The organism is Gordonia sp. UCD-TK1, from assembly GCF_001691435.1.
GTDB lineage: Bacteria > Actinomycetota > Actinomycetes > Mycobacteriales > Mycobacteriaceae > Gordonia > Gordonia hongkongensis.
Map to the genome: position 1 here is coordinate 1 of NZ_LZMP01000026.1, position 57,671 is coordinate 57,671.

Here is a 57,671-nt window from a genome sequence, read left to right on the forward strand (position 1 = left end):
CCCGCCATATCCGCACCCGCCATATCCGCAACACCCGCCTCAACGCCGCCGCCATGGCGATGGCGCAAAGCGCGCTGACCGGCAGTCCCGGCGCCCGCGTCTACTACGACAGCCTGCGAGATCAGAAGAAGTCCCACCCCCAAGCCTTGCGTGCGCTCGCCAACCGGCTCATCGGCATCCTCCACGGCTGCCTCAAACACCGCACCCTCTACAACGAACACACCGCCTGGAACCACCGCGCCAACCTCGCCGCTTGACACCTTGCACCCCTGGGATGTCTTCGTGGCTCGCTTCGCTCGCACCTCAGGGAGCATGTTTTTCGGACGTTCACGAGTGTTCTTTCGTGGTCCAAAACGGCCGCCAGGCCCCCGCYCCCTGAGGAGCGCCCGGAGCTTGCGGAGGGCGCGTCACGAAGGGTCTTGGCGACCGAATCAGCAAACCCGGATACCCGTCCCCGCCACGGTCTCGCCGATCACCGGGTAGCCCGGGACCTCGCCGACCACGAGGAGCCCGCCCGAGGTCTGTGCGTCCGCGAGGAACAACAGGTCGTCGTCGGAGACACCGGAATCGACCGTGAGGTGCGGCCGCACCCAGTCGAGGTTGCGGCGGGTACCCCCCGACACGAACCCGTCGCGCAGCGCCTCGTCCGCGCCGCTCACGGCCGGCACCGAAGCGCGGTCGACTACCGCGCCGACCCCCGACGCGCGGCACAGTTTGTGCAGATGCCCGAGCAGGCCGAAGCCGGTCACGTCGGTCGCCGCGCGGACGCCGGCCGCGACCGCGGCGCTCGACGCATCGCGATTGAGCGTCGTCATCAGGGCGATCGCCTCGTCGAACACCTCGCCGGTCTGCTTGTGCCGGTTGTTCAACAGTCCGACCCCGATCGGTTTGGTCAGGGTGATCGGCAGCCCCGGCTCGGCCGCGTCGTTGCGCAACAACCGGCCGGGTTCGGCCACCCCGGTCACCGCCATGCCGTACTTCGGTTCCGGATCGTCGATGGTGTGCCCGCCGATCACCGGACAGGCGGCCTGCGCCCCGACGTCGAGACCGCCGCGCAGCACCTCGGTCATCAGCTCCATCGGCAGCACCTCCCGGGGCCACCCGACCAGGTTGATCGCGACGACGGGGGTGCCGCCCATGGCGTAGATGTCCGACAGCGCGTTGGCCGCGGCGATGCGGCCCCAGTCGTACGGATCGTCGACGACCGGGGTGAAGAAGTCGGCGGTGGACAGCACCGCGAGGTCGTCGCGGATACGCACTGCCGCGGCGTCGTCCCCGTCGTCTAGCCCGACGATGATGTTCTCTCCGACCTGGCCGGTGAGCCCGGCGACCGCCTGCTCGAGCTCGCCTGGCGGGATCTTGCACGCGCATCCACCACCGTGGGCGTAGCCGGTCAGTCGGATGGGTGTCTCGCTTCGCACGGTCACCGTGTCGAGGGTAGCCCTCCGGCAACCGCCGATACGGTCCTCCGGCGATCGCTACCATCGGGCGCATGAGGCAAGCAGACGGCGAGTACTACGTCACGGCCGGCGAGCTGCAGGCGTTCTGGGAATCCGGTCACGACTACTGGTACATGCGAGAGGACGGGTCGACCGACCTCTACGCCGACGAACTCGACATCACCCACGGCTGGCCGATCTTCCTGATGAAGCGCGACGAGGAGTGGTTCGCGAACTGGGACGGCGACTTTGAGCGCGCCGTCGACGACGATCTCAACCCGAAGCTGATACGCCACTTCGAGGAACTCATCACCGAGGGCAACTGGCCACACCGGCAGGACTGACCCGGCCGCACATCGGATAGGTTGGGACCGCATGGAGGCGTATGGGTCCTGGTGGGCTCCCCGGTCTTCAAAACCGAGGAGGTCGAGTATCTCGGCCTGGCGGGTTCGATTCCCGTCCGCCTCCGCCAGAGGGTCGACAGTGACCCCGTCGGCTGAGCCGGTGACGAGCGAAGCGAGAGCCCACCCCCCCGCCGGCTGAGCCGGTGACGAGCGAAGCGAGAGCCACCCCCGCCGGCTGAGCCGGAGACGAGCGAAGCGAGAGCCCACCCCCCGCCGGCTGAGCCGGTGACGAGCGAAGCGAGGAGCCGTGTCGAAGCCCCCCGTCACCGATCCGCGCCGCCGGATCCCGCGGACCGACGCACTGTTGGCCCTGCCCGCGGTGTCCGCGGCGCGAGCACGTTTGGGCGACACTGCGATTCGCGACATCATTCGCCAGGCCCAGGACGCGGCCCGCCGCGGCGAGACGCCGCCGGATGACGTCGAGCGGATCGTCGTCGAGTCGGTTAGCGCGTCGTATGCGTCGTCGGTCCGCCCCGTACTCAACGCCACCGGGGTCGTCGTGCACACGAACCTCGGGCGGGCACCGCTGTCACCCGCGGCGCTCGACGCCGTCGGCGCGGCGTCGGGTTACGTCGACGTGGAACTCGATCTCGAGTCCGGCACCCGGTCGAAGCGCGGGGAGGCCACCCGCGCCGCTCTCCTACGAGCCTGTCCCGCAGCGGAAGACGCCCTGATGGTCAACAACGGTGCGGCTGCACTGGTACTGGCGACGACCGCGCTGGCGGCCGGGCGTGCAGTCGTCATCAGTCGTGGCGAGATGATCGAGATCGGCGCAGGTTTCCGTCTTACCGAACTGATCGCGTCGACAGGTGCCCGGCTACATGAGGTCGGCACCACCAACCGCACCCACGCGCGCGACTATGCCGACGCCCTCACCGACGACGACGTCGGAGCGATCCTCAAGGTGCATCCGAGCAACTTCCGGGTCGAAGGGTTCACCAGCGAGACCTCGCTGTCCGAGCTACGCGGCCTCGCCCGGGCGCACGGCGTGCCCGTCGTCGCCGACATCGGCAGCGGACTCCTGCAACCCGACCCGCTGCTGCCCGACGAACCCGACGCCACCACGGCACTCGAATCCGGTGCCGACCTCGTCATCGCCAGCGGCGACAAACTCCTGGGCGGACCGCAAGCCGGACTCCTTCTCGGCGATGCGGCGCTGGTTCAGCGCCTCGCGAAACACCCACTGGCACGGGCGGTTCGCGCGGACAAGCTGGCACTGGCGGCGATGGAGGCAACCGTCGGCGGGCCACGACCCCCCGTCTGGGAGTACCTCCACGCCGATCCCGACAGACTTCGCGTGCGTACCGAATCCCTGGGCACGGCAGTCGGATTCCCGATCGTCGCCCATGACGGACGGGTGGGTGGCGGTGGCGCACCCGGCGTGCCGCTGCCGGGGTGGGCGGTGCGGCTTCCGGTCGCAACGGCCGCCCGCCTACGCGTCGGCGATCCGGCAGTCCTACCCCGCGTTCACGACGACGCGTGTCTGGTGGACCTGCGCTGCGTTCCCGAAGCCGACGACGTGCGGGTACTCGCCGCGATCCGACAGGCTCTGGGCGCGTCGTGAAGTCGCGCTCGTGAAGTACGTGGTGGCCACCGCCGGACACGTGGACCACGGGAAGTCCACACTGGTGCGTGCTCTGACCGGGATCGAGCCGGACCGATGGGAGGAGGAACGACGCCGCGGGCTGACGATCGACCTCGGTTTCGCCTGGACCACACTGCCTTCCGGCGCCGACGTGGCCTTCGTCGACGTCCCCGGCCACGAGCGGTTCATCCCGAACATGCTGGCCGGCCTGGGCCCGGCGCCCGTCGTCCTGTTCGTCGTCGCCGCGGACGAGGGATGGAGCGCCCAGTCCGACGACCACCGTGATGCCGTCGCCGCCCTCGGCATCGAGTACGGGCTGCTGGTCATCACCCGAGCCGACCGGGCCTCGCCCGACCGCGTTCGTGAAGTGATCGATCTGTCGCGTGATCGCCTCAGCCGCACCGGCCTTTCCGATGCGCCGGCGGTCGTGGTGTCGGCGCCCGATCGCGTCGGAATCGACGAACTGCGCACACGGCTCGACGCCGTCTTGGCCGGGACATCACCGCCGTCGACCTCGGGGCGTGTCCGGTTCTGGATCGACCGGGTCTTCACCCGCACCGGCGCCGGCACCGTCGTCACCGGCACCCTATCCGCCGGGACCATCTCGGTGGGCGACACCCTGGACCTGCTCACGGTTGACGGCCGCCGACGACTCGATGTCCGTGGATTGCAGAGCGAGGGTGCAACTCTCACCAGCGCCGGCCCGGTCAGCCGAGTCGCGATCAATCTGCGCGGCGTCGGCGTCGACGACGTCTCGCGCGGCGACGCACTCGTGACGCCCGGAGCCTGGCACACCTCCGCAGTCGCCGATGTCCGGCGCGTGAGCGGCATGTCCTTCGAGGAGGCACCGGAACACCTCGTCGCACACATCGGCACAGCGGCGCTACCGGTTCGGTTGCGCCCCTTCGACGGCGACCACGCGCGTGTGACCCTCGCCCGTGCCGTGCCGATGTCGCGGGGCGATCGGGTGGTGCTCCGGGATCCCGGCCAACGGATTGTTGGCGGTGGCGTCGTGCTGCACCCCGATCCCCCGGCGCTGACCCGGCGCGGCGACGCAACACGGCGCGCTGCCTCGCTGGCGGCCATGTCCGACGGCGCCGGGGCCGCCGAAGAAGTGCATCGGCGTGGCGCGATGCGCGTCACCGATCTGACGCGACTCGGCCTGGTCGACGACGCCGAGCCCGCTCCCCACGGCGTACGAGTGATCGGCGAGTGGTGGGTCGCCGAAACCTCCCTCACCGCCTGGGCGGAACGGCTTCACGCCGCCGTCCGCGAACTACAACAACGGGACCCGTTGTCGGCCGGGCTCTCTGCGGCCGGCGCACCCGCGCTGCTCGGGCTCCCGGACACGACGCTGCTGGCGACCGTCATCTCGGAAGCCGGGCTGTCATCGTCCGACGGGCACCTGGCAATCCCGGGTCACAAGCCCTCCCTGGGTGATGCCGACGACGCGGTCAGCGCACTGGAGCGCCGGCTCGCCGACCACCCGTTCCGTGCACCCGAGGCCGATGACCTCACCGCACTCGGCTTGGGCGCCCGAGAACTCGCCGCCGCCGAGCGCACGGGCCGAATTCTCCGTTTGCGCGACGGTGTCGTGCTGTTGCCGACCGCCCCCGCCCTGGCGATGCGCATCCTCGCCTCGCTCGATCAGCCGTTCACCACCAGCGCCGCTCGTCAGGCGCTCGGAACCACTCGGCGCGTGGTCATTCCGCTACTGGAGTACCTCGACGCCCGCGGTTGGACCCGCCGTCTTGACGCCGGGCACCGGGAGGTCGTGCGCTGAGCAACGGGCGGTGGTCCTGTCGTACAGGTCGCCGTGTGAATCGCGGGAAGAGCTTCCGTCCGAGGCCCCTACCACACGACACCGACAAGTCGACATCAACGAATAGCATTGCACAGCAGTATGTTTGGCCTTGCCGCACGTCTGGATTGGTGTACACTCGAACCTACATTCGCAGCAACGGTTCTCGGAGGAGGTGACCGTCATGCCCAGCACCGCACACGTCGGTGGCGACTCGACAGCGCCGCAACCGCGTGCCGTTGAGTTGGTGGCCGATCTCCACCGCACCCTCGACAAATTGCAGACCGTGGATCTGTCGCCGTGTACCGATGCCGAACTCGCTGAGGTGGCCGCGGAGACCGAACGCGCCATCGCTCGTCTGACCGTCGCCGGGGACCGGCAGATCGATCAGGCCGTCGCCCGCGACCTGCCACGCAAGGCCGGCTGCCGCACCCTGATGCAGTTCATGACCCACCGGCTACGAGTGTCGAACCCGATGCGCCGCCGTAAGCACATGGACGCCACCGCCCACCGGACCAGCCTCGGCGGCGAGGTCCTCCCACCCGAATACCCCTGCCTCGCCGAAGCGTTCGCACAAGGCACGGTCGGCACCGCGCACGTCCAGGCCGCATTGGACGTCCTCGACCGCATCCCGGGCACCATCGACCACGACATCAAGGTCGCCGCTGAACGACAGATGGCCGAAATCGCCGAAGCCCACACGCCTGCCGAGATCACCCAACTCGGCGCGCGGCTGCTTGCCCACCTCGACCCCGACGGCACCCTGTCAGACGACACCGACCAGAAACGACGCCGCGGCCTGTGGATCGGTCGGCAACGCGCCGATGGCACCGCCAAAATATCGGGCACCCTGACCCCCGCACTCGCCGCCCGGCTCACCATGATGTTCGCCGTGTGGGGCAAACCCGGACTCAACAACCCCGACGACCCCGCCTCACCCAGCGGACCGGCCGGCACCGCCGACCCCGAAGCCCTCACCGCCGCAGCCGACCGCGACGGCCGCACCCTCGCCCAGACCAATCACGACGCACTCGCCGCCGCACTCGCCGCCGGCTTCGCCGACGGAACACTCGGCACCTCGCACCGCGGCCTGCCCGTGCAACTGATCATCAAAGCCGACCTCTCCGACCTGATCCGCGAAGCCGGACTGGCCACCACCGCCACCGGAACCCTGCTACCCATCCGGGACCTGATCGCGATGGCCGGTGACGTCCAGCCGTGGTTGGCGATCTTCAAAGACGCCACCACCGTCCCCCTGCACTTCGGGCGCGGGAAACGGCTCGCCACCCGCGAACAACGCCTCGTCTCCTTCGCCCGTCCCGACGGGGAAGTGTGTTCGGCACCCGGGTGCGATCAGCCCGCCACCCACATCGAGCTTCATCACGCCGAACGAGACTGGGCCAAGGGCGGTCTCACCGACATCGACGACCTCGCCCCTGCGTGCCCGCGCCACAACCGGATGGTCGGCGACCAACCCGGCCAATACACCACCCGCATCGCCCGATCCGGACCCGACGAAGGCCGCTGCCTGTGGCGGTTGAACGCCGAACCCGGCGCACCGCCCAACCCCGAACACCTCAACCGCCGACCCGACATACCCAGGCGGTTGCACGCCCACCTGGCACAGGTGCGGCGAGAGATCCACGGACGCACCACGTCCGGCGATGAGCCACGCCCACATGACGCGCGCCGATCATGGTTGAAAACCAGCCACGTCATCGACTACCGGCCACCACGACCCGGACCTCGCACACCCCGGCCGTCCCTCGTCGAAGCACACCTCATGGAGTTACTCGCGACCTGGTGAAGGTCCGCCTGCTCATCCGCAGTGGTCAGCGTGTGAGGACCACCTTGCCGATCGCCCCTCCGGATTCGGAGACCTGGTGTGCTGTACGGAGATTGTCGATCGTGAAACCCAAGGGTTCACGATTGACAGTGCTGCGGATCTTGCCGGCGTCGACGAGTTCGGCGACCCGGCCGAGGATCCGGTGTTGCGAGTCGTCTTCCGGTGCGAACAACGGCTTGGAGAACATCAACTCCCAATGCCAACTCTGGCTCTTCTGCTTCAGCGGGAGGGTATCGAGACCTTCCGGCTCGTCAATGGCGACGACCTGACCGTGTACACCCATGATGTCGGCATAGGACTCGACATTCCCGTCCGAGTGGGGCGAGAAGATGTAATCCACGCCGCCCGGGGCGCACGACCGCACGTCCTCGCGCAGGCGTCTCGGGTCGACGACGTGGTGGGCCCCGAGCCCTCGCGCCCATTCCTGCGACTCAGGCCGTGAGGCGGTTGCGATCACGGTGAGATCAGTCAGGCTCCGGGCCAACTGTATGACCATCGAGCCGACGCCCCCGGCACCCGCCACCACGACGATCGTTCCCGAGTCCGCGGAATCGACCCGCAGCTTCTCGAACAACGACTCCCAGGCAGTGATCGTGGTCAACGGCAGTGCGGCAGCCGCGCCGAAGTCGAGGGACGACGGTTTGCGTCCGACGATCCGCTCATCGACCAGATGGAACTCGGCATTCGTTCCCGGCCGACCGATCGAACCGGCGTAGTAGACCTCGTCCCCGACCGCAAACCTCGACACCTCGTCGCCGATCCCGACGACGGTTCCCGCCGCGTCGAATCCCAGAACACGCGGCGGATCGGCGTCACGCAGGCCTGCACGCACTTTGGTGTCCACCGGGTTGACCGAGACCGCGCGGACCTCGACGAGGAGATCGTGCGGACGGGGGGCCGGCACCGGCATTGTCGCCTCGGCGAAGGCGCTCGGGTCCTCGACGCAGTCCGCGGCGACCGCGACCAGGGCTGTCATCTCTCGTGTCATGGCGCTAAGGTATCCCGACGACCCCAGTTACCCGCAAGGGCTCCTAGTATTTAATGGAAAGCATCGAGGCCAACGTCATGTCAGTGCCGTCCCATCGCGGAGACGCCTACTCGGCGTCGTGTCCCTGCCGAGGGATGCTCGACCTTCTCGCCGACAAGTGGAGCGCCCTCGTCATCGGCGCCCTCCGCGATCGACCGATGCGGTTCGGAGAGCTCCGCGTGCGGCTCGACGGAATCAGCCCCAAAGTCCTCACGGCGACTCTGCGTCGGCTGGAGACAGCCGGGATACTCACCCGAACCGTCTATCCGGCGGTCCCGCTGCACGTCGAATACGAACTGACGGAACTCGGGGTGGACGCCGCCGGGCCGCTGGACACATTGCGCCTGTGGGTAGAGGACAACCTTGACCGCTTCCCACATCGGTAACCGACGCAGACAAAGGGACCCATCCCGAAGGATGGGTCCCTTTGTCATTCACGAACTCAGCCCAGTACCAACGACTCTCCGTCGGCACTGACGTTGACCGGCACGACGTCACCGTCGCGGATGTCGCCGGCGAGCAGCTGCTTGGCGAGCTGGTCACCGATGGCCTGCTGCACCAGGCGGCGCAGCGGGCGAGCACCGTACAGCGGGTCGAATCCGCGTGCGCCCAGCCATTCCTTGGCCTTGGTCGACACCTCGAGGTCGAGGCGACGCTGCGCGAGGCGCTTCTTGAGCTGGTCGAGCTGGATGTCGACGATCGACACCAGTTCCTCCGGGCTCAGGGCGTCGAAGATCACCACGTCGTCGAGACGGTTGATGAACTCCGGCTTGAACGCCGACCGCACCGCCATCATGACGTGATCCTTGTCGCCCCCCGCACCGAGGTTCGAGGTGAGGATCAGGATGGTGTTGCGGAAGTCCACCGTCCGGCCCTGACCGTCGGTCAGTCGACCTTCGTCCAGTACCTGCAGCAGCACGTCGAACACGTCCGGGTGAGCCTTCTCGATCTCGTCGAACAGGACCACCGTGTACGGACGACGCCTCACCGCCTCGGTCAGCTGGCCGCCGGCCTCGTACCCGACGTAACCGGGCGGAGCACCGACGAGCCTTGCCACGCTGTGCTTCTCGCCGTACTCGCTCATGTCGATGCGGACCATCGCCCGCTCGTCGTCGAACAGGAACTCGGCGAGCGCCTTGGCCAGCTCGGTCTTACCGACACCGGTGGGGCCGAGGAACATGAACGAGCCGAGCGGCCGGTTCGGGTCCGCGACACCGGCGCGGGCACGACGCACCGCGTCGGACACCGCCTGCACCGCATCCTTCTGACCGATGACCCGGTGTCCCAGTTCCTCTTCCATGCGCAGCAGCTTGGCGGTCTCGCCTTCGAGCATGCGTCCGGCCGGGATTCCGGTCCACGCCGACACGACCTGGGCCACGTCGTCGGGTCCGACCTCCTCCTGCAGCATCACGTCCTGAGAAGGATCCGTGCCGGTCTTCTCGATCGCGGCCTCGAGCTCCTTCTCCAGTCCGGGGACGCGACCGTACCGCAGCTCGGCGGCGCGTCCGAGATCACCGTCGCGCTCCGCGCGATCAGCCTCGCCGCGAAGCCTTTCCAGCTCCTCCTTGAGGTCTCGGACCGCGTCGATCGCGGTCTTCTCCGACTGCCACCGGGCGGAGAGCTCGTTGAGCTTCTCCTTCTGGTCGGCCAGCTCGGCGCGGAGCTTCTCGAGCCGCTCCTTCGACGCCGCGTCGGTCTCCTTCTGCAAGGCGACCTCCTCGACCTCGAGACGGCGGACGATCCGCTCGACCTCGTCGATCTCGACGGGGCGCGAGTCGATCTCCATCCGCAACCGCGACGCGGCCTCGTCGACGAGGTCGATGGCCTTGTCGGGCAGGAACCGCGAGGTGATGTAGCGATCGGAAAGCGATGCGGCAGCGACCAATGCGGAGTCGGTGATGCGCACGCCGTGGTGCACCTCGTACCGGTCCTTCAGGCCGCGGAGGATGCCGATGGCGTCTTCGACCGACGGCTCGCCGACGTACACCTGCTGGAAGCGACGCTCTAGTGCGGCGTCCTTCTCGATGTACTTGCGGTACTCCTCGAGGGTGGTGGCACCGACCAGCCGCAGCTCACCACGGGCGAGCATCGGCTTGATCATGTTGCCGGCGTCCATCGCGGAATCGCCTGTCGCACCGGCTCCGACGATCGTGTGCAGCTCGTCGATGAAGGTGATGACCTGTCCGGCCGAACCCTTGATCTCGTCGAGCACGGCCTTGAGCCGCTCCTCGAACTCGCCACGGTACTTCGCGCCGGCGACCATCGAACCCATGTCGAGGGAGATGACGGTCTTGTTGCGCAACGACTCCGGCACGTCGCCGGCGACGATGCGTTGCGCGAGACCTTCGACGATGGCGGTCTTGCCGACGCCGGGCTCACCGATGAGGACCGGGTTGTTCTTGGTCCGCCGGCTGAGCACCTGCACGACGCGCCGGATCTCGGTGTCGCGGCCGATGACCGGGTCGAGCTTGCCCTCGCGGGCGGCCGCGGTCAGGTCGGTCGAGTACTTCTCGAGAGCCTGGTAGGTCGATTCGGGATCCTCGGAGGTGACCCGTGCGCTGCCGCGCACGGCGACGAACGCCTCGCGCAGAGCCTGCGGTGTCGCACCGAGGTTGTGCAGCAGTTTGGCGACGTCGGAGTCACCGGTCGCCAGGCCGACGACGACGTGCTCGGTCGAGACATACTCGTCGTCGAGTTCACCGGCCAGCTGCTGAGCTGCGGTGACGGCCGCGATCGATTCGCGGGATAGTTGAGGCGTCGAGCTGGCGCCGGACACCGTTGGCATGCGATCGACCAGAGCCTGGGCCTGCGCACGAACGCTCGACGGGTCCACGCCCACCGCTTTGAGCAGCGGCGACGCGATGCCGTCGGACTGATCGAGCAGTGCCACGAGGATGTGGGCCGGTCGCACGTCGGGGTTGCCAGCACTGGCCGCCGCCTGCACAGCAGAACTCAATGCTTGCTGCGTCTTGGTGGTGGGGGTGAAGCTGTCCACTCGCGTGCACCTTTCTCTTAAGTCCAACAGGCTCAAGTATGAGCCATACGCGGTCTACAACGCCAACATAGTTGAGTGCATTCCGCTCAAGCCTGAAGTTTCTGTGACATAGACCACTTGCTCCAGGATGTCGGGGGTTGGCGATCCCCCGCCCTCACAGCCGTCCAGGCTCGGGACCCGACGCCACAGACTCTCCGGAACGCGACAAACCGATCCGCAGTATTGAACGACGCACAAGTCGGGCGCCTATTCTTGAGCCCGATGTCACAGCTTTCACGCGACAAGAAGAAGCGCCGCGCCCAACGTAAGCGCAAACACGACTCCGGCAGTGGCAACCACTCCAACGTGGTACCGCTTTTCGGCACAGCAAGGCGACACGTTGCTCCCGAAGCATTCAAGTCGTGGCTCCGCGATGAGGTCTTCCCCGGCGACGAGGAAGCTGTCACCCACATCGGGGCGTACGCGTTCATCGTGCTCGACGCCGTCGGGCAGACGAACCCCGGTTTCGATCCGCTCTCCTGGACTACCGACGACGTCGACACCATGGTGTCGATGCTCAACCACATCGAGTCGAACCAGCAGCAGGACGCCAAACCGCTCGCCATCGCGATCGAGACGCTGCGCCGCTACCTGGTCGAGACCGGCATGTGGCTCAGCACCGAATCCGTATCGGCCTATGCCGCCGAGCAGTTTGCCCTTGCCTCCGGGCTCGAGTTACGGACCACGACAATCGAGGAAGTCGACGAGGCCACCGAACGCGCTGCCCTCCTGGACACACAGCCCGTCCGGCGGGTCACCGAGCTGTTGGACTGGCTGGGTCCGCACCGCCCCACCACGCAGAGTCGGTGGCTCAAACCGGCCGAGGCCCGCGACCTCGCCCGCCGACTCGACATCGACTTCCCCGCTCACGTCAAGAGCATGAGCGACGTCGCGTCGTTACATCACCTGTGGGGCTTTGCCCAGGCCCTCGATATCGTCGAAGCCAATACCTCGCGCGCACGTCCCGGGCGCGCCGCCCATCTGTGGCGGGAGGAGCCCCGGATCGACGTGCTGCGGGTGGGTCTCACCGCATGGGTTCGGTCCGGCTTTCCTCGGGAATACAACCCCGACATCGACTTCTCGTCGTCCTTGATCGGCGTGGTCATTAGCGGACTCGGCGATTCACCGCTGAGTATCGCCGAGATCAACGCCTGGGTCCCCAAACTCGGACTCAGCGAGTTCCTCGTCGAGGCAATCCATCGTCGGCTCGAGTTGTACATCGAAGAAGGCTGGCTGACGCTCGAGGGCGACAGGTACGTCGTTCCCGTCGCGTTACGCCCTGCCGTGGTATCTGCGCTCCCCCTGCCAGGACCTCCGCAGGACTAGACTTGGTCGGCGGCGCAGGGATCCGCTGACGTCCACAGTGCGCGATCGGTAACGGAATCCAGCACACATCCCGCACTCTGCACATCTGTTCGCGCAATATGGATTGAGTGACCACAGACAACTCCACCGGGCCGGTGATCTTCATCCTCTTCGGGTCGACGGGCGACCTCGCCAAGCGGATGGTCCTGCCGTCGCTGTACGAACTCCACCGGCGAGACCTGCTCCCCGACGGATGGCAGCTGATCGGCAACGGACGCGGCGACCGGACCGACGACGAGTTCCGGCAGCACGTGAAGGACGCCATCGAGGAGTTCGGTCCGGACGGGTCGGTGTCATCGGACGAATGGGAAGCGTTCGCCGAGACCCTCCGCTTCGCCGGCGGCGGGTTCACCGTCGACAACCCCGGCCGTCTGCCAGAGGTGATCGACGCGGCCCGTGACGCCGTCGGCGACGGTGCTCAACTGGTCCACTATCTGGCCCTCCCACCGACCACCTTCGTCGACTACACGAAAGCCATTGCCGCGCACGATCTTGCGAAGGGATCCCGAGTCGTCTACGAGAAGCCGTTCGGAACGTCCCCCGACGGCTTCCGGACTCTCGACAAGGCAGTCCACGAATCCCTGGACGAGAAGCAGATCTACCGGATCGACCACTTCCTGGGGAAGGAGAGCACCCAGAACCTGCACGTCCTCCGTTTTGCCAACGGGTTGTTCTCGGGGGTGTGGAACCGCGAACACGTGGCAGAAGTCCAGATCGACGTCCCGGAGATTCTCGACATCGCCGACCGCGCCGCCTTCTACGACGCCACCGGCGCATTCCTGGACATGATCGTCACCCACCTGTTCCAGGTGGCGGCCGAAGTCGCGATGGAACCCCCGGTCTCGCTCGGCGCCGACGACCTGCTCGACGCGCGGGAGTCGGTCATCGCGGCGTTCCGGCCGCTGGACCCCGCCGAGGTGGTCTTCGGCCAGTACGAGGGGTACCGCGGCACCGAGGGCATCCCCGAGGACTCCACCACCGAGACATTCGCGGCCGTGCGTCTGTGGGTCGACACCGACCGCTGGCACGGCGTCCCGTTCCTGCTGCGGACCGGCAAGATGCTCGACCACAGCTCCCAGCGACTCAGCCTCGTGTTCCGCTCCCCCGCCGACGGTCCGCTGACCGATAACCCGAAGGACGGCACCGTGCTGACCTTCGATCTGGCCGGCGACGGTGCCATCGATCTGGCGGTCACCGTCAAGGAACCGGGTTCGGGCACCGACCTCTCCGTCGCCCACATGACCGAACAGCTCGACGAGGTGGCCGACGGCCTGTCGCCCTATGCCCGACTCATCGTCGACGTGCTGCGCGGCGATCGGTCGCTGTTCACCCGACCCGATGGTCTCGCGCATGTGTGGGAGGTGGCCGCACCGGTGCTGGCGAATCCGCCGGCGCCGCAACCGTATGCGGCTGGATCGACCGGCCCCGCGGCCGCCGACGACCTGTGCGGCGGGTCCGGCTGGATCTGAACGCGGACATGAGATCCGGTTGTGGTTTGTCCCGGTTACCGGCACAAAACGCAACCGGATCCCGTGGCGCTCGGTTCAATCGCCAAGCCGTCGATCGAGATTGATGGCCGCGCTGATGAGTGCGAGGTGGGTGAACGCCTGCGGCATGTTGCCGAGTTGTTCGCCGGTGAGTCCGACCTGCTCGGCATAGAGGCCGAGGTGATTGGCGTGGGTGAACATCTTCTCCAGCGCCAGCCGGGCGTCGGCCAGGCGGCCGACCCGGGTGAGTGCTTCGACATACCAGAACGAGCACAGGGAGAACGTCCCCTCGGCACCGTCGAGCCCGTCGTGCCCGCCGTCGGTGTCGTACCGGAACACCAGGGAGTCGCTCACCAGTTCTTCCTCGATCCGCTCGAGCGTGCGGAGGAACCGATCATCGGTGGGCGACAACAACTTCACGGCGGGGATGAGCAACAGCGCGGCGTCGAGCCGATCGGAGTCGAGCGTCTGGACGAAGGCCCCCACGTCATCGTTCCAGCCCCGCTCCATGATCTGCAGGAAGATGTCGTCGCGGGCCTTCATCCAACCGGCGACGTCGCCCGGTAGACCGCGCTGCCGACTCATCCGGATCATCCGCTCGAGGGCCACCCACGACATCACTCGCGAGTAGACGTAGTCCTGCGGCTTGCTCCGCACCTCCCAGATGCTCTGGTCCGGACGATCCCAGTTGTCGACGAGCCATCCGGCCACCGTGCACAGATGCGTCCAGGACCCATAGGAGATCCCCGGTCCGTACTTGTTGTACAAGTACACCGAGTCGATGAGCTCGCCGTAGATGTCCAGCTGGAGCTGGTCGGCGGCGGCGTTTCCGACCAATACCGGCGAGGTCTGACGGTAACCCTCCCAGTGGTCGAGTTCGGTCTCCTTCGGCGGCGGATCCCCGTCGACGGTGTACATCAACCGCAGCGGCCCCAGATCCCCCGCTTCATCGGCGCCATCGTCGAACCGGCAGGTCAGCCAGTCCATGAAGGCGCCCGCCTCGTCGGTGAAACCCAGCCGCAGTAGCGCGTAGAGCGTGAAGGCGGCATCGCGGATCCACACGTAGCGGTAATCCCAGTTCCGTTCGCCGCCGATCTCTTCGGGAAGCGCGGCGGTCACCGCGGACACCACCGCCCCCGACGGTTCGTGCGTGAGCAGTTTGAGCGTGAGCGCCGACCGGTGCACCATCTCCCGCCATCGGCCCGTGTAGGAGGAGCGCGAGACCCAGTCCTGCCAGAATGCGACCGTCGCGGCGACGACCGCGGGAGAACTGTCGTGGTCGAGCACTTCCGACCCGATGGGGTCGGGGGCGAGGACGAACGTCACGCACTGACCGGTCTCGACGGTGAAGTGGGCCTGTGCATCCCGGTCGTCGACGGTGTCGACATCGATCGTCGACGCGAGATGCAGCACCAGATCGTCGGTCTCGAAACGGAGTCGGCGTTCGTCCTCGACGACGACGGTGTGCGCCTGGCGCCCGTAATCGAACCGCGGCGCAACCGTCACGCGGAACTCCACGGAGCCGCGCACGCAGGAGACCCGACGGATGATCCGCGTGCGATGTTCAGGATCGTGCGGGCGCGCGATCGGCATGAGGTCCTGGACCTCGGCGACGCCGTCCTCGCTCAGGAAGCGGGTGACGAGCACGTTGGAGTCGGGGAGGTAGAACTGCCGCGTGGTGACCTCTCCGTCGATGGGTTCCACGGTCCAGGCACCGCCGCGGCGGGCGTCGAGCAACGAACCGAACACACTCGGCGAGTCGAACCGCGGACAACAGAACCAGTCGATCCGCCCGTCGACTCCCACGACGGCCGCGGTACGCAGGTCCCCGATGACACCGTGGTCGGCGATCGGCAGATAGTCACCGGTGGCGTCGGCCGTCGTCGCGCCGTCGCATCGAGCCGTCGCAGCCGCGTCCTCGCCTGATTCGGAAGGGGTGCTCATGCCGGCCATTCGGTGCCTGCCTGATCTCGGATGGGCGACCGGGTTCCCCAATACGCCGGTCTGAAACCCGCCGATACCGGACACTCGACAGCGATCGACCCTCGACGGAAGGACAACGGTGCCGACAAGCAGCGTGGACACGAGCATGACCGACGACGCCGCCAACGTCTTCGCCGACGCCAAGGCCTACGCCGACGAGCCGCGACTGAACGCCGCGATGGCCCACCTGCGGGCACACAATCCGGTACCGCGTGTCGACCACGGCCCCTACCGGCCGTTCTTCGCGATCACCAAGCACGCCGACATCATGGACATCGAGCGCGACAACAACCTGTGGCTGAGCGAACCGCGTCCGGTGTTGACCACCGCCGCCGCCGACGATGTGGCACGTGCTCAGCTGGAGTCCGGTGCCGGACTGCGCACCCTGATCCACATGGACGACCCGCACCACCGCAAGGTCCGCGCCATCGGCGCCGACTGGTTTCGTCCGAAAGCCCTGCGCGACCTACAGACCCGCGTCGACGAGCTCGCGAAGCGCTACGTCGACAGGATGCGCGACATCGGACCCGAGTGCGACTTCGTCGAGGAGATCGCGGTCGGCTTCCCGCTGTATGTGATCCTGTCGCTGCTGGGCCTCCCCGAGGAGGACTTCCCGCGGATGCATCAGCTCACGCAGGAGTTGTTCGGCGCCGACGACGTCGAATACCGGCGCGGAGCAACGCTCGAGGAGCGGATGGCGACACTGCTGGACTTCTTCGCCTACTTCAGCGAACTCACCGCATCACGCCGCGCGCACCCCACGGACGACCTGGCGTCCGCCATCGCCAACGGCCTCATCGACGGCGAGCCCCTGTCCGACGTCGACACCGCGTCGTACTACGTGATCGTGGCCAGCGCCGGGCACGACACCACCAAGGACGCCATCTCCGGCGGCCTCCGGGCGCTGATCGAGAACCCCGGTGAACTCGAACGACTTCGACGCGAGCCCGAACTCGTGGGGACCGCGGTCGAGGAGATGATCCGGTGGACCACACCGGTCAAGGAGTTCATGCGCACCGCTGCCGAGGACACCTCGGTGCGAGGTGTGCCCATCGCCAAGGGCGAATCCGTCTATCTCGCCTACACGTCGGGCAACCGGGACGAGGAGGTCTTCGACGACCCGTTCACCTTCGACATCGGCCGGTTCCCCAACAAGCATCTGTCGTTCGGCTACGGCGTCCACTTCTGTCTCGGCGCCGCTCTGGCCCGGATGGAGATGCGGAGCTTCTTCGCCGAACTGATCCCGCGGCTCGACTCCATCGAACTGGCCGGGACGCCAGAACTGGCCGCAACAGTGTTCGTCGGCGGTCTCAAGCACCTGCCGATCAGGTATTCACTGCGCTGAGCTGTCCTCGGATTCGCGCACCGGACAAGCGTTGTGGCGGAGCGTCATTCCGACAGTCGACAGACCGGGATCCCGATCGGTCGGCGATGCGCCAGGGGGCGGCACCTCGCTTACCATCGGGACTGTCCGGCCACCATCTCGAGGAGTAGTTGTGCACGAGCTCACGAAGGGCTCCAAGACCACCCTGAGTACGACCGCGCACCTCGTCGAGATCGCGAGCGCGTGGCCCGGCGACGTCGATCTCATCGCCGTGCTCCTGACGGCCGCCGACAAGGTCCGCACCGACGACGACCTGATCTTCTTCAACAACCCGAGTTCCTCCGGAGTCCGGCTCCGAGGGCCGAGTTCGTGTGCAGTCGACCTGACGTCGGTGCCCGCCGACGTCGAACGGATCGTCGTCGCGGCGAGTACCGAGGCGCAGCACAAGACATTCGAGCAGATCGGCTCGCTGACGGCGACCATCTCGGGTTCGGGCACGTGGACGTTCACGCCACCGGATCCCGGAACCGAGACCGTCCTGCAGCTGGTGGGGTTCTACCGCCGGAACGGACAGTGGAAGCTCGACGCGATCGGGCAGGGCTACAGCCAGGGGCTGGCGGCATTCGCCACCGACTTCGGGATCACCGTCGACGACGCACCGGAACAACCGCCCGAGACCACCGCTTCAACAACCGGCGCCCCGGTGAACGCTGTGCCGCAGCAGGTTCCGGAGTCGCCGCAGGAGGTTTCGGCAGCACCGCCGGCCAATCTTTCGAAGGTCAAGGTCTCCATCACGAAGGACTCCCGCGACAAGACCGCGTCGATCGACCTGCGCAAAGGGTCGTCGGACTGGGTTCTCACCGTGGGCCTCGAGTGGGACGGACGGGGCGCGGAGTACGGGGCCGACGGTCGGGTGACGAAGTACGGCAAGGGTGACCTCGACGTGTACTTCTTCTGCCGTGACGAGGTCGCTCATCGGTACGTGGTCATCAGTGGCGAGAAGGCGCATCGCGGCGATTTGCGGAGTTGGCCCTTCATCGAGCACCACGGGGACAGCCGCGGTCCAGGGCGAGGCAACAAGCCCGCCGTCGAGCAGGTCACGGTCCTGCCGAAGGAGAACGGCGATCTCCTCGTCAACGTCTACCAATCCGTCGACAACGGAGCCGGCGCGATCGACAAGTTCGGCAGGCCCAGAGTGGCGATTCGATACGGCAGACCGGGCAAGGACGGTCTGCCCGGGCCGGACAGCGACGAGATCCTCATCCATGTCGGCAACGGCAAGAACTCGTTCTGGGCGACGGTCGCACACATCGACGTGCAGGACGGTGTGTTGAAGGTCGACGGAACGACCCGCTACAGCAAGTTCTTCTCCGAGCGGATGCCCACGCTCGACCGCACCGGGAAGTGGGTGCGCAGCGCCAAGGAGGCGCCGACCGGACGCAGCAAGAAGAACAGCGGGTCCGGTCTGGACCGCTACGACGGTGAACTCTGACCGTCGAGAGGACCGATTCGGTTTCGGCTGTTCACCTTTCGACGGTCAGATCGACCCGCTCGTCGTAGAAGCAGATGAGGTCCCGGACGGGCTCGGCGTCGGTGAGCGGATCGGTGTAGGTCCATGCCACATCAGGGATGACCTCGTCGCCGACGACCGCCGACCAGTAGGTTGCCTCGCCCTTGTACGCGCAGACCGTGACCGTGTCCGACGGCACGAGCAGATCCGTACGGACGTCCTCGCGCGGCAGATAGTGTCGGGGCGGCAGGTGGGTTTCGAGCAGCAGGGTCGGGCGTCGGCTGTCCGCCAGGACCGATCCTCCCACCGTCACCACCACATGTCTGCCGGTGTCGAGGCAGTCGATGCGCTGGAACGGATCGTGCGGATGACCGACCGCCGTCTGTTCCTCTTCGCGCCACTCGTCGAAGCCCGACCAGTCCAGCAGGACGTGGCCGGCGAGATCGGCATCGTCCGGACGGAACGCGGCGCCGGCCAGCGTCCGTCCGCCGGCCACGAGGTCGAAGGTCGTACCGGGCGTAGTGTGCACTGCGAAGGGGTCGACCGGTGTCAGGATCGGTCCGTGGTCGTCGGCGGCGTCGACTGTCTGTGCATCGCTCAGCGGCGCAACGACATCGGAGACGGGCACCGCATAGCATCCGACGACCCGGTAGGGCTCCCAGACCTGGATGGCCCTCGTCGAGTCGACGACGACTTCTCCGTCGACCAGCGCGCGCACCCGTCGCCGCATGTCCGCCCAGCGCAGTGATCCCAGCTGGGACATCGTGAACTCATCCATCGACGTGGCCATGGTCCGATCGTCCTCCGGTTACGTCGCGCGCGCCAGGCCACATCGGGCTTTTGCATCGCCGGTCGTGATCGGTCAACCGTTCGGCTCCGTCGTGGGCGGACATCTGGTGACGACGGCGGGAACCCGCCCCGGCGCAGTAACCGCTTCGAGACGCGAAGGCACCGCTCGACGAAACCCCGTGGTGCGACGATGAGCAGATGACCAGCCCGTCGGACCTCGACCCCACCAGACCCGGGTCCGGCGACGCCGCGTGGAATCACGCCCAGCGCGACGAAACGGAAACCCAACGCCTGGATCGCAACTGGAATTCGCTGCTGCAAGAGCTGCGGGTCGTGCAGACCGGCGTGCAGATCCTCACCGGATTCCTACTCACGCTGCCCTTCCATGACGGTTTCGAAGAGCTCGGCGGCACGTTGCGAGTGATCTACCTGATCACGGTGTCGTGTGCCGTGGGCGCCGCGATCCTCCTGGCGGCGCCCGTGGCGCTGCACCGGGCCCTGTTCCGTCAGCACCAGCTCGCGCTGATCGTCACCTACGCGCATTACCTGGCTTTCGCCGGCCTCACCCTGCTCGGCCTGGCGCTGTCCGGTGCGGTCACCGTCGTCTTCGGAGCGACCGCCGGACCGGTTCCGTCGGCGATCGCGGGCATCGTCACCCTCGTGACGTTCTCCCTCGTGTGGCTGATCGTGCCGCTGTGGCTCCGCGCAGTGACCGGCGCGCGGGATGACTCCGTCGACGACCCCCGCCGTTGACAGCGTTCCGCCGCCGGGGTACGCAGGCGACGTGAACCGCGCACCGAGTTTCATCGAGAACCGCTATGACGAGGTGACCGTGCTCGCGTCGTCACATGGCGGTGCGTTTCCCTACGGCAACACGGTCGTGGTCCGCGGCTCCGCCGGGACCCTGGTGATCGACCCCTCCCTCGAGGTCGACCACGACCCGGTGCAACCCGACGCGGTGATGATCAGTCACGCACACGAGGACCACATCGCTGGCCTCCGGTACTTCTCCGCGGACAAGTTCGCCCATCACGCCGACGTCGATGGCGTGCGATCCCTGCAGGTCCTTCTCGACMACTACGGACTGACCGACGAGGAGAGGGCCGGCGTCGACGCCCAGATCGGCGACACCTTCCGGTTGACGTCCGGCTTCCCCGAGGCCGCCGGGGTCGAGGACGGACACGCCTTCGAACTCGGCGGGGTCACCGCGACGGTCGTCCACCTGCCCGGGCACACCGCCGGGCATTCCGGCATCCTCGTCGAACCCACGGGCTTTCTCTATCTCGCCGACATCGACCTCACCTCGTTCGGACCGATGTACGGCGACCTGGGGAGCAGCGTAGACGACTATCTCGCGTCGATTGCGCGAGTACGCGACATCGATGCCCGCTGGTACGGCACCTTCCATCAGAAGGGCGTGGTCACCGGCGCCGACGAATTCCGATCACGTCTCGCCGACTACGAGGCCGTCATCCATCGACGCGAGGAACGCCTGCTGGAGTTGCTGCGCCGCCCACTCACGGTCGAGGGGATCGCCACCGAGCGGCTGGTGTATCGCCCGCATGTCCAGCTGCCCTTCGTCGACGCGGTGGAGAAACGGACAGCCGAACTCCACCTCGAACGGCTCGTGCGCCACGGCCAGGTCACGCGTTCCGAGGACGGCGTCTACCACCGCTCGTAGGGCGGTCGTCCCGCTCCGCGACGTTTACCGAATGTCCGGTTCGGACACCCTCGGTGTGTCAGCGACACAGCGAGAGTGAGGAGCGAGTAGTGCACACCGACACCACCCGCGCAGACACCTGGGATTTCGGTCTGGACAGCGCCATCCCCGACCTCGGAGACCCCGGCGACGTCGAGATCACGTCGACGGATTTCAGCGACACGTACTACGACACCGAGGACCGGGACCTCCTCGCGCACGGCACCACGGTCGTCTACGTCGACGGGGACGAGCGTCCGGCCGGCTGGCGGGTCGTCACCCCCTCCCCCGCTGAGGCCATCACCGAACGAATCGACGCCCCCTCGACGGCCGTCCCGCCGACGATTGCCGATGCCCTCTGGGGGCTGAGCGGCGGCAAACCGCTTCGCGTCGCGGCGATCGTCCACACGCACCGAACCCGCCACCGCCATCTCGACGCGAACGGTGAGACCGACTACGAGGTGATCGACGACACCGTCTCCGCCACCGCCACCGGCCCGGTCGCCACCGCCACGTCCTGGCGCGAGGTCGCGGTGCGCTCCGCGTCGAAGGATGCGGTGCCCAAGGGTGTACGCAAACGGATGGTCGGGGCCGGCGCGCGTCCGGCGTCGGCGTCGTCGACGTACGAGCGCGCCATCGGTCACGAGGCACCGCACCGAGCCGGATCGGCGTCGCCGGCCGCTGCCGCCGCACTGGACTACGTCCACGAGCAGATCGCGACCATCTTCGCCGGCGATGTCGCGCTGCGTCGCGGTGAGAACCCGGTGCACGGCGTTCGCGTCGCCATCCGCCGTCTCCGGAGCACGCTGCGGACCGCGGCACCGCTGTTCGAGCCGAGCGGCCTCGTGAGACTCGACGACGAACTGCGGTGGTTCGCAGGGGTTCTCGGCGAGGTGCGCGACCGGGAGGTCCTGCGCGCACGATTCGCCACCGCCCTCGCCGAACTGCCCGACGAGCTCGTGCTCGGACCGGTTGCGGCGCGGATCGAGGAGGAACTCTCCGCTCAGCAGCACCACCATCGCGAGAACGTCGCCGCCGAGATGACATCGGACCGGTATCGCCGGCTGCTGTCGACCCTCACGACCTGGAACGAGGCAGTCCCGCTCGTCGATGACCAGATCTCGAAGAAGCAGGTCCGTCAGATCGCCACCCGCGCGGCGCGCAAGGCGGACAAGCGGTTGAAGCAAGCCCTCGCCTCCGGGCACGAGGAGGATCTGCATCGGGCGCGCAAGGCGGCCAAGCGCGCCCGTTACGCCGGTGAGCTGGCCACGCCCGTCGTCGGGTCGATCGGTCGTGCGCAGGCCAAGCGCTACAAGAAGATCCAGACCGTCCTGGGGGAACACCAGGATGCCGCCGTTGCCGCCCGCGCCCTGCGGGAACTGGGCGCCGCCGCGGGAATCCGCAAGGGAGAGAACGGTTTCACCTACGGCATCCTGTATCAGCGCGAGCTCCACGCGGCCGCCGCGGCCCGCGACGCCGTTCTGTCCGGAAAGAAGTGATCGCCCGTTCAGCTCGACGTGTCGAGGATCGCGCGCCGTAACTCGGTGTGATCGTCGAAGAACGACGTCTCGGTCCCGTACCTGCGGAAGGTGTCGCTGCCCCGGCCGGTGACCACGACCACGTCGCGGTCACCGGCCATGGACGTGGCCGTCGAGAATGCGCTCCGCCGGTCGGGTTCCTCGATGACGACCGCCGACGCCTCCCGGTGCGCGCCGCGCAGCACACTGGCCCTGATCTCGCCGGAGTCCTCGTCCTCGGGGCTCTCGTCGGTGACGATCACGACGTCCGCGTAACGCGCCGCGACCTGTCCCAGTGGTTCTCGTTTCCCTGGATCGCGTCCGCCGGTTGCCCCGACCACGGCGATGAGCCGACCGTCCTCCGTCAACGACCTCAGGTAGGGGAACATCGCGTGTTGTCCCGCCGTGTTGTGCATGTAGTCCACGATCGCGCGATACGGCTGTCCGGCATGCACGGGTTCGCACCGTCCGGCGATGCCGGTCACCGAGGAGACGCCCTCGGCCGCAGCGGCGAGGTCGACGCCGTCTGCCACCACGGCGGTGAGCGCCAGTAGAGCGTTGCCGACCTGGTGAGGCCCCAACACCTGCAGCCCGACCCGGGATCGCCCGTGTGGCGTGTGGACGGTGAACTCGGCGCCGAGACGCCCGGCCCGGATATCGGTGGCGACGACGTCGGCGTCCGTGCGTCGAGTCGAGCACGTCCAGGTCTCCGTCGTGGTCCCGGCAGCCAGACGCACACCCCAGTGGTCGTCGATGTCGACCACCGCGATCTGCGTCCGCTCCGGTGTGAACATCGCGGCCTTGGTCGCGAAGTAGCCCTCCATCGACTCGTGATAGTCGAGATGGTCGTCGGACAGGTTGGTGAACGCCATCACGCGGAATGCGGTGCCGTCGACCCTTCCCTGATCGATCGCATGCGAGGAGACCTCCATCGCGCAGCAGGTGACGCCGTGGCGTCGGAAGGTCGCCAGGGTCCGCTGCAGCATGGGCGCCTCCGGCGTCGTGCGGGCGGGGACGACGTCGTACCCGGGGCCCCGGACCCGCGCACCGGAGATGAGCCCGCCCGCCTCCCCGGTCGCCGCGAGGGCCGCATCGACGAAGTGGGTCGTGCTGGTCTTGCCGTTCGTGCCGGTGACACCGAAGATCCGCAGATCACGTGACTATTCACCGTGGAACCACGAGGTCAGCGGCCCCATGATGCGGCGAGGTTCGTCGACGACCAGAGAAGGCAGGACCGACGACGGGCGGTCGCTGATCACGAGGACGGCACCGGCCGCGGCCACGTCGCGCTCGAAGTCGAGTCCGTGCCAGCGGCGGCCCGGGATGGCCAGGTACGCGTCTCCGGGACGGATCGTACGGGAATCGTCGTCGATGTCGCGGACCACCGTCGACCCGGCTGTGAGGTCGCCGAGGATGGCGGTGTCGAGGTGGTCGGCGATCTGCGCGACCGTCACTCCGGATCCCAGGTCGGGGTCCGCCTGGCGAACACTCCGCTCCGGGTCCATCGCCGCGAGGTACCCGTGGCGAGGGCGAATCCAAACCTCGACGTACGGTCCGGCCGGCCCGACGCAGGCCCGATACCACACAAATCTCGGCAAACGGTCATAGCGCACGCCCGCATTGGCCGCTGTGACGCGGCTCACAATCTGTAGAACCCGCTGTGGCTCAACGTGTTCGAGTCGGCGCGACTGGTTGATTCACACCGGGGTGTTACATCTGCCCTCGTCGTGGCAACACTCGGGGTGTAGCCGATCCAACCCGTTCAAGAGGGGAGCAAGAACCGATGACCGTTTCCACCACCACCGTTCACCAGCAACTTCGCGCGATCCTCGCATTGACGCACACCGAGATCCAGATCGCCGAGACCCGGCAGGCCCAGGCCCGTACCGATGCGATCCGCAAGGAACTGGCCCAGAACGCCGAGAACGCCCGCGAGCGCGCACTCACCATCGAGACCGCCCTGCGTGACCGCGGCGGACTCGTCGATGTCGTCCGGCCGGTACTCGGCCGTGTCGGTGCCGTCGCCAAGACGCTGGCCGAGCAGACCCAACCGCTGGACGAGGCCCTGCTCGACGACCTCGCACTAGAGCAGCGGCTCGTGGCACGCGCCACGTACCTGAAGGCACTGGCCACCGGTCAGGATGACCAAGCACTCGTCGGCCTGGCCGACAAGCTCATCGACGCCCACACGGCGACCGTCCACTGGCTCACGACGGTTCTCGCCGAAGAGGCTCTCGGCGGCCCGGCCGCCCTGCGTCGCGGCCCGTCGCAGTGGGCGAGCGGCCTCGCCGCGCGCGCCTTGACCGCCCCGGCGCTCGGCGCATCGTGGGCGATCGACCGCACCGCCGAGTTCGCCCGCCAGCTCCCCGACCCCGTGGAGACCCTGCGCAGCCGGTTCGGACGAGCAGTCGACGACGCGACCGAGACCGCCTCGCGAGCCGGTGACGCCGTCAGCAACGCCGGTGCCGCGGTCTCGAAGACCGTGGCCGCCGGCCGTGACGCCGCCCTCGAGGCAGTCGAGGACAGTGCTCGCGACAGCGGTGCCGAGGGTGCCGCCGACGCGCTCCACCAGCTCCGCGAGATCACCGGAACCGTTGAGGCGGAAGACCTCCCGATCGAGGGCTACGTCGATCTCAACGTCACCGACGCGGTGGCCGCGGTCAAGGAGTTGACCAAGCCGGCCGACCTGCGGGTCACCCTCGCCTACGAGGAGGCGCACAAGAACCGCCAGCGCGTGGTCTCCGCGGTCGAGATCCGCTTCGCCGAGATCGCCAAGGACCTGGTCGGCATCGACAGCTGATCTGCCGAACCGACCGACCCCGACGGCCGCCATCGACCTGATGGCGGCCGTCGGCCTGTCGGAAGCATCTGCAGATGTCGCGAAACGTGGCGCCAGACGCAACGACACACGACAACTGGCGTCGGCCCCACCCACCTCTGCACGAATTTGGATCAGATCCAGAAAAACCGTGCGAAGTGGCGGTCACGCCCCTATGGTGGGGGACGTGGCATCGACATCGGACCATGCCCAGCAACTCCGGGCCGCAGATCTTCGTGTCACCCAGCCTCGGGTGACGGTGATGGCCGCCGTCGACAAGCACCCGCATGCCGACACGGACACCATCTATCACGCGGTACGCGAAACCCTGCCCACCGTCTCACGTCAGGCCGTCTACGATGTGCTGCACGCCCTGACCGAGCGCGGGCTCATCCGCCGCATCCAACCCTCGGGTTCGGTGTCGCGCTACGAGTTTCGCACCGGAGACAATCACCACCACGTCGTCTGCCGCGCCTGCGGTGTCATCGCCGACGTGGATTGTGCAATCGGGGAAGCCCCATGCCTGACCCCCTCGGAAGACCACGGTTTCGCAATCGACGAGGCCGAGGTCATCTTCTGGGGCCTGTGCCCCGATTGCCTCAGCAAGGCCCCGACCTGATCACCTCCCGTGATCGCAGCCTGTCAGTCCCCTCGAAAGGAATGTCGTGACCTCCGACAGCCGCCCGCCCAACTCCGACGCCGACACCGCAAGTGCCAGCGAGAGCGAGAACCCGGCGATCCCCTCGCCGAAGCCGAAAGCGCATGCGCCGCTGACCAACAAGGACTGGTGGCCCGAGCAGATCGACCTCTCGATCCTGCACGCCCATTCCTCGCTGTCCAACCCGCTCGGCGAGGACTTCGACTACGCAACGGAATTCGAGAAGCTCGACGTCGAGGCCCTGAAGGCCGACCTGGTCTCGCTGATGACCACGTCCCAGGACTGGTGGCCCGCCGACTACGGCCACTACGGTGGCCTGTTCATCCGTATGAGCTGGCACGCCGCCGGTACCTACCGCATCTTCGACGGCCGCGGCGGCGGCGGTCAGGGTGCACAGCGGTTCGCCCCGCTGAACAGCTGGCCGGACAACGCCAACCTGGACAAGGCGCGTCGTCTGCTCTGGCCCATCAAGCAGAAGTACGGCACCAAGCTGTCCTGGGCCGACCTGCTGGTGTTCGCCGGCAACGTCGCACTGGAGTCCATGGGCTTCAAGACCTTCGGCTTCGGCTTCGGCCGCGAGGACATCTGGGAGCCCGAGGAGGTGTTCTGGGGCCCGGAGGACGCCTGGCTCGGCACCGACAAGCGCTACTCCGGCGAACGTGAGCTCGCCCAGCCCCTCGGCGCCACCACGATGGGTCTCATCTACGTCAATCCCGAAGGCCCCGAAGGCAAGCCGGACCCGATCGCCGCCGCCGAGGACATCCGCGAGACCTTCGGTCGCATGGCGATGAACGATGAGGAGACCGCGGCACTCATCATCGGCGGCCACAGCTTCGGCAAGACCCACGGCGCCGGCGACGCCGACCTGATCGGACCCGAGCCCGAGGGCGCCCCGATCGACCAGCAGGGCCTGGGCTGGAAGTCGGGCTACGGCAAGGGCAAGGCCGAGGACACGATCACCAGTGGTCTCGAGGTCGTCTGGACCTCCACCCCGACCCAGTGGGGCAACGGATTTCTCCAGAACCTCTACGGTTACGAATGGGAGCTCACCAAGAGCCCCGCGGGGGCCTGGCAGTACGTCGCGAAAGACGGTGCGGGAGCAGGCACGATCCCCGATCCGTTCGGCGGTCCCGGTCGCGCGCCCACCATGCTGGTGACCGACGTCGCCCTGCGCGAGTCCCCCATCTACGCCGACATCACCCGTCGGTGGCTCGACCATCCCGAGGAGCTCGCCGAGGCCTTCGCCAAGGCGTGGTACAAGCTGCTGCACCGCGACATGGGTCCGGTCAGCCGTTACCTCGGCCCGTGGGTTCCCGAGCCGCAGATCTGGCAGGACCCGGTGCCCGCGGTCGATCACGAACTGATCGACGCCGACGACATCACCTCTCTCAAGGGCACGTTGCTCGACGCGCTGTCCCCGACGCAGCTCATCAAGACGGCCTGGGCGTCGGCGGCCAGCTTCCGCAGCACCGACAAGCGGGGCGGTGCCAACGGCGCCCGCATCCGTCTCGAGCCGCAGAAGAACTGGGAGATCAACGAGCCCGGCGAGCTCGCCAAGGTGCTGCCGGTACTCGAGCAGGTCCAGAAGGACTTCAACGACTCGGCATCGGGCGGCAAGAAGGTCTCGCTCGCCGACATCATCATCCTCGGCGGTGCGGCGGCGATCGAGAGGGCCGCCGAGGCAGCCGGTTTCCCGGTCACCGTGCCGTTCACCCCCGGCCGTACGGACGCCTCGCAGGAGAGCACCGACGTCGACTCATTCGAGGTCCTCGAACCGCGCGCCGACGGGTTCCGCAACTTCAGCAAGGACGGCGAGAAGACTCCGCTGGAGTCGCTGCTCCTCGACCGTGCCTACATGCTGGACCTCACCGCGCCGGAGCTGACCGTCCTCGTCGGTGGTCTCCGCGTGCTCGACACCAATTACGGTGGCAGCAAGCACGGCGTGTTCACCGACCGGCCCGGCGTCCTGTCGACGGACTTCTTCCGCAACATCATCGACATGAACACCGAGTGGAAGAGCGGTTCCGACGAGAACGTCTACGAGGGAACCGACCGCGCCACCGGCGAGAAGAAGTGGACGGCAACGGCTGCCGACCTCGTGTTCGGCTCGCACTCGCAGCTGCGCGCGCTCTCCGAGGTCTACGCGCAGGACGACTCGGCGGAGCGTTTCGTCAACGACTTCGTCAAGGCGTGGGTGAAGGTCTCGAACAACGATCGGTTCGATCTGGCCTGATCCGTCATCTCACGATCGAGAACACCCCGCGGGCACCTCGCCCGCGGGGTGTTCTGCTCTGCCGGTGAGGTTCTCGAATCACCGTTCCCGCAGGCACGCGACGACCTCGGCGAGCACCTGCTCGACACGGGGCCCCGTGAGCGCGGAGGCCGCGCCGGTCACCAGGACCTGCAGCTCCCCCTGTGCGGTCGGCGAGCCCTCGATCTGCAGCATCCATCGCGTGGTCCGCGGTGGGAACACGTACAGGTGACCGCCCACGCTCGGCCCGGTGATCGTCGGGGTCCAGCCGAGCAGCACCGGCACCGGGAAGAGGCGCCCGTCGACGACCGGCCGGCCCAGTACGTCCAGCACGTCCTCCATCGGCCCGGTCGCCGCGGCGATGCACCGACGGGTGCGCTCGACCGAGCCGCGGACATCCTCGCGGGCGTCGAGCGGTGTGACCGCAGCGACGACGAAGTCGCCCACGGTGTCCTCGGCGCCCGCCGGCCGCGTCGACGCCGCGGTGGCCGCCATCACCCGGTCTTGTCCGGTCAGTCGCGCGAGCGCCTCAGACACCGATCTCCCGAATGCCTCGAACGGGGTCATGCCCTGCTCGGACGCACCGGCACGGAACCGTGCGTAGACGTCGGCGTCGACGAGAGCCCGGCGACGAACCGCCGTGGACTGCGCGCAGGAGACGGGGTCCAACCCGTCCAGGGTGAAGGACCCCGCGGGCGACTCACCGAGCAGTTGGTGCCACGACCGGCCGTCCATGTCGTCGTCAGTGCGTGGTGCGTGCGGCGAGATGGGTTGCACCGCAGGGACATTCACTCCGCGGGCGAGCAGGTCCGCCTCCCGGGCCAGCGTTCCGAGCGAGTGCCCGTCGACCGCGATGTGATGGAACACCGCGACCGCGGCCATCACACCGCCGTCGGCATCCGCCAGGATCCGCACGCAGAACGGCGGCGCGACCCGGACATCGAGCGACGCCGACATCTGTTCGGCGTGTGCGCGTAGGCTCTGGCGTCCCGGGTTCGGGTCTGGGTCCGAAACCACCTGCACGGCAACATCGACCGCTGCGTCAGCGCCGCCGGCCAGCGCCCGCTGGACCGGCCCGGCGGGGGTGTCCGGATAGCTCGACCGCAGGGCGGGGTGCCGATCGGCCAACGCGCGGAGCAATTCTCGCAATTCGGGAGCGGTGGGCCGCCCGGTCTCGGGTGGAACCCATCCGACGCGGACCAGCTGCCCGTGCGGGTGTCCCGGTGCGCGTTCGACCGTCCGTTCTGCGGACGTGAGCGGACGATCGTCGTCCGGTGCGGCCGGTCGCCGTACGGTGTCGTCCGGGCGGACCGGCTCGACCATCCGCTCGGCCAGCGTCTCCAGGTCGGGCGCGGTGAGCACGTCGTCGGGCCCGATCTCGGAATGTCCTGCCGCGATCAGCGATCCGACGACCCGCATGACCGCCAGGGAGTCGCCGCCCTGCTCGAGGAAGCCGGCGAACAGATCGACGTCATCAGTACCCAGCGCCTCGCCCACGACCCGAACCAGCAGGGTCTCGTGCGAGCCGACGGGTCCGCGCGCCGACCGGCGACCGGGGAGCGGGTGGTCCGCCAGCTTTCCGACGTCGAGCTTGCCGTTGCCGGTACGGGGTAGCGCGTCGATGCCGATGACGAGCGCGGGCACCATGTACGACGGCAAGACACCGGCGACCGCGCGACGCAGCCCGGGTGCGTCGACATCCGTTCCGGTGCCCTGCGGCACGACGAATGACACCAGCGCGGTACGGCCCGATGGCAACTCGCGCAGAATCGTCGCGGAACTCCGCACGTCGGTGCATCGTCCGAGCGCAGCGTCGATCTCAGCGAGTTCGATTCGCAAGCCCCGCAGGGTGATCTGTCCGTCGCGGCGTCCGAGCAGTCGGATCTCACCGGCCTCGGTCCACTGGGCCAGGTCGCCGGTCCGGTACATCCCCTCCTCGGCCGAGAACGTGCTCTGCACGAAGGCCTCCGCAGTGGACGCCGAATCGTCGAGATAGCCGTCGGCCAATTGCGGTCCCGCACAGTGGAGCGTGCCGATCGCCCCGGGAGGTTGTGGCCGGCCGAGGCGATCCAGGACCGCCTCGTCGACTCCGACCATCGGCGGGCCCACAGTGATCGCCTCGCCCGGCAGCAGCGGAGCGGAGATGTTGATGCTGCACCGGGCTTCGGTGGGTCCGTACGCATTCCGCAGCCGGACGCGACCCGACCAGCGGTCGACCACCCGCGGCGACGGCGGTTCGCCACCGATGATCACCTGCACCAGATCGTCGGCCAGATCCAGGGGCAGGGTGTCGAGGACCGACGGCGTGACGATGAGGTGACTGACGCGATGCCGTCGGATCAGCTGTGCCAGTGCATCACCGCCGGGTGCCGACCTGGGCGCGACGACAACGGTCGCCCCACAGACGACCCCGCACAGCATCTCGACGATCCCGGTGTCGAAGGTCGGGGACGACGCGTGCAGGATGCGTGACCCGGGTGTCAGAGCGTACGTCTGTCGGATCTCCGCGATCAGGGCGGGCAGGCCGCGGTGGGGCATGATCACGCCCTTGGGCGTTCCGGTGGAACCCGACGTGAACAGCAGGTAGGCGGCATCGTCGGGCCCGCGTTCCAAACCCGGCCACCGATCGGCGATCGGGGAGCCGGGGTCGTCGTGTTCGAGGTCGAGCCACCGGATCGAGCCCGGGCGTGGGGCGCCCGGCACGCACAATCCGACCTTGGCGCCGGAGCGATCGAGCAGATCCCTCGTTCTCGCGTCCGGTGCGAACGGATCGCCGACCGGCACCCATACGCCGCCCGCACACAGCACCGACCAGAACGCGACGACGGAGGTCGCCGACCGCTCGATGGACACCGCCACCCGGTCGCCGGCCCCGACCCCGGCTTCCAGGAGCAGGCGGGTTCCGCGAGTCACCCGGCGCTCGAACTCGCGCCGGGACACCGACACCTCACCGTCGATGATCGCCACGGCCGCCGGATCCGACGACCAGTGGTCCTCCAGGTGACCCACGGTCGGCGTGAAGGCCGGTGCCGGTGGACCGCTCCGGCACCGGAACCGCTCCCACTCGCCGTCGACGAACACCGAATCGTCCGGAATCCGGGGGCCCCCGTCCAGTTCGCGCAGAGTGGCGGTCAGATGCCGGTCGAAGCGTCGGGCGAGAGTGGCCAGCGCGTCGGTGCCGAAAACCGCGGCCGGGGCTTCCCAGGTGACCGCCCGGCGGCCGTTCTGATCGGCGGGGTGCAGAGTCACCGCGACGTCGGAGATCGGTCCGGTCCGCATCACCTCGAGTCCCCAGTGCAAGCCGTCGACAGCGGGCGGTTCGAAGCCCGGCAGGAGGTTGACCACCGCACCGAACCCGCTGAGCCCGTGCTGCTTTCGCAGCATGTCCTCGCGATGGTGGCGCTGGTGACGCAGTGCCTCGATCAGTGCCGACGACACGTCGACGAGGGCCTGCCCGGCGTCGCGGTCCCCGATTCCGTCGAGGCGCAACGGCACGACGTTGGAGACGGGCTGCACCGCCCTAAGACGTGCCGCCGAGGTACGTGCGGCGACCGGGAGACTCAGCCCCACGTCGGGGGTGTCGAGGAGCCGGGCGCACAGGCCCGCGAACGCGGTGACGAACTCGGCCGACGATGCGGTCCGCGGACTTCTCAGGGTTTCGGTGACGCGCACGATCGACGACGTGAAATGCGGGACGGAACCGGCCAGCAGGGACGGCGCGAGGCCGTCGAGCCGTCGGTCCCAGTGTTGTTCGTCGGCCTGTCGGCGTCGCGAATCGCGGTACCTCTCCTCTTCGGCCTCGAGTTCGAGGTCGTCGGCGAGGCGCAACTCGTCCGGGCGCGCCGTACCCGCGTAGACAGCGGCGATGTGCGCCATCACCCGCAGGACGCCGGCGCCGTCGGTGAGCACGTGGTGCACCCGCACGACCCACCGGTGGGAGTCGGGGGCGAGAACGTGCAGTTCGCTGCGGAACAACGGCAGTCCGAGGTCGGCACCGGCGGGGTCATCGAGGAAATCCTGGGCGCGCGAGTCGCTCGCCGCCGCCGGATCGGCACACGTGGACAGGTCGACGCATTCCACCGGGTCCAGTCCGGAACCGGCTGGTTGCAGGGGATGCGGATGACCGTCGGCCGGCGAACGATCAGGACTCAGACGTACGTCGCACCAGCCGACGTGGTCGAGCACGGCACCGGCCGTGCGGTGGAGTCGTTCGGCATCGAGCGGGCCGCTCAGGGTCAGGCCGAACGCGACGACATGCGAGACCTCGGGATGCAGCAGTTGCGAGAGCCACAGGCCGCGCCGGGTCACGGTCATCGCGGATCGCCCCCTGGGCCTCGTCGGGTGGAGCCGTGCCCGGAGATCACGCCCCGACCGTAGGTGCGCCGAGTTGAACGGACGCTGAAATGCGAGGTCCGGCGGTCGACGACGACCGCCGTCCGCGGTGCATCTCCCGCGGCGTCACGCGCCGAGCGCGCGGGCGAACATCGGCCAGGACTCATGCATCTGGTCCTCCCAGTACCCCCAGGAATGCGTACCGGTCGCCGGGAGCCGGACGACGGCCGGGATGCGCAGCGCGGCGAGGCGGTTTGCCATCGTCACCGTGCACGATCGTGCGGTCGCTTCGGCGAATCCACCGGCCGCGACCTGTTCGGCGAGCTCCCCCACGTTGCCGGCGATCCGCCGGTCGGACAGATTGTCGTGCGCACCGGGCAATCCGGTCGCCGCACTGATCCACAGGGCAGGGGTGCGACGCCCGAACTTGTAGGCGTTGATCACCGGATCCTGGGCTGCCCACTGCGGGTCCCCGGGCGGGCCGTACATGTTGCTGGCGTCGGCGAGTCCGGGGACGAACGCCACGTTGCGCAACAGCAACTGCCCGGTGGGCGACGCGGTGTCGGCGCATCCCGAGTAGGAGCCCACCGCCCGGTAGAACCCCGGGTGGTTCTCGGCGATCCGCAGCACCGCCGTACCCGCCATCGAGATCCCCGCGACACCGCGCGAGCGTCCCGGGCCGGATCGTCCCCCGTGGGCATTCTCGAAGGCGGCGGGCAGCTCCGAGGTCAGAAAGGTCTCCCACCGCAGGGGCCGCGACGTCTTCACGCCGAACCGGAAGTTCGCGGCCGGGTCGACGCGGCGCCAGTCAGCGTAGTAGCTCGCGGCACCGCCGATCGGGGTCACGGTCCACACGTTCTTGTTGGCATAGAACGCGTTGGCGTCGGTGGCGTGCGTCCAGTCGTCGTTGTCCTCGCCACCGGACGACCCACTGAGCAGGTACATCACCGGTGCGGCCTGGTTCCGGTTCGCGGGCGTCTGGACCAGCGACGGGACCTGGGTCTGCATCGACCGTGACCACACCGACACCACGAGATTGCGGGGCGACACCCAGGTCTCCCGGTATGGCGCGCCGGCCGTCGCCTTGGCGTATCGGACACCGGTGAGGGTGTCCGCCGCCGCGGTTCCCGCCGAGGGCACGAGCACACCCGCCACGCCCATCACCATGGACAGGACAGCGACGCCGACGACCACGACGTTCGGCAAGCGAGACATGCGCGGCTCCTCGAGTTCGTACCGAATCATCACCGACTCGGTCCCGTCATCGTATGCACACCGCTCTGTACCCAGGACCGTTCGGGTCAATCGTCCAGGACTGTTGCACAACAGAATCGGACGAATCGGGTATGAGGTGGGTCGGCCCGACGTACGGTCGGACGATGACACCACTCCTGCGCACCGCCGTCGCGACGCTCGCCGCCGCGGCCGCTCTCCTGACGCCGCTCGCGATGTCGTCGGGGACGGCGAATTCCACGCCCTCGTCCGGAATCTCGGCGGTCAGCCTGGCCAAGGCGGACATCCCGGCCGACCTCCTACCCTTCGTGCCCGACGGCGTACACGTGGAGGTCCGGGAGATCACCATCGCCCCCGGCGGCACCACCGGGTGGCACTATCACGACGGCCCGCTCTACGGACTGGTCCGGCAGGGCACCCTCACCCACCCCGGCTCCGACTGCAAGCCGGTGGTGTACCGGACCGGCGAGATCATCGCCGAACCCGGGGGCAAGGCGAACACCCACGAGGGAACAAATCTCGGGACCACCCCGGTCGTGCTGATCGTCCTGTACCTGATGCCGCTGAACAAGCCGCTGTCCGAGGACGCACCCGCACCGCCGTGTGCGACGGCCACTTCCTGACGGCGGGCACTCCTCGGGGCGGGGCGGGCTCAGGGAGCAGAACGCTGCCGCCAGTCGAGCAGTGTCCCGAGTTCGGCTGCGAGCGAACGTGAATCAGCGGTCACGAGTTCTCCGTCGCGTACCACCCACCGGCCGGCGACCATGACGTCGCGGGGTCGCCGGCCCGGGCCGGCCCACAGCAGGCCGTCGACCGGGTCGGTGACCCCGGCGTCGAAGACATCCGAGCAGTCCCACACGCAGAGGTCGGCGGCGGCACCGGGCCGGAGGTGCCCCAGCTCGCTACGGCCGAGACCTGCCGCCGAACCCTCGGACGCCATCGCGAGAACCTCCCGGGCCGTGACGGGTTCGCCGATCAATCCCGAGACCTGAACGGCCAGGCGGGCATCGGCGAGCAGGTGCCCGGCGTCGTTGCTCCCGCCGCCGCTGGTGCCGAGTCCCACCCGCACACCCGCGGACACGAGCGCCGCAACCCGCGCGACGCCCCATCCCATCGGCACGTCGCACCCGGGCGCGTGGGTCGCAGACGCTCMCGATCGCGCGACCAGAGCCACTTCGTCGTCGGTGATCTCGCACAGATGCGCCAGCGTGACGTCGTCGGCGAGCCAACCCCACTCGTCGAGCAACTCGAGGGGACGCCGCCCATATCGTTCCGCGGCGACCCGCACATCGACCTGCTCATTCGCCTGCGTACGACGACGCAGGCCGAGTCGGGATGCGACCTCGCCGAGCGTCGCGAAGGTCTCCGGCCCGTCGCTGTGCACGCCGGACGGGCCGACGGCCAGCTGAAGCATCCCGTCCGCGCTCGTGCCGGTTGCCCCCGCACCCAGATGGGTTCGGTGGATGTCCTCGACCGATGCGGCTGCGGCTTGCGGATCGTCGCGAGCAGTGCCCCGGACGAAGACCAATCGCGCACCGACCCGTGCGGCGGCATCTATGGTCCCTCCGGCCAACGCGACCGGGTCCTGACCACCGGGCCAGGTCAGGTGATGGTCGGCGACCGTGGTCACACCGCACAGCAGGGACTCCGCGAGCCCGGCAGCCGCTGCCGCGGCGACGAGCTCGGGGTCGACACCGACCGATGAATAGCGTTGCGCCATCAGGCTGAGCCACTGCGGCATCGGTACCGACCGACTCTCCGGACGCGACCGGAACGCGGTCTGCAGCAGATGGTGGTGCGCGTTCACGAGACCGGGTGTGACGACGCACCCCGAGACGTCGACGATCTCGCCCGCAGCGGCCCGGCCGCCGACCACAGCCCCGATCTGTCTGTCGTCGACCACGACCGGATCGCGCGTGACCGTCGACGCGTCACGCAGGACCGCCACGGCGCCGGTGAGCACCGTGACGGTCACAGCTCGAGCACCAGACGACCGCTCATACACCGCGACACGCAGATCATCATGGATTCGTTCTCGGACCGCTCCTCCGGCGACAGGATCGAGTCGCGGTGGTCCACCTCGCCGCTGACCACCCCCGTCTCACAGGTTCCGCAGACACCTTCGCGGCACGACGACGGCGCCACCACCCCACGTCCGTCCAGGACGTCTAGGATGGTGCGATCCTGCGGCACCGTCACCGTCACACCCGAGAAGGCGAGGGAGAGTTCGAACTCCGCGTCAGCCGCGGACTGCGTCGTCGTGGCCGTGAACTTCTCGGCGAACGAGTCCACGGCCGGTTGCGGCTCACACACTTGCGCAACGGCTTCCAGCATCGACGGCGGCCCGCAGGTGTACACGGCGGTGCCGCGGGAGAGCCCGGCCAGGACGCCACCGAGATCCAGGCGGCCCGAGTGGGCCGACTCGTGAATCGTGACCAGCCCGGGGTACCTGGATTCGATCTCGTCGACGAACGCCATCTCCGCCCGGGACCGTCCGACGTAGACGAGCCGCCACGGCCGCCCGGTACGGCGGGCCTCGTCGACGAGGGCGAGGACGGGGGTGATGCCGATACCACCGGCCACGAACACATAACCGAGTGCACGTGTCAGCGCGAAGTGATTGCGCGGCGGGCTGATCCACACCTCGCCGCCCACCTGGATGTCGTCGTGCACGGAGGCCGAACCGCCCCGGCTGTCGATCCGCCGTTCGACGGCGATCCGGTACGTACTGGTGTCGTCAGGTGAGGAACACAACGAGTACTGCCTGACCGGGCCGCCCGGTGTGTGCAGATCGACGTGCGATCCAGCGGTCCACGACGGCAGCGCGTCGACACCGACCGGCGCGAGGACGAATTCGTCCACCCGACGGGCGAGCCGGCGCCGTGACACCACGCGGACACGCAGTCCATCTCGAAGGTCGTTCGCTGACACAGACATCGGAGATCTCCTGGGTACTACGATCTCCGCCGGTATTCCCAGCCACGGGAACCACCCCCACCGTCGCGGATCTCCGACACCTGCGTTGACGCCTGGACAACGACGAGCCGAGCGGCCTCGGAACCGGTGAGCCGCCACCGGTGGGGAATGCCGCCAGCGTAGTAAAGGCTGTCGCCTCTTCGCAATTCGAGGAGACTTCCGTCGCCGAGGTCGACCTCGACCTCGCCGTCGACGACATGCAACCACTCGTCCTGCTCGTGCTGGAAGTACTCGCCGTAGTCCCGCCGGTTCAACAACTGCTCCTGGGGGAAGAACGCGGCGTCTCCTCGAACGAGCAACCGGGCGTATCCGGCGTTGTCGCCGGCCTGCGGAAGGATCGCGCCCTCGCCGGCACGCACCAGTTGCGTCCCGACGGGTGCCGGAGACGGTGCCCCCGCCACGTGCGCAGGGTCCGCGGCCAGCATCAGACTGACCTGGGTGGTGTCCAGCGCCCTGGCGATCCGTTCCAGGGTCGTCATGCTCGGACGCGCGTATCCGCGCTCGAGCTGCGACAAGAACGGATGCGAGATACCGGCCTGCGCAGCCAGATTCGTCAACGTGAGGCCATGCTGCTTACGTCGTCGGCGGATCTCGGCACCCAGCGACACCTGCGCGACGTCCGGCTCGTCGAGCGCCATGTGGCTCACACCCTTCCTGCAGAACCGATGGTTACACGCCCGCAGCGCTGGTTAACGTCGTGGCAACAGCGCATTCCTATATTCGGACGTGTTGACGTGATCAACAAGTATCACGAACCGCCCCACCCCCGCCGACCCCAGCCACAGCGGGACCACCGACCCAGTCATGCACCGTCGCACGCCATTTCGATGTTCTCGAGGAAGTGTCATCAATGCCGACTCAGCAGACAGCGCCCGTGCCGGGCATCACCGGATCACTGGCCGACGGGTCAGTGGTCGATGTCGAGCTGTCCGCCGATGCCGACGGTATCCACCGCGTCCGCGCCGTCACACCGTTCTCTCCCGATGTCCCACATCCCGCCGACTGGCTGGATCTCCGCGACCACCTGCTGCTCCCACCCGCCGCCGAACCCCACGCCCACCTGGACAAGGCCCTGTCGTGGCCGGAGTTGTCACCGCCGAGCGGCGACCTCAACGCCGCGATCGCCTCCTGGCGGGCCGGCAGCGTCTCCCTCGATGAGCAGTCCTTCCGGACGCGCGCTCTCCGGGCGACCTCGTCCATGCTGCGCAACGGCATCACCGCGGTGCGCACCCACGCCGACGTGCTCTCGCACGACGACCCACTGCGAGCCGTCCGCGTACTCATCGAGGTCCGGGATCACCTGCGCGGACTGATGGACATCCAGGTCGCGGTCCTGGCGAGCCCACTCACGCCCACCGCGCACATCGAGGCCGCGCTCGACGCCGGCGTCGACCTCGTCGGCGGGGCCCCGCACATCGCCGACGACCCGCTCGCCGAGCTCACGAGACTGCTCGACCTCGCCGAAGCGCGCGGCATCGGCGCCGACCTGCACGTCGATGAGTTCCTCGACGGCGACCACCTGACCATCGAGGCCTTCGCCGCCCGCGTCGCCGAGTGGCCCGACGACCGGATCCGCACGGCCGGCCACTGCTGCCGCCTCGACACCCTGAGCTCGGAGGATCTACAACGGGTTGCACGGGCGCTCGCGCGGGCCCGTGTCTCGGTCGTCGCCTTGCCGGTGACTAACCTGTACCTCCAGGGCCGATCCGGACCGTCCGCGGGGCGACGAGGCATCACGCCGATCGACGTGCTGCGCGACCACGGCGTCCGCGTCGCCGGTGGTGCGGACAACATCCGCGACCCGTTCAATCCCGTGGGCCGGGCCGACCCGCTCGAGACCGCCGCCCTGCTGATCACCGCGGCACATCAGAACCCCCACACCGCAACGGAACTGGTCACCTCCGAGGCGCGTGCCGTGCTCGGACTGGAGCCCGCGGGCCCCGTCGTCGGAGCCCGCGCCGACCTCGTCGCCATCCGCGGCGCCGATCTCACCGAGGTCATCGCCACCGCGCCGGCCGACCGGGTCGTGATCGTGAACGGAACGGCGGTCGCACGCACCGAGTCCACCACCTGGACGGCGTTCCCGTCGTTCCCGGTTCCGTCCCCGGCAGGAGCATCACCGGCCGGAATGTCCGCAGCCGCAGCATCACCGCTGGGTCTGTCCCCCGTCGGCATGGAGAGATGATGAGTTCACCAGCAACGACCCACAGACCGGCACTCGGTCACCCGCTCGTCGGCTTCGAGCACGTGGAGCTCACCTATCCGGACGGCACCCACGCCCTCCGCGACGTGAACCTCGCCGTGCGCGAGGGCGAGTTCGTCAGCGTCGTGGGCCCATCGGGATGCGGCAAGTCGACCCTCCTGCGGTTGTCGTCGGGCCTGGAGACGATCACCGACGGTTACCTGCAGAGCGGTGCCGAACGGATCGGTTACGTGTTCCAGGACGCCACCCTGCTCCCGTGGCGGACCGTGGCCGACAACGTCGCACTGCTCGGTGAACTCGACGGTGCACCGAAAGCCGAACGGCGCGAACGCGTCCGCGCCGCGCTGGAGACGGTCGGGCTGACCGGGTTCGACAAGCACCTGCCGCACATGCTGTCCGGCGGCATGCGGATGCGGGTGTCGCTGGCCCGCTCGCTGACGCTCGATCCCGACCTGTTCCTGTTCGACGAACCGTTCGCCGCACTCGACGAACTGACCCGCGAACGGCTCGGCACCGACCTGACCGAGCTGTTCGCCGTCAAACGCTTTGCCGGCCTGTTCATCACCCACTCGGTCGCCGAGGCGGCGTTCCTGTCCACGCGTGTCCTGGTGATGTCGGGACGGCCGGGATCCATCGTCGACGAGATCGAGGTCCCCTTCGACTATCCCCGGTCGCCCGACCTGCGTTTCGAGCCGGAGTTCGGCGCGATCGCCGGCCGGATCTCCCGCGCACTCCGAGAGGCACATTCATGAGCGCCCCCGACACCGGCACCGAGACCGCCCCGGGCGTGCGAACCCCGAAAACCGGCAAGGCCGGTACACCCGACCCGGGCTCCACCACCGAACTCGCCGTGGCCGCACGCACGGGCCGACGGGGCCGCTCCCGATCGAAGATGGTCGGGATCGCCGCGCCGCTCGTCGTCCTGGGCCTGGTCATCGGCGCGTGGTACCTCGTCAGCTACGCGGTGCTCGATCCCGGCCGTCGATTCCTGATGCCGCCCCCGCACCAGGTCGTCACCGACGGACTGCTGGGCGACTCCGCCCAGGCGATGTGGGAGGCCCTGAGCCGCACGGCCACCGTCGCGTTGACCGGCCTGGCGATCGCCGCGATCATCGGCATCACGTGGGCGGTGATCATGTCGCAGTCACGGCTGATGGAGAACGCCCTCTTCCCGTATGCCGTGGTGCTGCAGTGCGTCCCGATCCTGGCGCTCGTCCCCCTGGTCGGATTCTGGTTCGGATTCGGCTTCAGTGCACGGGTTTTCGTCTGTGTACTGATCTCACTGTTCCCGATCGTCTCCAACACCCTGTTCGGCCTCCGATCGGTCGACCGGCAGATGCGGGATCTCTTCGCCCTGCACCGTCCGAGCCGCGTCACCATCCTGCGCAAGCTGGAGTTCCCCGCCGCCATGCCGGCCATCTTCGCCGGTCTCCGCATCTCGGCGGGCCTGTCGGTGGTCGGCGCCATCGTGGGCGACTTCTTCTTCAAGCAGGGCAATCCCGGCATCGGCATCCTGATCGACAACTACCGGTCGCGACTGCAAGCCGAGGAACTGTTCGCCTCGATCGTGCTCGCCTCACTTCTCGGCGTGGCCGTCTTCTGGTTCTTCGGCTGGCTGGGCAACCGCATCGTCGGACGCTGGTACCAGCGCTGACCTGATCTTCTCTCGCCGGGTGGTTTCGACTCGGCTCCTCGCTTCGCTCGGTGCCGGCTCAACCAGCGGGGGTATCGGCTCCTCGCTGCGCTCGGTGCCGGCTCAACCAGCGGGTGGGTCCCCTGTCGTCGACACCCCATGATCCTCCATTCAACTTCCGGAATCTTTCACCCCGAAAAGGAACTCATCTCATGAACACACCCGTCTGGCGTCGCCTGTCCAAGACCACCGGTGTCGCCGTCGTCGCCGCCGCCCTCGCCTTCACCGCCGCGTGCAGTTCCGGGGAGAGCACCGAATCCTCCGGTTACACGGGGGCGGTCGGCCCGGTCGACCTGAGCGCCAACTGTCCCGACAAGGTCGTCATCCAGACCGACTGGAACCCTGAGGCCGAACACGGCCACCTCTACCAACTCCTCGGCCCCGACCCCACGATCAATGCCGGCAACAAGCGCGTCGTCGGTCCGCTCTTCGACCGCGGCGAATACACCGGCGTCGACATCGAGATCCGGGCCGGCGGACCCGCCATCGGCTTCCAGTCGGTGACCTCGCAGATGTACTCCGACCCGGAGATCCTCCTCGGCTACGTCGACACCGATCAGGCCATCCAGAACTCGAAGGACAACCCGACGACGGCGGTCATGGCACCGCTCGACATCAGTCCGCAGATGATCATGTGGGATCCCGCCACCTACCCGCAGGTCCAAGGGATCGCCGACCTCAAGGCGGCGAACGCGCGCGTCCTGTACTTCGAGGGGGCCACCTACATGGACTACCTGACCGGGTCGGGCGTCCTCTCCCCCGCGCAGGTCGACGGCAGCTACGACGGGTCGCCGGCCAACTTCGTCTCCGACGGCGGCAAGACCGCCCAGCAGGGGTTCGCCAGCTCCGAGCCGCAGGTCTACCAGGAAGAGGTCGAGGGCTGGCAGAAGCCGGTGAAGTACCAGCTGATCCACGAGGTCGGATATCCGATCTACAAGTCGTCGGTAGCGGTTCGCACGGACGCACTGGAGGAGAACGCCGCCTGCCTCGAGCAGCTCGTCCCGGTGCTGCAGCGCGGGTCGGTCGACTACCTGGCGTCGCCGCAGGCGGCGGACGCGGTCATCCTCGACGCCGTCGAGCAGTACGACACGGGGTGGGTGTACTCCCAGCGCAACGCGGACTACGCCCGCCAGACGATGGCCGACCTCGACCTGGTGAGCAACGGCACCGACACGACGATCGGCAACTTCGACACCGCCCGCGTCGCCCGCGTGATGGAGGTGACCGGGCCGATCTTCACCGAGCAGGGCACGCCCGCAGCCGACGGCCTGACGCCCGAGGCGATCGCGACCAACCGCTTCATCGACACCTCGGTGGGCCTGCCGTCATGACCGCTCCGGTGGTCGCGGTCGGTACCGACGAGGGACGCCCCGACTTCGGCCCCGAGGACGTCGATGCGCTGGCCGACGACCTGCTCGCGATCGTCGGCCCGCGTGGCATCAGCTCACTTCCCCGCGCGCTCGAACGCGCGGCCCGCGACGGCTCGGGGATGAGTCCGATCCTGTCGGCGCAGGATCTCGGCCGACCCGATCTCGTGTGCTACCCACGCACGGCCGACGCGGTGCCCCACATCGTCCGCGCGGCGGTCGCCCGCGGCGTACCGATCACCACGCGCGGCAAGGGAACCGGGAACTACGGCCAGGTCATCCCGCGCTTCGGCGGACTCGTCCTCGACATGACGTCGCTGACCGCGATCGGGGACGTCACCGACCGTTCGGTCACCGCCCAGGCGGGCGCGCGGATGATCAACCTGGAACAGACCGCATGGTCGCACGGCAGCCAGCTGTGGATGTACCCGTCGACCGTCCAGTCGACGCTCGGCGGGTTCCTGGCGGGAGGTTCGGCTGGTACCGGCACGATCGTGCACGGCCGCAACCATCAGGGGTTCGTCGACGCACTGGATGTCGTCCATGCGACCGGCGAGGCCGAGGTGGTCCATCTCGAGGGCGACGACGCAACCCCGTTCGTGCACACCTACGGGGTCGCCGGCATCATTGTCGGCGCCACCGTCCGGGTGGAACCGCTGCAGGAATGGCGCTGCGTGTACGCGAGTTTCGGCTCCACACGCGAGGCGTTCGACGCGGCGCTCCGACTGGCGGCGGTCGAACCGAAGCCGCGTCTGCTGTCCGCGGACGGCCCCGTCATCACGGGGGCGCTGCCCGACGACCCCGCGCTCGTCCGCGGTCGCGCCAGCGTGCGCGGGATCATCGACGCCCGGGCATTGGCGGAGACCACCGACCTGGTCGTCGCCGCCGGCGGCCGCGTCGAAGCGGTCCGCGAGGGCATCGCCGAGACGGTCAAGCTGTCGACGCTGTCCTACAACCACCCGACGTGGTGGTTACAGAAGTCGCAGCCGGACAGGTGGTTCCACATGGAGGTACGCGGGGACGCACTCGTCACCCGGCTCGAGGAGGTGGAGAAGGTGTACGAGGGCGGCATGCTGCATCTCGAGGTCGGCCACGAGATGATGTTCGGGATGCTCAACGGGATCTACCGCAGTCCGCAGCAGGTCATCGACGGCGTCGCCGCACTCGAGGATCTCGGGGTCGGCGTCCACTCCCCGCACCAGTGGTACGTCGATCTCGATGCCGAGCGCGTCCGCGCGCTGGCGCACCAGACCGACCCGAAGGGTCTGCTCAATCCCGGAAGGTGGATGTGAACACGGTGACCACCAGGACGACGCGCCCGGCCGCGCATCGGCGTTATGCCGAGCTGACCACCGAACAGATCGGCACCACCCTGTCGCGGGACTCGATTATCGTACTACCCACGGGCGCAATCGAACCGCACGGCCCGCACCTGCCGTTGGCCACCGATCTCATCGTCGCGGAGTCGGTCGCCGAGGCCGTCGTGGACCGCGGTGCCGCCGCGGGGCACGATGTCTGGCTCCTGCCGGCGCTGGGTTACACCAAATCCGACGAGCACTCGCGGCTCCCGGGCACGATCTGGCTGCGGGCGAGCACCCTGTTCGAGACGATCGTCGACATCGGGGCGTCGCTCGCACAGACCCCGGCGCGTCGTGTGCTGTTCCTTAACGCGCACGGCGGCAACTCCGCACTGATCGAGGTCGCCGCGCGCGAACTCCGACGACGGTTCGACCTGCAGACCTTCTTCTCCTCCGGCCCGGGTCACCCCGGTCCCACCGAGCGCGGACTCGGTATCCACGCGGGCTGGGCGGAGACCTCGATGATGCTGCACCTCCGGCCGGATCTCGTGCACATGGACAAGGCGGTCGCGACGGTGGCGGACGCGGTCGCCGACGCCGGGCACGTCGGTTTCGCCGGCACCGTCCGATTCGGTTGGCTGTCCACCGATTTCGCCGAGTCGGGGGTGATCGGCGACCCCACTGGAGCCGACGCCTCGATCGGCGCGAAGCTTTTCGACGAGCGCGTCGAGGACCTGGTCGCCGCGCTGCCGGAGATCGCCACCTTCGACCCGGGCCGGGTGGCGCGTTGATCACCAGCGGTACCGGGTTCGGAACCGATTGCGCGAGCGCGGATCAGCTCTCGGTCCACCCGATGACGCTGCTGCGGAACTGGCTTCCCCCGTCGGACGAGCCACGGCCGTTGATGGCACTGGCGACGTGCGGCCCCGACGGTTATCCCCGGGTCCGACACGTGCTGATCACCGAGGCCGACGACACCGCGGTCTACTTCCACACCGACAGCCGGTCGGCCAAGGTGGCCGAACTCGCCGACAACCCCCGGGCCTCGATCGCGATCGCCTGGCCCGCCGTCGGCCGTCAGGTCGTCGCGCACGGTGACGTCCGGCGAGCGCCGGACGACGAACTGTCCGAGGCCTACTCGCGCCGTTCCCGGTATCTGCAACTCCTGGCGTGGCTGAACGACGACGACCTCGCCGCAATGCCACCCGAGGAGCGGCGTCGGCGATGGTCCGACTACGACTCGGCCCACCCGCGACTGACCGCACCGCCCACCTGGACCGGGTACGCCGTCGACTTGCGGGAGATCACCTTCTGGCGCGGCGACCCGGACGGGCCGTCGCAGCGAGTACGGTTCAGCAGCAACGGAAATCATTGGAATTCGGAGGTTCTACCGGGATGACCGGCACTTACCACAACGCCCTCGTACTGCCGGTCAGCGGCGATAGGCCCTGGTTCTGGGGATGGCTGTCGGTGGGCGAGGACGACCGGATCTCCGGGATGGGCGAGGGCTCACCGCCGGCCGACGCACCGCTCCCCCGCCACGACCTCGACGGCGCCTTCCTCGCACCCGGTTTCGTCTCGGCGCACAGTCACATCTACACCGGTGGGATGCGCGGGGTGGCGTCCAACAGCCCACTCTATGAATGGGTCACGCTCAACAGCACGATGCTGCTCGGCGCCGATGCGCAGGACCTGTACTGGATGACGCTGGCCGGCGGGCTCGATCACCTGTCCTCGGGGATCACCTCCGTGTACAACTTCACCCAGTCGCGCGTCCTGGCACTCTTCGACTACGAGGAGTCCGTCCTCAAGGCGGCTCGGGTGCATTCTCCGGAGTTCGTCACCGCACAGGTGGACGGCCTGGCGGCCACCGGGATCCGATTCGTCACCAGTGTGCGACTCGACGACGAGCAACTCGGCGAGGACGCCGCGTTCGCCGGTTTCGACGAGGTGATGACCCACCTGACGACCGTCGACCGCGACCTCGATCTGGGTGGTTCGGTCTACGGCTCGGTGCAGTGGTCGTCGTCGCAGGCGACCGCCGAACGCGAACGGGCACTGATGGACCGGTACGGGATCACCAATCAGGCGCACTTCGTCGAGACTGCCGAGCAGATCGAGATCCAGCAGTCGAAGTTCGACTGGTATGACGCCGCTGGCGTTCTGGGCCCCGGCTTCGCCTTCGGACACTTCGTGCACCCCACCGAGAACATGGTCGCGCGTGTGCGCGACACCGGTTCGGCGGTGGTGTGGCAGCCGATGTCGAACGGTCGGCTCGGTTCCGGGATCGCCGACATCCCCCGTCTGCTCCGGGATTCGGTGACCGTCGGCGTCGGTGTGGACGACCAGTCGTGCACCGACGTGTCGGACCCGTTCGAGAACATGCGCACCGGTATGTTCCTGCAGCGCGGAAAGCACAGCGACGCCGCTGTTCTCACCCCCGTCGACATGCTCACCCTGCACACGCTCGGGTCGGCATCGGCGATGGGCGTGGCCGACAAGGTCGGTTCGCTGGAGGTCGGGAAGTTCGCGGACCTGCTCGTCGTCGATCCCCGTTCCCCCCACCTCGGCCCCATCTGGGACCCCGTCGCCACCTACGTGCTCGGTTGCGGACTGCGCAACCTACGCGAGGTCGTGGTGGGTGGCCGCACGGTATGGGACCGCGACGTCGCCGATCCGCTGCGCGCACAGGCCGATTCCGAACTCACCGAGCGGATGATCGCGTCAGCGGCGCAGTCGGGGATTCATGCGGTCCGCCCACCCTTCGACGTGTCCCACTGACGCTGCCGTTGACAACGGCGCCATGCAGGTGGCACCATCCCACGGTCATAGGAATCACCTGATTCCTGTAACGTGCGATGTCAGACGTCGAGACGAGGTACAGCCATGTCGGAACCCGACCGATCAGAGTTGCTGGAGCGGTCCGCCGACGGAGACGTAGGCTATTTCGGCCCCGACTCGTGGTCGTGGAAAGTCTTCCTGCACCCTGCGACGCAGGTCATGATCGCCCAGATCACCAACGCACTGGAATCTCCACACATCGTCTTTCAGCATGTTCTCGCTGAGCACGATCCCGTGTTCGGCGCCCCGTCGCGAACCGCTCGAGTCCCCGATGGACCCCAGGTCACCTTCTTCGAGCGGGTACTGCGGACGGTCAGCGTTCCCGCTCCGATTCTCTTCGGATCGAAGAGCCAGGCCGACCTGGCCGCACGCAAACTGTTCAACTATCACCGACCGATGCGCGGGACGATTGCCGGCAGCAGCGAGAGTTATGCCGCCACAGACGAGTCGAGCATGCTCTTCGCTGCGGTCACGATCGTCCACGCAGCAATGCTCGCGTATGAGAACTTCGCTTACCAGGATGGGCGACGCGTTCGGCGTCTCACGGAAGAGGAGATGTGCGAATACCTTTCCGAGGGAGCCCAGATCGCTGTTCTCATGGGTGTACCCCGCGACGCCTTCCCGACCAGCCCGGACCAGCTCGATGACTACTACGACTCGGTCGCAGACCAGTTCCGGACCAAGCAGGGTTGGTCTGCGGACCGGTTGCGCGCCATCCGACTGCTGACAACACTCGGCAACGGCCGTCGTCCGCGGCACGTCGCGGTCGACCTGGTGCTGGGACTGTCCGAACTGATGTGTCTGGCCGTTCTCCCCGAGGTGTTCCGACGCGGCAACGGCGTGCCGAAGATCGCCGATCCGCTTCTCCGTCTCATGTACGTTGCCGTGCAACCCCTTTTCCGACGCCTCGGCAGCAGCGCATCGCTCACCACGAAGGTGCATGATCTGTATCGTCGCGACGACCCGTTGACCTCCCAGCTCCTCGACAACGCTCTGCGACTCACTGCGTCGCACACGGAGCCGCAATCGTTCCCGTTCGCGTCGACGCAGCTCACCCGGCACGCCGACGGTCGCACCTTCGGCGAATACTCTGCGGTACAACAAGTCTTCGACGAGCTACCCGCCGTCGAGGCCGGCGAGTTGCGGGGACGGTGGCGCGGTACCGAGATCCTCACGAAGCACAGGCTGGATGGGTCCCTGGAGCGGATCGGCTGGTACGGCAAGCACTTCGACGGCGAGGGCAATGCCCTGCCGATCCTGATCCAGACCCAGTCCGGGCGAATTCACCCCTTGAACCCGGCATTGATACCCACCCCACTGTTCCTTCGACCACCGAAACTCCCGCAGCGGGTCGACCGGTTGCTGCGTCGGGTTCTGAACGCCACGGTCCCGATCACGCCCGCCGACCGCCCAGCCGCGTCCGTGCGCATGATGGACTACCGCGGAGAGCAAACCGCCGCCATGATCTACGACAAGCAACCGGTCATCGACCTGTTCAAGTCAGCCGGGCCGAACGTGGTGCTGGGCGCCATGCAGTCGCGTGCGGAGGACCGCCCACACTTCTTCCTACTCGAGAAGGACGACGACGCGCGGAGCCCGATCTCCGTGCACTGACCCCGTCGACTCATTCGGGCGCCGCGCCGCGCAGTCCCGCCGATTCAGCCAGGGCACAGACGATCTCGACCGCGGCGTCCGCAAGTTCGTCGCGATCGACAGCCAACCGGCCGTCGGCGAAGTCGAGGTAGAGCGCGACAAGTGCACCCGACAGGCCGGTCGCGATGATCGGTAAGCGCCCCGGAGTCGGAACGAGCTCGTCGTCGACCCCCAACAGGCCCATGGTCGTCTCGACGAACAGCCGCGATCGTTTCGCACTGTGTTCACGCAAGACATCGTCGCTCAGCGGCTCACGGAGCAGGATGCGAGCACGGCGCGGATCCTCCTCGAAGAACTCACCGCACGCGCGGCACACCGCGTGGACCGACGCCCGGAAATCGCCGCCGGTCTCGATCGCGGCCACCCGCTCGAGGACTCGAGACTCGACCCGGTCGTATATCGACACGAGGAAATCGTCTCGGCCAGAGAAGCTCTCATAGAAGTAGCGTGGACTGAGGCCCGCTTCTCGCACGACCGCCCGCATCGTCACCGCACCGGCACCAGAGGTTCCAAGCAACCTCTCGCCGACGTCCAAGAGCTGGTCGCGCCGCTTCAGAGAACGATCCTGGAGCGTCTGACCTCGCCACCGTTTCTGCGACGAATCACCCACCGTCCGACCCCTCTCCACACTTTCGACCATCGTCCTTGACAGTACTCACCGCAAGAGGAATCATGTGATTCACGTTGGTGCGAGGTTCGACGCGCCGCCTCTACCGGGCGTGTGATTCCACCCCTTCCGCCATTCGGCTCGAGTACACCGAACGCGGAGTTGCGCACTCGCACAACGACAACGAACACCGGTAGCGCCGTCACCAGCGCCGCCACCCCGGACATCGCCGCCACCGCGGCACCGAAGAGAGGACCGACGATGACGTTCAGCGAAGAGATGTTTCAGGAGGCGCTGCGGCAACCCCGCCTCGCACGACCCGCACCCGAGTACCTCGATTCGAACCGGGGCGAACCCATCCGCGTTTTCTCGGAAGAGGAACTCCAGGCCACGACCCGCGAGTGGTTCACGATGTGGGAGGCGAAGCTCGATCTGTACAGCAAAGCGTTCGATCGGGACTTCTCGTGGCTGATGACGTGGGCGAAGAAGTACTGGTGGAGCTTCCTCGTCCGCGACATGAGTCTGAACGACGAATTATACGCAGCCGACATGACATACACCGATGTGACGACCTTCGGCCGGACCATCGTCGGGATCGACGACTTCGTCACCTACAACTTCGCATTCTTCGAAGCGATCCCCGACTGGCGTTATGACCCGATTCCCGATCAGGTGTACGTGGACGTGACACCGGAGGGAACCGTCCGCACCATGATCCGGTACATGGGAAGCGGACATTTCGACGGATCGCTGCGTCTCTACCCGTACGACGACACGGCCCCGGTCATCCACGGCAACGGCCGGTTCGTTCAGTGCCCGGCCGTGGATCGCTATCACTTCAACAAGGACGGCCTCCTCCAAGAGGGGGAGACGCTCTACGACCTGCTCGATGCGCTTCAGCGCACGAGGATTCTGCCACGCGACGACAGTTGGCAGTTCCGCACCCTGTTCGCGGCATCGAAGGTCCCAGCGGTCCTACGGCAAGCACAGGTGAAGCTGGGCCGCGCGTCCTGAGGCGCACTGTGACGGCGCGACATCGCCACGGTCGGGGGGTCAGGACCCGAGGAGCGTCGACGACCAGCGGTCGGTGTAGTCGGCGATCCGTGAATCGGTGGTGTAGGTCGAGTCGATCAGGTACAGACCGGGTGCCGGGCACACCGCTCCGAGCTCCACCAGGACCGGTTTGAGCAGCAGATCGGGCGCCATCGCGTGCGCGGGGCCCGCCCCGAGCATCAGCGGGACGGCGACGACATCGCGCAGGCCCTCGGCCGTGGCGAACTGGTCGAGGAACAGTTTGAGGATGCCGGTATAGGTCGCTTTGAAAGTCGGGCTCGCCACCACGACGAGATCCGACGAGGCGACGACGTCGACCGCGGCCTGGACCGCGGCGTCACCCCATCCGAGCAGACCCGGCCCGAGTTCGATCACGTCGACGACGTGGTCGGGATCGGTCCCGGTCAGTGCCCGCGCCAACTGCCGGGCGGCGTCGAGCGTGCGCGAACCGGGCTTCGGGTTCCCGGCGACAACAGTGGTGGTCATGGTCCGCCTCTCGAGTATGGGTCCCGGCTATCGTGCCGCAGCAGGAGCGGGCACACCCGCCCGACGCCGCAGTATCGTCACTGCCGCGGTGGTCACGACCAGCGCGACGATCGTCCCGATCGCGACGCCGACGACCGCCGTCGTCGCGGCCTCGGCGGCCACGATGATCCCGACGAGCGCCCAGATCAGCGTGAGCGGGTACGCGACGAGCACCGACCCGACGGCGGCGGTCACGGCGAGGCCGAGCAGGGCGCATGCGAGCAGGATGGTCAGCTGCCATCCCAGGGACCGAGGGTCGGCGAGGTCGGCACCGATCGCCGCAGCCCAGTTCTGGAAGACCGCCGCGGTGGCCCAGGCCGCATAGACACCGACGAGGATGCGGGTCAGGACGATGAGCCACCGGGGCGCCGCGTCGTCGGCCGGTCTCGCGGCGATGCGGGCGGCGTCGAGCAGGACCACCGTCATGACCGTCAGCACGATCGGTGTCACCCACGTCCACTCCGCTGCCGACACCAGAATCCAGACCGCCGCGCCGGCGAACGCGACTTCGAGGTCGATGAGCAGACGCCGCGGGTCGTCGGTCCCGGTGGCACCTTTCCACACCACGGCAATGGCGAAGACGATCGACAGCAGGTAGATGAGACTCCAGATCGAGAACGTGTAGCCCGCCGGGGTGATCAACAGGTCAGTGGTCGACTCGTTGGGCGAGGCGCCGAAGCCGGAGAACGGGACCACGGGCGCGACCACCTGCGCGACCGCCAGGAACACGGCAAGCCAGGTGATCGGACCGGAGACGCGTGTGGGTGTCATGTGATCCAAGGTAGGCACCAGTGTCCGGTTTGCGTCGCGAACTCTATTGAGGTTGCGAGCGAGACACCCCCGCCGCCTAGCGCCCGAAGCTTGCGGCGGGACGTCTCCCCGCTCCTGAGGAGCGCCCTGAGCTTGCGGAGGCCCGGGCCCACTGCTCCCATGGAGCGTCGGGTATACGCCATTGCTCGTTACAGCATCCCGTTGAGCAGAAGGAGGTTTCACACTGTGGAGTTGTCAAGGATCGTGTGGCGCCGGGGTCGACGCCGGAGGGTCTGTGGAGTGTTCGCGTGGACTGTCTAGACGAGGGCTTCGTCGAGTCGCATGGTGCGCCGGTTGTAGGCGGGTCGAGGTAGGCGTTTCGGGTCGATGTCGGCGGGCGGAATCAGCCAGGGGTGCCGGTCGGGACCCATCACCACCTGCCAGCCATGGTGATGGACCTGGGTGTGACAGCGCTGGCACAACAGGCACCCGTTGTCCAGATCGGTCGGACCGCCATCGGCCCAGTGGACGAGGTGGTGCACTTGGGTATGTGCTGCGGGGGCACCGCATTTCACGCAACACTGATCGCGCACGACGATCGCCTGCCGCAGATGGTGCGGGAACAGACGTTTCGTAGTGCCCATCCGCAACGGCACCCCTTCGTTGTCAAGGACGATCTCGGCCACCCCACCATCACACGACAGCGGCCGCGCCGTCGACTCTGACACCGCACCCATCCACGGCAGCCGAGCCGGACCAACCCCATCGGCAGGAATGGTCACCAGCAGTTGGGTGCGTGGTGCTCCGGCGGTGGTCATCGCCGCGCCGATCGCAGCTTGATCCAACAACAGTTCCAGTGCATCTGCACGGCGCTCGGCCACGCCTCGACGGTCGGCAGCGCCGTCGGGTTCGGGACGCGGACAGGACCGTTCGTCGATCATCGACACGAACTTCTCCCCGATCACCGCGGTCACATCTGCGGTGATCGCGACCCGACCCTCCTCGGTGATGTGGGTGTGCACGGTGTTCAGCGACGCATCATCGGCCGCCGGCAAGGCGGCGGGGTCGGTGTCGGCGACCCGAATGGCGATCCCGCGGGCGTGGTTGTCGATCTGGGCAGGGGTGGCACCGGAGAACGCCTGCGCGAGCAACTCGCTCTCGAACGTTGACCGGTCGTCGTCGGACAACGCTGACGCCGAACGCTTGTCCACCAGAGTGATCCCACGGATCACCGCGTCGACACACTCAGCAGACAGATAGTCCTCGGCAGCGCAGTCGGCAACCTTCGGCACCAACCCCAACCCGCCGGCGATACGCACATGACGGTGCGCGGCCGCGGGTGGCATGCCCATCTCGATCAACACGTTTCGCGTCGTCGACCCCGCCCGTACCGCGGCACCCGTGGCATCGAAAAGTGCTGTATGCACGGCGATCTGGTGATCGAGCACGTTGCGCAGCATCCGTAGTTCGTCGAGTCGTTCGTGCAGAGCACGGCCACTGCCGTCGTCGGGTGGTGACGGCAGTGAGATGAGGGTGTCGCGGAGTTCGATGATCGAGGGCATGACACCAAGCTACTCGCAATCACGTTCGACGACGAAGTTTCTCCACAGCCCTCATTGTCATCGAATCCTGTTGCACAGCAGTCGCTGTCACTCGTGCCCCAGCGGTGAACCGTGGTGGACTGTGGTGAACAGAAGCCCCATCAGTCCCACACGTTTGGTCAGAGCCGGTGCGCCCGAGTCACTCATGACCCGTTCCCCGAGGAGCGAGCTTGCGAGCGTCAATGCCTGCTCCCTGAGAAGCCGCCATCACACCTGCGGTACTGCGGACTTTCGGATCGGGGCGCGGAAAGGTTCGTCGAACGACCAGACCGATGGCGACGGCCGCGACCGCGGCGTAGACGACGCCGGTGACGATGGCGCCACCGAGGGTCCCGACTGCCTGGCCGGCGACACCGTCGAGCACCACCATCACACCCGCACCGCTGTAGGCGAAGGCGGAGAACCGCGACGCCACACGACCTTGCTCGACGGCGCCGAGACCGCGGGTGACAGCGGCGAGCGCCACTCGGTACCCCCCCGGCCTGACCGATCCCGCCGACGACCGTACCCAGGACGATCACGTCGAGCCGGCCGAGGACGAGACCCACCACCGCCGTCGACCATCCGACGACCAGGAGCACGCCGACCGCCGGTAGCGTCGTCACGAGCCGCACCCCCACGCCGGCGAGACTCGCGACCATCGAGACCAACAGACATGCGCCACCGACACATTGGGCCACGAGGAGCGAGTCGCTCGCTCCGGTGGCGAGGATCGCGGCGGGCATCGCGCCCACCGCGAGCGTCCCGATCGCCCACGCCAGCGCGCCGACCAGATAGGCACCGGGATCTCGACGACGCGTACCCGCAACGTCGAGGTCGCCGTTGTGGACGTCGAGGTCGCCGGTGTGAGCGTGTGTCGACTGCGGCGCTGAGGCATCGTCCGTCGACGAATCATTGTCATACGCAAGCAAACCGGGAGCCAGACGCAGACCGACGAGCAAGACGATCAGGCATACCGCGGTCGCCGCGGCGTGGATCGCGTACACCGTGACCAGCTGCCAGGGCAGGAACACGGCTATCGCGATGGCCGCGACCAGCCCGCTTCCGGCGCCGATGAGCGAACCGGAGGCGATGAACGCACGACCCCGTTCGCCGCGGGCGGCCACCATGATCGCCGCGGCGGCGCCCGTGCTCAGGCCCACCGACGCCCCGGTGAGGAACCGTCCCGGGAACAGCAGCACGTCGACCGATGCGCCGACGATCTGCAGGAGGTCGCCGACGATCGCCGCGAGGAGAGCGAGCGGTAACACCGTGCGGCTGTGCCGGATGAGCGGGCCGCGAGCCGAGATCAACAGGATGATGATCAGGGCGATGAAGTAGGTGGCGAACAGCACCGACGCCGCGGCGGGCCCGAACTCATGGGTGKCCATGTATCCCGGGAGCAGTGGCGTCATCGCATTCGAGCCGCAGATGGCGAGAATGAACCCGACCCCGGAAGCGCCTGTGAGCACACGGATTCCACGGTCGGATCTCAGAGCGACTGCCATGGGGAGAACTCAAACCGACGTCTGTGACCATCGGGCAACCCCGTCGTGGCCGTCGTATTGCGCACCTCGTCGCCCCGACGCCGAGGCGCTGACCTGCCACGTTCTGGCGGGTGACGACGATGGCGCCGGTCGCGCCGGAAACTCAGCCCACGGGGCGAAGGTCCGGAGTCGCCCCCGGACGGGGTCCCCAATACCTCTCGACCCAACTGCCCGACCCGGCCGGTTCATCGGTCTCGGTGATGTCCCAGTCCACGAACTCGTGTAGATCGCCCGCCATCTCGGCGATGACGTCGCGCAGTTCGAGGGGCTCCAGCCAGCGCGGCGGGATGGCCTCGACCCCGTCGCGCGCACCCAGCAGGTTGCCTGCGATCGCGCCGGTGGAGTCCGAGTCGCCGTCGTGATTGACCGCGATGATCACCGCGTCCTCGAGGTCGTCGGCCACCAGCGCGGAGTAGACGGCGATCGCGAGCGCCTCCTCTCCGACCCAGCCCCCGCCGAGGCGCGTGATCGCCGACTCGTGGGACAGGCCCGAACCGGCGAGGACTTCCGCGGCCTCCAGTGCGGCAAGGGTCTCCTCGTGACCGGCCCGATCCCGGAGGATGCCCTTCGCCGTCGCCAGCGCCTCCGGCAGGCCGGCTCCGTCGATCAGCTCGCGGACCGCGACCGCGAGAACGCCGGCGGGAAGCGAACCGGAGGGATGGCCGTGGGTGAGCGCCGCGAGTGTGGTCGCGAGGTCGAAAGTGCCTGCGGCAGACCAGTCCGCGCGGGCCGCGAACAAACCGACCGGCGCCACCCGCATGACACCTCCGCAGCCCTTGCTGTCGTTGTCGGCCGGGACGCCCGGACGAGTGGTCACCCGGAGCGCCTCGAGACAGGTGGTGCCGGGTGCCCGTCGGCTGTGCAACTGCTGGTGCCCTGCCAGCCAGCTGGACCGTTCGGTCGTCGCCAGCACGCCGTGCCGCGGATGGCCGCCCTGCGTGATGAACCACCGCAGGTATGCGCGGGCCGTCGTGGCCGCGTAGCAGGAGATGCCTCCCGCGCAGTCGCGGGCCCAGGCGCGCAGCAGACCCTCCGCAGTGAACAGCGTCATCTGGGTGTCGTCGGTGATGGTGCCGAGGCCGCCGTACGCCTCGGAGTAGGAGGTGATGCCCGCGGGTCCGAACCTCTCCAGGATCGCGTCCCGAGTCGAGAACTCGACTGCCCCGCCCAGCGCGTCGCCGGCAGCACCGGCGAGCAGACATCCGGTGAACCGATCCATGTTCGCCCCCTGTGCTTTCCCCGGCGTTCATCCATGGTCACACGGTTGCGCCGACTCTGCTGGACAGCGGACCGCGAACGGGTACTTTCAGAGGACCTCGAGACGAAGGGGCTCCGATCGTGCTCTCCCTCATCCCCGGTTCACAGCGTCGCAGCCTGGACGAGATCGTCGAGCGCCTCGACTTCTCCGTCGGCGACCGCACCGCCAAACGCAGCGCCTTCTGGTTGATGCTCACGCTGTCCGGCGTCATCGCGGTCTCGGGAGTCGTCGCCGACAGCACGGCGACCGTCATCGGGGCGATGATCGTCGCGCCGCTGTCGACACCGATCCTCGGCATCGGACTCGGAATCGCCACCGGCCGTGGTCGACTCATGCTCGCGAGTGTCGGTTACGTGATCGCCGGGGTCATCCTGGTGACGATCCTGGGCGTCGTGTTCGCTCAGTTGCTACCCAATCCGACGAACGTGCTCTCCAACTCACAGGTGCTGGGCCGGACGTCACCGACGCTCGTCGACCTCCTGGCCGCCCTCGCCACCGGCCTCGTCGGCGCGATCGCCATCACCCGTCGCGACGTCGGTGATGTGCTGCCCGGCGTGGCCATCGCCATCTCCCTGGTGCCGCCACTCGGGGTCGTCGGCGTCTGCCTCGGGTCGGGAGCCCCGTCGCTCGCACTGGGCGCCTTCGTGCTGTTCGCGTCGAACGTGGTCGCGATGATCATCACGAGCCTCGTCGTGTTGACGATCGCAGGCTATGGCCGAGAGGCCGCCGATCTCGCCGGTGCGGAACATCCGAGGGCCCCTCGACGCCGGGCCTACGCGGCACTGGCCGTAGCTCTTGTCGTCGTCACCGTCCCGATGGTCGCGAACTCGCTCTCGTCACTGTGGTCCCGGCAGATCGCGACCGCGGCGGAGTCGTGGCTCGGATCGGGCGGGAACGACTCGTCCGAGGTCACCGGTGTCAGCTGGACCGGCAGTACGGTCACCGTCAGTGTGCTCGCCCCACAGGACCTGCCGCCGATCGACGAGCTCCAGACGACGGTCGACGAGTTGGTCCCCTGGGACCCCGAGGTCGTCGTCGTCCACACCGTCGGCGAGCGGTCGGGTGTCAACTGAGCGTGCCGAACCCCGGCGAGGCATCCGCGCTTCTGACAGAGTGGTACGTACGCATAGCTCACCGAGAACGTCACCGTACGCACTCAACCGAGAATCGACGAGGTCAAGCACATGGCTCTCTCTCGAGACGCATCCCCTGCTGTGGCACAGGCGAATTCGTCCGCCCACGATCACCTCCCGTTCCAGGACACCCGCGACCTGGACGCCGCCACGCGCGGACTCGTCGCCGAACTCGATCCCCCCGCCATCGCCGGCCAGGACGGGAAGCCGGTGTGGGATTGCGATGAATTCTCCTTCCTCGCCGACGAGGCGCCTGCCACCGCCCACCCCAGCTTGTGGCGGCAGTCGGGTCTCGTTGCCCGACAAGGCCTCTTCGAGGTGACCGATCGGATCTACCAGATCCGCGGCCTGGACCTGTCGAACATGACCGTCGTCGAGGGCGACACCGGCGTCATCGTCATCGACCCACTGATCTCGCAGGAGACCGCGGCCGCCGGCCTGCGCCTCTATCGGGAGCATCGTGGTGATCGGCCGGTGACCGCGGTCATCTACACCCATTCGCACATCGACCATTTCGGCGGCGTCAAGGGAGTCACCACCCAAGAGGCCGTCGACGCCGGCGAGTGCCAGGTCATCGCGCCGGCAGGCATGGTCGAGCACGCGGTCGCCGAGAACGTCTACGCCGGAACCGCTATGGGGAGACGAGCCGCCTACATGTACGGCGCCGCGCTGCCCAGGGGCCCGCGCGGTGCGATCGGCGCGGGCCTCGGCCAGTCCACGTCAACCGGAACAGCGACGCTGATCCTGCCGACCCTCGACGTCACCACCACCGGGCAGACCGAGACCGTCGACGGCGTCACCATCCAATTCCAGTTGACCCCCGGCACCGAGGCACCCGCCGAGATGAACTTCTACTTCCCACAGATGCGCGCCCTCTGTATGGCCGAGAACGCGACCCGCACCCTGCACAACCTGCTCACCTTGCGCGGTGCACTGGTCCGTGATCCGCACGTGTGGTCGCGCTACCTGACCGAGGCGATCAACGATTTCGCGGCGCGCTCCGACGTGCTCTTCGCGTCGCATCACTGGCCCACCTGGGGCACCGCGGAGCTCACGGAGTTCCTGTCCCTCCAGCGCGACCTCTA

General features: G+C 67.9%; 46 protein-coding genes, 1 tRNA gene and 2 pseudogenes (1 of these 49 running past the window's edge). 30 read left to right on the forward strand and 19 right to left on the reverse strand.

Annotated features, from left to right (window positions below; translation table 11 throughout):
* Nucleotides 1–257 (forward strand): annotated as a pseudogene (locus tag A9310_RS15575) (IS110 family transposase); the annotation flags it as partial.
* Nucleotides 258–431: 174 nt separating this feature from the next.
* Here the strand turns inward: A9310_RS15575 and selD are convergent.
* The gene (gene selD, locus A9310_RS15580) at nt 432–1,427 is read right to left on the reverse strand and encodes a selenide, water dikinase SelD (RefSeq protein WP_065631413.1); all 996 of its coding nucleotides are present in this window, start codon (nt 1,425–1,427) and stop codon (nt 432–434) included.
* 65 nt (nt 1,428–1,492) lie between these two features.
* On the opposite strand from selD, the gene A9310_RS15585 reads away from it, so the two are divergent.
* The 5 genes from A9310_RS15585 to A9310_RS15605 all read left to right on the forward strand — a co-directional run bounded on the left by A9310_RS15585 (nt 1,493) and on the right by A9310_RS15605 (nt 7,036).
* Nucleotides 1,493–1,783 (forward strand): hypothetical protein, encoded by a 291-nt coding sequence (locus A9310_RS15585; RefSeq protein WP_065631414.1) that lies wholly within the window; start codon nt 1,493–1,495, stop codon nt 1,781–1,783.
* Nucleotides 1,784–1,816: 33 nt separating this feature from the next.
* Nucleotides 1,817–1,911, forward strand: a tRNA-Sec gene (locus A9310_RS15590).
* 179 nt (nt 1,912–2,090) lie between these two features.
* Nucleotides 2,091–3,407, forward strand: a complete 1,317-nt coding sequence (selA, locus tag A9310_RS15595) for an L-seryl-tRNA(Sec) selenium transferase (RefSeq protein ID WP_065631415.1) — start codon at nt 2,091–2,093, stop codon at nt 3,405–3,407.
* Nucleotides 3,408–3,417: 10 nt separating this feature from the next.
* Entirely contained in the window at nt 3,418–5,211 is a 1,794-nt protein-coding gene (selB, locus tag A9310_RS15600) for a selenocysteine-specific translation elongation factor (RefSeq protein ID WP_065631416.1), read from the forward strand.
* Nucleotides 5,212–5,413: 202 nt separating this feature from the next.
* Nucleotides 5,414–7,036, forward strand: coding sequence for an HNH endonuclease signature motif containing protein (locus A9310_RS15605; RefSeq protein ID WP_065631447.1), 1,623 nt, complete (start codon nt 5,414–5,416; stop codon nt 7,034–7,036).
* Between the two features lie 25 nt (nt 7,037–7,061).
* Here the strand turns inward: A9310_RS15605 and A9310_RS15610 are convergent, their stop codons facing one another.
* Complete coding sequence (locus tag A9310_RS15610; RefSeq protein ID WP_254661276.1) at nt 7,062–8,063, reverse strand: zinc-binding alcohol dehydrogenase family protein; 1,002 nt, start codon at nt 8,061–8,063, stop codon at nt 7,062–7,064.
* Nucleotides 8,064–8,140: 77 nt separating this feature from the next.
* Here A9310_RS15610 and A9310_RS15615 point away from each other — a divergent pair, with 77 nt between their 5' ends.
* Nucleotides 8,141–8,488 carry a helix-turn-helix domain-containing protein gene (locus A9310_RS15615; protein WP_065631448.1) on the forward strand — a complete coding sequence of 116 codons (348 nt, stop codon included), beginning with the start codon at nt 8,141–8,143 and terminating at the stop codon, nt 8,486–8,488.
* A 56-nt stretch (nt 8,489–8,544) separates the two neighbouring features.
* Here A9310_RS15615 and clpB read toward each other — a convergent pair whose 3' ends face one another.
* Entirely contained in the window at nt 8,545–11,097 is a 2,553-nt protein-coding gene (gene clpB / locus A9310_RS15620) for an ATP-dependent chaperone ClpB (protein WP_065631418.1), read from the reverse strand.
* A gap of 261 nt (nt 11,098–11,358) precedes the next feature.
* On the opposite strand from clpB, the gene A9310_RS15625 reads away from it, so the two are divergent.
* Nucleotides 11,359–12,462: a hypothetical protein gene (locus tag A9310_RS15625; RefSeq protein ID WP_065631419.1), complete on the forward strand. Its 1,104-nt coding sequence runs from the start codon at nt 11,359–11,361 to the stop codon at nt 12,460–12,462.
* Between the two features lie 107 nt (nt 12,463–12,569).
* Entirely contained in the window at nt 12,570–13,970 is a 1,401-nt protein-coding gene (locus A9310_RS15630; RefSeq protein WP_065631420.1) for a glucose-6-phosphate dehydrogenase (NADP(+)), read from the forward strand.
* Between the two features lie 75 nt (nt 13,971–14,045).
* Here A9310_RS15630 and A9310_RS15635 read toward each other — a convergent pair whose 3' ends face one another.
* Nucleotides 14,046–15,941: a glycoside hydrolase family 15 protein gene (locus A9310_RS15635; protein WP_065631421.1), complete on the reverse strand. Its 1,896-nt coding sequence runs from the start codon at nt 15,939–15,941 to the stop codon at nt 14,046–14,048.
* A gap of 136 nt (nt 15,942–16,077) precedes the next feature.
* Between A9310_RS15635 and A9310_RS15640 the strand changes: the two genes are divergently transcribed.
* Together A9310_RS15640 and A9310_RS15645 are read left to right on the forward strand one after the other, a co-directional pair.
* The gene (locus A9310_RS15640; RefSeq protein ID WP_065631449.1) at nt 16,078–17,316 is read left to right on the forward strand and encodes a cytochrome P450; all 1,239 of its coding nucleotides are present in this window, start codon (nt 16,078–16,080) and stop codon (nt 17,314–17,316) included.
* A gap of 151 nt (nt 17,317–17,467) precedes the next feature.
* Nucleotides 17,468–18,787 carry a TerD family protein gene (locus A9310_RS15645; RefSeq protein WP_065631422.1) on the forward strand — a complete coding sequence of 440 codons (1,320 nt, stop codon included), beginning with the start codon at nt 17,468–17,470 and terminating at the stop codon, nt 18,785–18,787.
* 31 nt (nt 18,788–18,818) lie between these two features.
* Here the strand turns inward: A9310_RS15645 and A9310_RS15650 are convergent, their stop codons facing one another.
* The gene (locus tag A9310_RS15650; protein ID WP_065631423.1) at nt 18,819–19,595 is read right to left on the reverse strand and encodes a DUF427 domain-containing protein; all 777 of its coding nucleotides are present in this window, start codon (nt 19,593–19,595) and stop codon (nt 18,819–18,821) included.
* Nucleotides 19,596–19,792: 197 nt separating this feature from the next.
* Between A9310_RS15650 and A9310_RS15655 the strand changes: the two genes are divergently transcribed.
* The 3 genes from A9310_RS15655 (at nt 19,793) to A9310_RS15665 (ending at nt 22,792) form a co-directional block, all read left to right on the forward strand.
* Nucleotides 19,793–20,347, forward strand: coding sequence for a DUF6328 family protein (locus A9310_RS15655; protein WP_065631424.1), 555 nt, complete (start codon nt 19,793–19,795; stop codon nt 20,345–20,347).
* Between the two features lie 31 nt (nt 20,348–20,378).
* The gene (locus A9310_RS15660; protein WP_065631425.1) at nt 20,379–21,275 is read left to right on the forward strand and encodes an MBL fold metallo-hydrolase; all 897 of its coding nucleotides are present in this window, start codon (nt 20,379–20,381) and stop codon (nt 21,273–21,275) included.
* A gap of 89 nt (nt 21,276–21,364) precedes the next feature.
* Nucleotides 21,365–22,792 (forward strand): CHAD domain-containing protein, encoded by a 1,428-nt coding sequence (locus A9310_RS15665; protein WP_065631426.1) that lies wholly within the window; start codon nt 21,365–21,367, stop codon nt 22,790–22,792.
* An 8-nt stretch (nt 22,793–22,800) separates the two neighbouring features.
* On the opposite strand, the gene A9310_RS15670 is transcribed toward A9310_RS15665, so the two are convergent.
* Nucleotides 22,801–23,961: a Mur ligase family protein gene (locus A9310_RS15670; protein WP_288812114.1), complete on the reverse strand. Its 1,161-nt coding sequence runs from the start codon at nt 23,959–23,961 to the stop codon at nt 22,801–22,803.
* A 9-nt stretch (nt 23,962–23,970) separates the two neighbouring features.
* On the reverse strand, nt 23,971–24,264 hold the full coding sequence (locus A9310_RS26385; RefSeq protein WP_223258837.1) for a Mur ligase domain-containing protein: 294 nt from the start codon (nt 24,262–24,264) through the stop codon (nt 23,971–23,973).
* 329 nt (nt 24,265–24,593) lie between these two features.
* Between A9310_RS26385 and A9310_RS15675 the strand changes: the two genes are divergently transcribed.
* The 3 genes from A9310_RS15675 (at nt 24,594) to katG (ending at nt 28,519) form a co-directional block, all read left to right on the forward strand.
* Nucleotides 24,594–25,610: a hypothetical protein gene (locus tag A9310_RS15675; protein ID WP_065631427.1), complete on the forward strand. Its 1,017-nt coding sequence runs from the start codon at nt 24,594–24,596 to the stop codon at nt 25,608–25,610.
* Between the two features lie 193 nt (nt 25,611–25,803).
* Nucleotides 25,804–26,247, forward strand: a complete 444-nt coding sequence (locus tag A9310_RS15680) for a Fur family transcriptional regulator (protein ID WP_065631428.1) — start codon at nt 25,804–25,806, stop codon at nt 26,245–26,247.
* Nucleotides 26,248–26,293: 46 nt separating this feature from the next.
* Entirely contained in the window at nt 26,294–28,519 is a 2,226-nt protein-coding gene (gene katG, locus A9310_RS15685) for a catalase/peroxidase HPI (RefSeq protein ID WP_065631429.1), read from the forward strand.
* Nucleotides 28,520–28,597: 78 nt separating this feature from the next.
* On the opposite strand, the gene A9310_RS15690 is transcribed toward katG, so the two are convergent.
* Together A9310_RS15690 and A9310_RS15695 are read right to left on the reverse strand one after the other, a co-directional pair.
* Nucleotides 28,598–32,851 carry an AMP-binding protein gene (locus tag A9310_RS15690; protein WP_065631430.1) on the reverse strand — a complete coding sequence of 1,418 codons (4,254 nt, stop codon included), beginning with the start codon at nt 32,849–32,851 and terminating at the stop codon, nt 28,598–28,600.
* Between the two features lie 144 nt (nt 32,852–32,995).
* The gene (locus tag A9310_RS15695) at nt 32,996–34,084 is read right to left on the reverse strand and encodes an alpha/beta hydrolase family protein (RefSeq protein ID WP_065631450.1); all 1,089 of its coding nucleotides are present in this window, start codon (nt 34,082–34,084) and stop codon (nt 32,996–32,998) included.
* A 164-nt stretch (nt 34,085–34,248) separates the two neighbouring features.
* Between A9310_RS15695 and A9310_RS15700 the strand changes: the two genes are divergently transcribed.
* The gene (locus tag A9310_RS15700) at nt 34,249–34,725 is read left to right on the forward strand and encodes a cupin domain-containing protein (RefSeq protein ID WP_065631451.1); all 477 of its coding nucleotides are present in this window, start codon (nt 34,249–34,251) and stop codon (nt 34,723–34,725) included.
* A gap of 29 nt (nt 34,726–34,754) precedes the next feature.
* Here A9310_RS15700 and A9310_RS15705 read toward each other — a convergent pair whose 3' ends face one another.
* The 3 genes from A9310_RS15705 to A9310_RS15715 are packed head-to-tail and all read right to left on the reverse strand — an operon-like array spanning nt 34,755 to nt 37,716.
* On the reverse strand, nt 34,755–36,077 hold the full coding sequence (locus A9310_RS15705) for an amidohydrolase family protein (protein WP_065631431.1): 1,323 nt from the start codon (nt 36,075–36,077) through the stop codon (nt 34,755–34,757).
* Complete coding sequence (locus A9310_RS15710; protein ID WP_065631432.1) at nt 36,074–37,039, reverse strand: PDR/VanB family oxidoreductase; 966 nt, start codon at nt 37,037–37,039, stop codon at nt 36,074–36,076. The genes A9310_RS15705 and A9310_RS15710 overlap by 4 nt, the downstream gene beginning before the upstream one ends.
* 17 nt (nt 37,040–37,056) lie before the next feature.
* A complete protein-coding gene (locus A9310_RS15715; protein ID WP_065631433.1) occupies nt 37,057–37,716 on the reverse strand; it encodes a helix-turn-helix domain-containing protein in 660 nt (219 codons plus the stop codon).
* A gap of 212 nt (nt 37,717–37,928) precedes the next feature.
* On the opposite strand from A9310_RS15715, the gene A9310_RS15720 reads away from it, so the two are divergent.
* The 9 genes from A9310_RS15720 (at nt 37,929) to A9310_RS25245 (ending at nt 48,094) form a co-directional block, all read left to right on the forward strand.
* Nucleotides 37,929–39,263 carry an amidohydrolase family protein gene (locus A9310_RS15720; RefSeq protein WP_065631434.1) on the forward strand — a complete coding sequence of 445 codons (1,335 nt, stop codon included), beginning with the start codon at nt 37,929–37,931 and terminating at the stop codon, nt 39,261–39,263.
* Nucleotides 39,263–40,033, forward strand: a complete 771-nt coding sequence (locus tag A9310_RS15725; RefSeq protein WP_065631435.1) for an ABC transporter ATP-binding protein — start codon at nt 39,263–39,265, stop codon at nt 40,031–40,033. Before A9310_RS15720 ends, A9310_RS15725 begins: the two co-directional genes overlap by 1 nt.
* Nucleotides 40,030–40,935, forward strand: coding sequence for an ABC transporter permease (locus A9310_RS15730; protein ID WP_058249774.1), 906 nt, complete (start codon nt 40,030–40,032; stop codon nt 40,933–40,935). Before A9310_RS15725 ends, A9310_RS15730 begins: the two co-directional genes overlap by 4 nt.
* Before the next feature lie 191 nt (nt 40,936–41,126).
* Nucleotides 41,127–42,305, forward strand: coding sequence for a nitrate ABC transporter substrate-binding protein (locus A9310_RS15735; RefSeq protein WP_065631436.1), 1,179 nt, complete (start codon nt 41,127–41,129; stop codon nt 42,303–42,305).
* Complete coding sequence (locus A9310_RS15740; RefSeq protein WP_058249772.1) at nt 42,302–43,633, forward strand: FAD-binding oxidoreductase; 1,332 nt, start codon at nt 42,302–42,304, stop codon at nt 43,631–43,633. Before A9310_RS15735 ends, A9310_RS15740 begins: the two co-directional genes overlap by 4 nt.
* Before the next feature lie 5 nt (nt 43,634–43,638).
* Nucleotides 43,639–44,430 carry a creatininase family protein gene (locus tag A9310_RS15745; protein WP_254661277.1) on the forward strand — a complete coding sequence of 264 codons (792 nt, stop codon included), beginning with the start codon at nt 43,639–43,641 and terminating at the stop codon, nt 44,428–44,430.
* Nucleotides 44,427–45,038: a pyridoxal 5'-phosphate synthase gene (locus A9310_RS15750; RefSeq protein ID WP_065631438.1), complete on the forward strand. Its 612-nt coding sequence runs from the start codon at nt 44,427–44,429 to the stop codon at nt 45,036–45,038. The genes A9310_RS15745 and A9310_RS15750 overlap by 4 nt, the downstream gene beginning before the upstream one ends.
* Nucleotides 45,035–46,420, forward strand: a complete 1,386-nt coding sequence (locus tag A9310_RS15755) for an amidohydrolase family protein (protein ID WP_065631439.1) — start codon at nt 45,035–45,037, stop codon at nt 46,418–46,420. The genes A9310_RS15750 and A9310_RS15755 overlap by 4 nt, the downstream gene beginning before the upstream one ends.
* Nucleotides 46,421–46,525: 105 nt before the next feature.
* Nucleotides 46,526–48,094, forward strand: coding sequence for an oxygenase MpaB family protein (locus tag A9310_RS25245; RefSeq protein WP_083207406.1), 1,569 nt, complete (start codon nt 46,526–46,528; stop codon nt 48,092–48,094).
* A 10-nt stretch (nt 48,095–48,104) separates the two neighbouring features.
* Here the strand turns inward: A9310_RS25245 and A9310_RS15765 are convergent, their stop codons facing one another.
* Nucleotides 48,105–48,539 (reverse strand): hypothetical protein, encoded by a 435-nt coding sequence (locus tag A9310_RS15765; protein ID WP_368072718.1) that lies wholly within the window; start codon nt 48,537–48,539, stop codon nt 48,105–48,107.
* 9 nt (nt 48,540–48,548) lie between these two features.
* Nucleotides 48,549–48,773, reverse strand: a pseudogene (locus tag A9310_RS26610) (TetR/AcrR family transcriptional regulator); the annotation flags it as partial.
* A gap of 228 nt (nt 48,774–49,001) precedes the next feature.
* Between A9310_RS26610 and A9310_RS15770 the strand changes: the two are divergent.
* The gene (locus A9310_RS15770; protein ID WP_065631452.1) at nt 49,002–49,754 is read left to right on the forward strand and encodes a hypothetical protein; all 753 of its coding nucleotides are present in this window, start codon (nt 49,002–49,004) and stop codon (nt 49,752–49,754) included.
* Nucleotides 49,755–49,793: 39 nt separating this feature from the next.
* On the opposite strand, the gene A9310_RS15775 is transcribed toward A9310_RS15770, so the two are convergent.
* The 5 genes from A9310_RS15775 to A9310_RS15795 form a co-directional block, all read right to left on the reverse strand.
* Nucleotides 49,794–50,279, reverse strand: a complete 486-nt coding sequence (locus A9310_RS15775; protein ID WP_065631441.1) for an NAD(P)H-dependent oxidoreductase — start codon at nt 50,277–50,279, stop codon at nt 49,794–49,796.
* A gap of 27 nt (nt 50,280–50,306) precedes the next feature.
* Nucleotides 50,307–51,089, reverse strand: coding sequence for an MFS transporter (locus A9310_RS15780; RefSeq protein ID WP_065631442.1), 783 nt, complete (start codon nt 51,087–51,089; stop codon nt 50,307–50,309).
* 296 nt (nt 51,090–51,385) lie between these two features.
* Nucleotides 51,386–52,630: an HNH endonuclease signature motif containing protein gene (locus tag A9310_RS15785; RefSeq protein WP_065631443.1), complete on the reverse strand. Its 1,245-nt coding sequence runs from the start codon at nt 52,628–52,630 to the stop codon at nt 51,386–51,388.
* Nucleotides 52,631–52,848: 218 nt separating this feature from the next.
* Nucleotides 52,849–54,063, reverse strand: coding sequence for an MFS transporter (locus tag A9310_RS15790; protein ID WP_254661278.1), 1,215 nt, complete (start codon nt 54,061–54,063; stop codon nt 52,849–52,851).
* A 235-nt stretch (nt 54,064–54,298) separates the two neighbouring features.
* The gene (locus A9310_RS15795; protein WP_065631444.1) at nt 54,299–55,414 is read right to left on the reverse strand and encodes an ADP-ribosylglycohydrolase family protein; all 1,116 of its coding nucleotides are present in this window, start codon (nt 55,412–55,414) and stop codon (nt 54,299–54,301) included.
* A 119-nt stretch (nt 55,415–55,533) separates the two neighbouring features.
* Here A9310_RS15795 and A9310_RS15800 point away from each other — a divergent pair, with 119 nt between their 5' ends.
* Both A9310_RS15800 and A9310_RS15805 read left to right on the forward strand, forming a co-directional pair.
* A complete protein-coding gene (locus A9310_RS15800) occupies nt 55,534–56,526 on the forward strand; it encodes a TIGR00341 family protein (protein ID WP_065631445.1) in 993 nt (330 codons plus the stop codon).
* 111 nt (nt 56,527–56,637) lie between these two features.
* Nucleotides 56,638–57,671 carry the 5' portion of an alkyl/aryl-sulfatase gene (locus A9310_RS15805; RefSeq protein ID WP_065631446.1) on the forward strand. The gene runs 868 nt beyond the window's last position, so the window shows 1,034 of its 1,902 coding nt (coding positions 1–1,034); its start codon is at nt 56,638–56,640; its stop codon lies off the right edge, out of view.

Excerpts from the sequence above, each read along its gene's own strand:
- A9310_RS15610 (WP_254661276.1), bottom strand. The coding sequence starts at position 8,063 with ATGACACGAGAGATGACAGCCCTGGTCGCGGTCGCCGCGGACTGCGTC.
- A9310_RS15720 (WP_065631434.1), top strand. The coding sequence starts at position 37,929 with ATGCCGACTCAGCAGACAGCGCCCGTGCCGGGCATCACCGGATCACTG.
- A9310_RS15585 (WP_065631414.1), top strand. The coding sequence starts at position 1,493 with ATGAGGCAAGCAGACGGCGAGTACTACGTCACGGCCGGCGAGCTGCAG.
- A9310_RS15655 (WP_065631424.1), top strand. The coding sequence starts at position 19,793 with ATGACCAGCCCGTCGGACCTCGACCCCACCAGACCCGGGTCCGGCGAC.
- A9310_RS15785 (WP_065631443.1), bottom strand. The coding sequence starts at position 52,630 with ATGCCCTCGATCATCGAACTCCGCGACACCCTCATCTCACTGCCGTCA.
- A9310_RS15625 (WP_065631419.1), top strand. The coding sequence starts at position 11,359 with ATGTCACAGCTTTCACGCGACAAGAAGAAGCGCCGCGCCCAACGTAAG.
- A9310_RS15680 (WP_065631428.1), top strand. The coding sequence starts at position 25,804 with ATGGTGGGGGACGTGGCATCGACATCGGACCATGCCCAGCAACTCCGG.
- A9310_RS15635 (WP_065631421.1), bottom strand. The coding sequence starts at position 15,941 with ATGGCCGGCATGAGCACCCCTTCCGAATCAGGCGAGGACGCGGCTGCG.
- A9310_RS15735 (WP_065631436.1), top strand. The coding sequence starts at position 41,127 with ATGAACACACCCGTCTGGCGTCGCCTGTCCAAGACCACCGGTGTCGCC.
- A9310_RS25245 (WP_083207406.1), top strand. The coding sequence starts at position 46,526 with ATGTCGGAACCCGACCGATCAGAGTTGCTGGAGCGGTCCGCCGACGGA.
- A9310_RS15695 (WP_065631450.1), bottom strand. The coding sequence starts at position 34,084 with ATGTCTCGCTTGCCGAACGTCGTGGTCGTCGGCGTCGCTGTCCTGTCC.
- A9310_RS15650 (WP_065631423.1), bottom strand. The coding sequence starts at position 19,595 with ATGGCCACGTCGATGGATGAGTTCACGATGTCCCAGCTGGGATCACTG.
- A9310_RS15730 (WP_058249774.1), top strand. The coding sequence starts at position 40,030 with ATGAGCGCCCCCGACACCGGCACCGAGACCGCCCCGGGCGTGCGAACC.
- A9310_RS15725 (WP_065631435.1), top strand. The coding sequence starts at position 39,263 with ATGAGTTCACCAGCAACGACCCACAGACCGGCACTCGGTCACCCGCTC.
- A9310_RS15775 (WP_065631441.1), bottom strand. The coding sequence starts at position 50,279 with ATGACCACCACTGTTGTCGCCGGGAACCCGAAGCCCGGTTCGCGCACG.
- A9310_RS15700 (WP_065631451.1), top strand. The coding sequence starts at position 34,249 with ATGACACCACTCCTGCGCACCGCCGTCGCGACGCTCGCCGCCGCGGCC.
- A9310_RS15795 (WP_065631444.1), bottom strand. The coding sequence starts at position 55,414 with ATGGATCGGTTCACCGGATGTCTGCTCGCCGGTGCTGCCGGCGACGCG.
- A9310_RS15640 (WP_065631449.1), top strand. The coding sequence starts at position 16,078 with ATGACCGACGACGCCGCCAACGTCTTCGCCGACGCCAAGGCCTACGCC.
- A9310_RS15675 (WP_065631427.1), top strand. The coding sequence starts at position 24,594 with ATGACCGTTTCCACCACCACCGTTCACCAGCAACTTCGCGCGATCCTC.
- A9310_RS15740 (WP_058249772.1), top strand. The coding sequence starts at position 42,302 with ATGACCGCTCCGGTGGTCGCGGTCGGTACCGACGAGGGACGCCCCGAC.
- A9310_RS15770 (WP_065631452.1), top strand. The coding sequence starts at position 49,002 with ATGACGTTCAGCGAAGAGATGTTTCAGGAGGCGCTGCGGCAACCCCGC.
- A9310_RS15690 (WP_065631430.1), bottom strand. The coding sequence starts at position 32,851 with ATGACCGTGACCCGGCGCGGCCTGTGGCTCTCGCAACTGCTGCATCCC.
- A9310_RS15605 (WP_065631447.1), top strand. The coding sequence starts at position 5,414 with ATGCCCAGCACCGCACACGTCGGTGGCGACTCGACAGCGCCGCAACCG.
- A9310_RS15715 (WP_065631433.1), bottom strand. The coding sequence starts at position 37,716 with ATGGCGCTCGACGAGCCGGACGTCGCGCAGGTGTCGCTGGGTGCCGAG.
- A9310_RS15780 (WP_065631442.1), bottom strand. The coding sequence starts at position 51,089 with ATGACACCCACACGCGTCTCCGGTCCGATCACCTGGCTTGCCGTGTTC.
- A9310_RS15710 (WP_065631432.1), bottom strand. The coding sequence starts at position 37,039 with ATGTCTGTGTCAGCGAACGACCTTCGAGATGGACTGCGTGTCCGCGTG.
- A9310_RS15755 (WP_065631439.1), top strand. The coding sequence starts at position 45,035 with ATGACCGGCACTTACCACAACGCCCTCGTACTGCCGGTCAGCGGCGAT.
- A9310_RS15615 (WP_065631448.1), top strand. The coding sequence starts at position 8,141 with ATGTCAGTGCCGTCCCATCGCGGAGACGCCTACTCGGCGTCGTGTCCC.